The sequence below is a fragment of the Longitalea arenae genome (genome assembly GCF_016924755.1).
Lineage (GTDB): Bacteria > Bacteroidota > Bacteroidia > Chitinophagales > Chitinophagaceae > Niastella > Niastella arenae.
This window is the reverse complement of the sequence record NZ_JAFFJX010000008.1, coordinates 230,686-288,356: the sequence shown is the minus strand read 5'-3', so window position 1 is coordinate 288,356 and position 57,671 is coordinate 230,686. Positions and strand designations below refer to the sequence as shown.

37 protein-coding genes and 2 tRNA genes (2 of these 39 only partly in view) are annotated in these 57,671 nt (G+C 46.0%); 26 read left to right on the top strand and 13 right to left on the bottom strand.

Annotated features, from left to right (window positions below):
• The 15 genes from JT717_RS17540 to JT717_RS17475 all read left to right on the top strand — a co-directional run.
• A protein-coding gene (locus JT717_RS17540) for a PA14 domain-containing protein (RefSeq protein ID WP_205511896.1) crosses the window boundary here: on the top strand, nt 1-3,298 show its 3' portion. Its footprint begins 4,676 nt before the window's first position; 3,298 of the gene's 7,974 nt are visible here — the last part of the coding sequence; its start codon lies off the left edge, out of view; it ends in the stop codon at nt 3,296-3,298.
• Between the two features lie 62 nt (nt 3,299-3,360).
• The gene (locus tag JT717_RS17535; protein ID WP_205511893.1) at nt 3,361-4,200 is read left to right on the top strand and encodes a LolA3 family protein; all 840 of its coding nucleotides are present in this window, start codon (nt 3,361-3,363) and stop codon (nt 4,198-4,200) included.
• A 76-nt stretch (nt 4,201-4,276) separates the two neighbouring features.
• A complete protein-coding gene (locus tag JT717_RS17530; protein ID WP_205511891.1) occupies nt 4,277-13,018 on the top strand; it encodes an RHS repeat-associated core domain-containing protein in 8,742 nt (2,913 codons plus the stop codon).
• Nucleotides 13,019-13,031: 13 nt separating this feature from the next.
• A complete protein-coding gene (locus JT717_RS17525; RefSeq protein WP_205511888.1) occupies nt 13,032-13,526 on the top strand; it encodes a hypothetical protein in 495 nt (164 codons plus the stop codon).
• Nucleotides 13,527-13,679: 153 nt separating this feature from the next.
• Entirely contained in the window at nt 13,680-13,808 is a 129-nt protein-coding gene (locus tag JT717_RS28655) for a hypothetical protein (RefSeq protein WP_255553004.1), read from the top strand.
• The gene (locus tag JT717_RS17520) at nt 13,805-15,613 is read left to right on the top strand and encodes a hypothetical protein (protein ID WP_205511885.1); all 1,809 of its coding nucleotides are present in this window, start codon (nt 13,805-13,807) and stop codon (nt 15,611-15,613) included. Before JT717_RS28655 ends, JT717_RS17520 begins: the two co-directional genes overlap by 4 nt.
• A 31-nt stretch (nt 15,614-15,644) precedes the next feature.
• Nucleotides 15,645-16,796 (top strand): hypothetical protein, encoded by a 1,152-nt coding sequence (locus tag JT717_RS28425; protein WP_240348189.1) that lies wholly within the window; start codon nt 15,645-15,647, stop codon nt 16,794-16,796.
• Between the two features lie 27 nt (nt 16,797-16,823).
• Nucleotides 16,824-18,044 (top strand): hypothetical protein, encoded by a 1,221-nt coding sequence (locus JT717_RS17510; protein WP_205511883.1) that lies wholly within the window; start codon nt 16,824-16,826, stop codon nt 18,042-18,044.
• A 184-nt stretch (nt 18,045-18,228) separates the two neighbouring features.
• On the top strand, nt 18,229-19,344 hold the full coding sequence (locus tag JT717_RS17505; RefSeq protein WP_205511881.1) for a hypothetical protein: 1,116 nt from the start codon (nt 18,229-18,231) through the stop codon (nt 19,342-19,344).
• A gap of 50 nt (nt 19,345-19,394) precedes the next feature.
• On the top strand, nt 19,395-21,260 hold the full coding sequence (locus tag JT717_RS17500; RefSeq protein ID WP_205511879.1) for a carbamoyltransferase family protein: 1,866 nt from the start codon (nt 19,395-19,397) through the stop codon (nt 21,258-21,260).
• 11 nt (nt 21,261-21,271) lie between these two features.
• Nucleotides 21,272-21,418, top strand: a complete 147-nt coding sequence (locus JT717_RS17495; protein ID WP_205511875.1) for a DUF5989 family protein — start codon at nt 21,272-21,274, stop codon at nt 21,416-21,418.
• Between the two features lie 6 nt (nt 21,419-21,424).
• Nucleotides 21,425-21,781, top strand: coding sequence for an SxtJ family membrane protein (locus tag JT717_RS17490; RefSeq protein WP_205511873.1), 357 nt, complete (start codon nt 21,425-21,427; stop codon nt 21,779-21,781).
• A 367-nt stretch (nt 21,782-22,148) separates the two neighbouring features.
• Nucleotides 22,149-24,521 carry a TonB-dependent receptor gene (locus JT717_RS17485; protein ID WP_205511870.1) on the top strand — a complete coding sequence of 791 codons (2,373 nt, stop codon included), beginning with the start codon at nt 22,149-22,151 and terminating at the stop codon, nt 24,519-24,521.
• 42 nt (nt 24,522-24,563) lie between these two features.
• Complete coding sequence (locus JT717_RS17480) at nt 24,564-25,436, top strand: DUF4249 family protein (RefSeq protein WP_205511867.1); 873 nt, start codon at nt 24,564-24,566, stop codon at nt 25,434-25,436.
• A 649-nt stretch (nt 25,437-26,085) separates the two neighbouring features.
• Nucleotides 26,086-26,520 (top strand): response regulator, encoded by a 435-nt coding sequence (locus JT717_RS17475; RefSeq protein WP_205511865.1) that lies wholly within the window; start codon nt 26,086-26,088, stop codon nt 26,518-26,520.
• Between the two features lie 80 nt (nt 26,521-26,600).
• Here the strand turns inward: JT717_RS17475 and JT717_RS17470 are convergent, their stop codons facing one another.
• A complete protein-coding gene (locus tag JT717_RS17470; protein ID WP_205511863.1) occupies nt 26,601-28,040 on the bottom strand; it encodes a hybrid sensor histidine kinase/response regulator in 1,440 nt (479 codons plus the stop codon).
• Nucleotides 28,041-28,439: 399 nt separating this feature from the next.
• Between JT717_RS17470 and JT717_RS17465 the strand changes: the two genes are divergently transcribed.
• Nucleotides 28,440-29,000: a DNA-3-methyladenine glycosylase I gene (locus tag JT717_RS17465; protein ID WP_240348187.1), complete on the top strand. Its 561-nt coding sequence runs from the start codon at nt 28,440-28,442 to the stop codon at nt 28,998-29,000.
• Nucleotides 29,001-29,238: 238 nt separating this feature from the next.
• Here the strand turns inward: JT717_RS17465 and mtaB are convergent, their stop codons facing one another.
• Nucleotides 29,239-30,540: a tRNA (N(6)-L-threonylcarbamoyladenosine(37)-C(2))-methylthiotransferase MtaB gene (mtaB, locus tag JT717_RS17460; protein WP_205511860.1), complete on the bottom strand. Its 1,302-nt coding sequence runs from the start codon at nt 30,538-30,540 to the stop codon at nt 29,239-29,241.
• A gap of 200 nt (nt 30,541-30,740) precedes the next feature.
• On the opposite strand from mtaB, the gene JT717_RS17455 reads away from it, so the two are divergent.
• Both JT717_RS17455 and JT717_RS17450 read left to right on the top strand, forming a co-directional pair.
• Entirely contained in the window at nt 30,741-31,238 is a 498-nt protein-coding gene (locus JT717_RS17455) for a DUF4258 domain-containing protein (RefSeq protein ID WP_205511857.1), read from the top strand.
• A gap of 177 nt (nt 31,239-31,415) precedes the next feature.
• Nucleotides 31,416-32,111: a lysophospholipid acyltransferase family protein gene (locus tag JT717_RS17450; protein WP_240348185.1), complete on the top strand. Its 696-nt coding sequence runs from the start codon at nt 31,416-31,418 to the stop codon at nt 32,109-32,111.
• Between the two features lie 361 nt (nt 32,112-32,472).
• Here the strand turns inward: JT717_RS17450 and JT717_RS17445 are convergent, their stop codons facing one another.
• Nucleotides 32,473-32,799 carry a hypothetical protein gene (locus JT717_RS17445; RefSeq protein WP_205511851.1) on the bottom strand — a complete coding sequence of 109 codons (327 nt, stop codon included), beginning with the start codon at nt 32,797-32,799 and terminating at the stop codon, nt 32,473-32,475.
• 14 nt (nt 32,800-32,813) lie between these two features.
• Here JT717_RS17445 and priA point away from each other — a divergent pair, with 14 nt between their 5' ends.
• A complete protein-coding gene (priA, locus tag JT717_RS17440; RefSeq protein ID WP_205511847.1) occupies nt 32,814-35,279 on the top strand; it encodes a replication restart helicase PriA in 2,466 nt (821 codons plus the stop codon).
• 185 nt (nt 35,280-35,464) lie between these two features.
• On the opposite strand, the gene JT717_RS17435 is transcribed toward priA, so the two are convergent.
• Nucleotides 35,465-36,169 carry a hypothetical protein gene (locus tag JT717_RS17435; protein WP_205511844.1) on the bottom strand — a complete coding sequence of 235 codons (705 nt, stop codon included), beginning with the start codon at nt 36,167-36,169 and terminating at the stop codon, nt 35,465-35,467.
• A 238-nt stretch (nt 36,170-36,407) separates the two neighbouring features.
• Nucleotides 36,408-37,079: an NAD(P)H-binding protein gene (locus JT717_RS17430; RefSeq protein ID WP_205511841.1), complete on the bottom strand. Its 672-nt coding sequence runs from the start codon at nt 37,077-37,079 to the stop codon at nt 36,408-36,410.
• Nucleotides 37,080-37,101: 22 nt separating this feature from the next.
• Between JT717_RS17430 and murB the strand changes: the two genes are divergently transcribed.
• Nucleotides 37,102-38,121, top strand: a complete 1,020-nt coding sequence (murB, locus tag JT717_RS17425) for a UDP-N-acetylmuramate dehydrogenase (protein WP_205511838.1) — start codon at nt 37,102-37,104, stop codon at nt 38,119-38,121.
• Nucleotides 38,122-38,124: 3 nt separating this feature from the next.
• Here the strand turns inward: murB and JT717_RS17420 are convergent, their stop codons facing one another.
• The 7 genes from JT717_RS17420 to JT717_RS17390 all read right to left on the bottom strand — a co-directional run bounded on the left by JT717_RS17420 (nt 38,125) and on the right by JT717_RS17390 (nt 46,841).
• Nucleotides 38,125-39,222 (bottom strand): DUF2891 domain-containing protein, encoded by a 1,098-nt coding sequence (locus tag JT717_RS17420; protein ID WP_205511835.1) that lies wholly within the window; start codon nt 39,220-39,222, stop codon nt 38,125-38,127.
• 171 nt (nt 39,223-39,393) lie between these two features.
• Entirely contained in the window at nt 39,394-40,917 is a 1,524-nt protein-coding gene (locus tag JT717_RS17415) for a sigma 54-interacting transcriptional regulator (RefSeq protein ID WP_205511832.1), read from the bottom strand.
• 92 nt (nt 40,918-41,009) lie between these two features.
• Nucleotides 41,010-42,107 (bottom strand): vWA domain-containing protein, encoded by a 1,098-nt coding sequence (locus JT717_RS28845; protein WP_205511829.1) that lies wholly within the window; start codon nt 42,105-42,107, stop codon nt 41,010-41,012.
• Between the two features lie 182 nt (nt 42,108-42,289).
• Entirely contained in the window at nt 42,290-45,685 is a 3,396-nt protein-coding gene (locus JT717_RS17405) for a glycosyltransferase family 117 protein (protein ID WP_205511827.1), read from the bottom strand.
• 69 nt (nt 45,686-45,754) lie between these two features.
• Complete coding sequence (locus JT717_RS17400) at nt 45,755-45,943, bottom strand: hypothetical protein (protein ID WP_205511824.1); 189 nt, start codon at nt 45,941-45,943, stop codon at nt 45,755-45,757.
• Nucleotides 45,944-46,581: 638 nt separating this feature from the next.
• Nucleotides 46,582-46,654, bottom strand: a tRNA-Lys gene (locus JT717_RS17395).
• Nucleotides 46,655-46,768: 114 nt separating this feature from the next.
• Nucleotides 46,769-46,841 (bottom strand) — tRNA-Lys (locus tag JT717_RS17390).
• 322 nt (nt 46,842-47,163) lie between these two features.
• Here JT717_RS17390 and JT717_RS17385 point away from each other — a divergent pair.
• On the top strand, nt 47,164-47,970 hold the full coding sequence (locus JT717_RS17385) for an SDR family oxidoreductase (RefSeq protein WP_205511822.1): 807 nt from the start codon (nt 47,164-47,166) through the stop codon (nt 47,968-47,970).
• Nucleotides 47,971-48,061: 91 nt separating this feature from the next.
• The gene (locus tag JT717_RS17380; protein ID WP_205511820.1) at nt 48,062-48,877 is read left to right on the top strand and encodes an SAM hydrolase/SAM-dependent halogenase family protein; all 816 of its coding nucleotides are present in this window, start codon (nt 48,062-48,064) and stop codon (nt 48,875-48,877) included.
• 120 nt (nt 48,878-48,997) lie between these two features.
• Here JT717_RS17380 and JT717_RS17375 read toward each other — a convergent pair whose 3' ends face one another.
• Nucleotides 48,998-49,396 (bottom strand): SPW repeat protein, encoded by a 399-nt coding sequence (locus JT717_RS17375; protein ID WP_205511817.1) that lies wholly within the window; start codon nt 49,394-49,396, stop codon nt 48,998-49,000.
• A gap of 412 nt (nt 49,397-49,808) precedes the next feature.
• Here JT717_RS17375 and JT717_RS17370 point away from each other — a divergent pair, with 412 nt between their 5' ends.
• The 4 genes from JT717_RS17370 to JT717_RS17355 all read left to right on the top strand — a co-directional run.
• A complete protein-coding gene (locus JT717_RS17370) occupies nt 49,809-51,575 on the top strand; it encodes an ABC transporter ATP-binding protein (RefSeq protein WP_205511813.1) in 1,767 nt (588 codons plus the stop codon).
• Nucleotides 51,576-51,763: 188 nt separating this feature from the next.
• A complete protein-coding gene (locus JT717_RS17365; RefSeq protein WP_205511809.1) occupies nt 51,764-53,398 on the top strand; it encodes an NADP-dependent glyceraldehyde-3-phosphate dehydrogenase in 1,635 nt (544 codons plus the stop codon).
• A gap of 144 nt (nt 53,399-53,542) precedes the next feature.
• Nucleotides 53,543-55,465 carry a hybrid sensor histidine kinase/response regulator transcription factor gene (locus JT717_RS17360; RefSeq protein ID WP_205511806.1) on the top strand — a complete coding sequence of 641 codons (1,923 nt, stop codon included), beginning with the start codon at nt 53,543-53,545 and terminating at the stop codon, nt 55,463-55,465.
• Between the two features lie 413 nt (nt 55,466-55,878).
• On the top strand, nt 55,879-57,671 hold the 5' portion of the coding sequence (locus JT717_RS17355; RefSeq protein ID WP_240348183.1) for a SusC/RagA family TonB-linked outer membrane protein. It continues 1,519 nt past the right edge of the window; only the first 1,793 of its 3,312 coding nucleotides appear in the window; it begins with the start codon at nt 55,879-55,881; its stop codon lies off the right edge, out of view.

Here is a 57,671-nt window from a genome sequence, read left to right as displayed (position 1 = left end):
GAATGATATGAATGGAAAACTGCGTTCTGAAGCAAGTTATGCTGAGAATGATGCTAAAAACCCTGTTTCGCATGCAGAATATTTCTATCATGTTGAAAACGGCGATGTAACGTTTAAACAATTGAAGAACCTGGTTACCACCATCGATCCGTACGGGAATGTTGATACTGCAGCGACGATTGGAAAGGATGTGGAATTGATGGCCGATATGCGTGACCAGACATCTGTGTCCATCGGCGCCAACGTAAATGTGAACAGCGACTTTTTTACCGTGGGATCATTCCCGGCCCTTATACCATCACTCATACCGCTGTTCCAGAAAGAGACCAACCAGTTCAGGTCAGCGGCTATGACAAAAGTGATCCGCCGCTATGGGATCATTGATAGTGTAGTGGTGATAGATAAAGGAAGCAGGATCTCAACGAAAAATATCCTGTATGACGCAGAAACCGGTGATCCGTTGCTGACAAGAACACAAAATGAGTTCAATGATCCGGTGTACAATTTCAATTACCCGGCACATTGGGTGTATAAAGGCGTGGGACCCGCTTACCAGAATATCGGTGCTATTCTTGAACACCTGGAAGTAAAAAATGGTAAGATCACTGACGGATTGAATGGTTTGGATACCTTGTATCTGACAGCCGGCGATGAACTGCTGGTGTACAGCAAGGAAACTATAAATGCAACAGGCTGTTCTACCAGTTCCTATGCGTTTTTCCCGGATAGTTATAAATTATGGGTGATAGATTCCAATGCAGTTAACGGAGGTCCACAGCAACTGTTCCTCGTAGATAAAAATGGAACCCCCTTCTCCGGAAATGATATAACATTGAAGGTAACCCGCTCGGGTCACCGCAATATGAACGGTTCAGTAGGTACGGTAACATCGTTACGCAGCCCGTTGGTACGGGGTGGCGATGGAAAATATCACCTGGTGTTTGATACGGCTACAAAAGTGGTAAATGCTGCAGCCAGTGAGCTGGCGCAATACTGGAAAGTAGCTGATAAAAGAAAAATGGATGTGCTGAAAGATTGTGTTCCCACGTCCAATGATAGTGCGCGGTTTGCCAATGAAGCCTGCTCATGCATGAAACCCTTCTTTGATCATCTGATACAGAGCAATCAGTTGTTTGTAAGAGGCTTTTTGCAGCGTAAAACCATAAGCCAGTTGGTGAGTGAGATCAATACGCCGGGGTTTAATGTAAACAACTGTCCCATATTGAAGGAGAACCTGAACAGCTACTTCCGGCCCGTGTCTGCTGATCCTAATGGTGAAGTTTATACCTGCCGTATTGGAAATATCGAGATCAACCTGCTTCGCCGCAATCCTTCCAGCATGTCATTTTATGATTTAACGACGAGCACATGTACATCGGAAGGGGTTATTTATAAAAGTCCGAATGTGGTGATCCCCGAACCCGATACCGTTACGGTTCGGATAGCGCCTGATTTTTCGGCAAGCATGTTGTCGACGCAGAACTGTCCCACATTCAGGGATTCGCTTACCCTGATCGATTCAACGTCAGACAGGTTGTTAGTGGAGACCAACCTCAACCTGGGCGGCGCTGAACGCAATGCCATTTCAATATTGCGTTTTAACAATGTAAGCCAGATCCCTGCCAGGGCCGACATTCTATCAGCCCGGCTCATTTTGCAGGCCGATCAGCGCGGTCACCACTCCACTTATTGGCCCGATGCCAACTCCATGAATTTGGTTGATAGCCTGAGTGTGTCCTTGTCTGCATCAGGATGGTTCCCCCGCGTGCCGCTGGAATCGTTGCACGAACAGTTGACCACCAGTCCCTGGCACAGAGAGGTGAGGAGAACAGTACCATTCCAGAATGACACCATCGATGTGAAAGAATATGTGGATGGCTATCGAAATAGAGATTATACCTCCGCGTCGTTTATCCTGGCGCAGGGCACTAAAGATTTTCATACAAATGTTTCCGGTTACGGTGCAGGATATGAGGGAGCGCCCGGTTATATGCAAAGTGGTTATGGAAATTATTATTCAACCATTTATTCGCAGCGATATGCCGATGCGGCAAAGTGGCCGGTAATGGAAGTGACCTACGTAGTGTATCCGCCATTCCCTGATACCATGGGCGCGGTGCTGCGCTATAATTCTACCTTGCAATGTACTGATATCAGCAGCGGCTTATGTTACAGTGCCATTACAGATACCACGATAAACCCCTATCAGTACGGCATCCTGGGTAACTATCGTCCTTTGCGCAGTTATGTGTATTATGGCCGCCGGATGGAATCGGATCCCATGCAGCCCATCAATACCCGTAAAAATGGTGTTATAAAAGATTTCGCACCATTCTGGATCCTACAGGGTAAAAACTGGGTGCCTTCTTACGATACCACCCGCTGGGTATGGAATGCACAAACCACCTTATTCAACCGAAAAGGTTTTGAGTTGGAAAATAAAGACCCGCTCGGCCGTTATAACGCCGGTATCTATGGCTATGGTTTAACGCTGCCGGTAGCCGTGCTGCAGAACAGTCATTTCCAGGAAGGTGCTTATGAAGGATTTGAAGATTATGGCTTTGAAACAAACAACTGTGACAATGCCTGTCCGGTTGCCAGGTCCTTTGATTGGTCATCTCATCAGGACGATTTCACCAAAGTACAATCGCATTCGGGTTTATATAGTCTGAAGGTAGACAAAGATAGCCTCACAAGTATAAGCGCCGAGATACTGCCTGCTGCTGATGCCGTGATCCCAACGCTGGCGTCATCAGTGAAATCAGGCCCCTGCGGCAACCAGCTGAAGGGCATGCTGGCCTCAAAAAGTACAGTGCTGCCAAACTTTGCACCAATAGCCGGTAAAAAGGTGATCGTTGGGGGATGGGTGAAAGAAGATAACAGCTGCCAGTGTAAAACTTACACCCGCAATCACATTTTGGTTGGCTTTACGGTAGGCGGAACCGTGAATACCATTCAGTTAAGCCCATCCGGTAACCTGGTAGAAGGATGGCAACGGTATGAGGCCGTGGTGGAGATCCCGGCCAATGCTACAAAAATGACGCTGACCTTACAGGCATCGGATTCAGCTACTACTTATTTCGACGACATCCGCATTCATCCTTTCAATGCACAAATGAAATCGTTTGTATACAATGCGGTGAACCTGCGGTTAATGGCAGAGCTGGATGAGAACAACTATGCTACTTTCTATGAATACGACGATGATGGTACGCTGGTTCGGGTGAAAAAGGAAACAGAGCGAGGGGTGCAAACAGTTAAGGAAAGCAGAAGTGCGCTGATTAAAGAAGAACAATAGACAACAGGCAATTGACAATCGACAATGGGCAATAGTATTAACTGAGTAATATAACTTATTATATGAAGAAATTTTGTGTGTTATTAATGACAGGGGTTTTCCTATTGGCAGTTAGATGGGCAGGAGCTGCACCAGTGGCAGAAGACCTGTCAGGTGCACAAAAACCTGTTGAAAGTGCTGGAAAGCTCAGTGCACCTGAAAGGTCTTCCTTTTCGGGAGATACCACCAGTGCAATAAAACAGTTTATGCAGCGGGTGCAGCAGGCATACAGGTCGGCGTCGTACCTGAGCTTTCATGTGCATTACCGGTATGCCAATCAGAACCAACCTGATAATTATATCGATACCATGTCAGGCGAGGTGGCTATGGATAGGAACCGTATGCGGTATTTGATCGGGGATATAGAAACGGTCACCAACGATAAGTATACTATACAGGTGATAAAAGATCAAAAACTGATCTATCTCTCTGTGCCACACTCTGTCCAATTGCCCGATCCGGTGGCTATGCTCGATACGGTGCTGACCCGTTTGGATGGAATACGTACGCAGATTACCCGTAATAAAGGCATTGCCACCTTGCAAATGAATTTTCCACCCGGGCATACCTATAAGAACATCACTATGTCAGTGAATGAAGCAACAGGCTATTTTCAAAAAATAGTATATGAATTATATACCGAAGGATTGGTGGAGAAAGATCAGTTGATGCAACCCGGTAATCATGGAACTTATCAGACCGAAGGACGTATAGAGATCGTGTTTAGTGATTATCGGCAGGGACAGTTCACCGATAAGTTGTTTAACGAAGAGCGGTATTTTACCCGGCTGGGCCAGGGAAAATATGAACCATCGGAAAAGTACAGGGATTACCAGTTATTCCTGGCATCTCCAAAATTATAAGCTTAATCAGAGACCTTAACCATATAGAAGCTTTTTCAGGCATTGTAACACTGAGAAGGTATAAAATAAGATTAACATGCAGACCCATTTCCTTAAACGTTATTTACTACTGATCGGCTTTATTTGTAGTATAGCTGTAGCCCGTGCCGGCGATGGCGGAGGCGTGGTGGCCCGAACTGTTCTGGATGGTAGTAAAAACCAGGTACATGCAGATTCTTCACGTACCGTAGAAGATTCCGCTTTTTTCAATGCTGCTGCCATTGGCGTTGATACCGGTTATTCGGTCCAGAATGTGATCACGTTTAAAATAAATGAAGCTTCCAGAGTATACCTGCGAACGGCGTTCACCGTTACCGCACACCTGCGGATCATTTATAGCAATGGGTCTGCTATAGATTCGATCGACAGGCCATTTACCATCAACTACGACTCGGCTAACAGTTACAATGCCCGCAACAGTTTTGTGTTTTATGGCGGCCGGAGAGTGACGGTAAAGGTGTTGTCGATAGATTCCAACGGCGCTACCTGGAATGTATCATCGGCACTGATGATTGAAAACCAGTTGACCGCCAAACCCAAATACGTTTTCACCTGCACCAATACGGTAACAAATATTACAGTATCACCTTCGCCGGATCCCAAAGCCGATGAACTGCCGGTAAGCTGGACAGCCGTGCGGGGCGCCGATCAATACGACCTGGAATGGACCTACATCGATGCTTCAGCGCTGGCGTTGGGCCGGTACAAGACCAACGGGGTGGCTGACCCGGCATTGATCTTTTATCATAATGCCACGCGCGTAAGCACCACGGGCAATACCTATAACATTCCATTGATGTATGATAACGATGGAACATTATTCATAAGGGTACGACCCGTGCAGCTTGGTAAAGCTAACTCGGTGTTGGCTGCCATCTGGAGCTCGGAAGCATCGCCTTCAGTAATGGGGCAGTATATATTTACTGGTCATGAACGGCCGTTGAACTGGCAATCAAGCATCAGTTTTGCGGAAGAAGGCAAAAGAAAAGTGGTGGTTCAGTATTATGACGGGGGGCTTCGAGGCCGCCAGACCGTGACCAAGGACAATACCAATAACAATGTAATTGTTGCAGAGACTTTTTATGATTACCAGGGCCGGCCGGCCATCCAGGTGATGCCGACGCCTTCGTTGAGTAATGTGATCCGGTATGCTGCCGGTTTTAATGTAAGTATCAATAATGCAGAGTACAGCCAAAGTAATTATGATACGCTGATCAGCCCTGATCTGTATTGTAACACGCATGCCGATGCGATGGGCTCAGGCTCAGGGGCCAGCCAGTACTTTTCCCCCAACAACCTGAAGAAAACGGCCGGGATGAACCAGTTCATTCCCGATGCGCAAGGTTATCCCTTTACCGAAACGGAATATACACCTGATAATACGGGCCGCATCAGCCGGCAAAGTGGCGTAGGGCCTGACCACCAGTTGGGCAGTGGTCATGAAACAAAATATTATTATGGCACGCCCGATCAGAAGGAACTGGATGGCCTGTTTGGTACGGATGTAGGAGATGCCTCGCACTACTTTAAGAATATGGTGCGGGATGCCAACGGACAGTTCAGCATCAGTTATGTAGATATGCATGGCCGCACCATTGCCTCCGGCCTGGCCGGAGAGGCGCCGACGGGTATAGCGCCATTGGCGTCGAACGGCAGCCGCCAGGTGACGGAGAACCTGGTCGATTCTGCTGGTAGGTTCATTCAGAACTGGGACCTGCTGAGCCAGAAATCGCTGGTAGTATCCAAACCGGGGGAGCACACCTTTAGATATAAGCTCGATCCAGCCTCTTTAATAGAGCAGAACTGTGATAAACAAAATATTTGTTATACCTGTTTATACGATCTTCAGGTAACGATCACCGACAATTGCAATAACCAGCTCTTGCCCGGTAAAAAGGCATTTGATACGGTGCTGCGTAATTTTTCCCTGGGTGCTATTACGCCTGCATGCAGCAGCCCCTCACCGGTGGATCTGAAGTTTACCCTGTATTTGCCTGCAGGCAGTTACCAGGTAACCAAACGGCTTACAGTGAACCGGGATGCCTTTAATTACTACCGCGATAGCGTGTACATGCCCAATAATACCTGCCGGTCACTGCAGGATTTTATCACGGAGCAACGTACATTGATTGCAGCGCAGAACGCTAACTGTGAGCCCACCTGTGATGGCTGCCGGGCCAGTGTAGGCACGCTGGAGCAGTACCGCACAAAATTTATTACGCAAACCGGTATAGCGCCGGAAGACGTGGCAGGTTATGAAACGCAAATAGCACTGGCTTATAAAAGCGCCATCGAAGCCTGTAATGAACTTTGTGGTGATAGTTCTTCCACCGATAATGATGTTCGGGCTGCGATGTTGCAGGACCTGACGCCGCCCTACGGCCAGTATGCCGATACGACCAAAGAGAACGGCGAAGATATTTATTCGATCTTTTATATAGATCCGAAGAAAGAATTTACCTATGATCCGGTATTCAAACTCGAAGCTGTGGTGTACCGTGATGCCAATGGGCAACCTGACAAGGTCTACAACCTGCAGACGAATTTGATGGTAGAACCGAACGCACTGACGAAGCTGGAGTTTACGCAGAACTTCCGCACGAGCTGGGCCGAAGCGTTGTTGCCTTATCACCCGGAGTATTGCAAGCTGAAGGTGCTGGAGTCGTTAAAGGCCAGCAATGTGTGGGACCGCCGGATGGAGAAGGTCGACAACTACCATGATGCCATTGATTCAGGTTACCTGAACCCTACAGGCATACAAAGCTTGAGCGGTAAGTATCCGATCAATACCAGTAACCTGGATCCGTTTATAACTTTACGTCCCGATAAAAAAGCGGAGCTGGAGACAAGACTGAATCAGTACCTGCAGTTGAAGAACGGCCCGATGGTAAATATGTGGAGTATGGCCAATGCGATCGTGAAGTGTGATTCAGGTAATACGGCCTGCGTGAGTTATTACCACAATAACGGCAATCAGTCACGCAATTTTGATCCTTCCTGGTGCGACGGTGATCTTGACCAGGCCTGGCAAACCTTCCGTCAGTTGTATCTGGCGGCGAAACAGGACATCATCAACAAACTGGTGAACAATCCCACGGGCTGTACGCCGCTCAATCAAGCCTTTAAAAATAAGATCCCGACGCGTAAGGAGCTCATTGATAAAGGCCATCAGCCGCAGTTTACAGAAGATACCAAACAGGCTGCCAGCGATGAAGGGCTTGATTATATGAATGATCCTGATAAGGTGAACGAGGCCAAGGCCGGCGGCCAGCAGGAGCTGAATAAAATGTTTGATGAGCACTGTACGGCGCTCGTAGAACAATGGCGCGCGCAATTGTCAGGCTGTTATAATGAAGGTGCTTTAAATACGATCCTGCCCTTGTTAAAGGGGCTGTGCCGCACGGCTTGCGATCTGGAGCATTTATTTGGCGCCAGTACCCTGCCTGCCGGAAGAGATTATCAGGGCTATCACAGCTTTAAAGAGATTTTAGACAACTATAACAATACGCATGGCATAACCAATAATGTAGATTGTAATGCAGAGTTGATCACGATGCCTGGTCCCTATGACAAACAACCGGTATATTATAACAAACCGGTCTTTACCAAACCGGCGGAATGTGAGTGTAAACTGATCAATGATCATTATATCCGTTATACAGTAGGCAAAAGACGGGGCAGTGGCGATGGCAGTTTTGCGGCTTATATTAAAAGAACGCAAGGGGTAACCATGACCGACAGTGATCTTGAGATTTTGCGCAATGTGTGTAACACCCTTACTGTTCCCACGGAAGCGGGTATAGCCTGTACGTTCCTGAAAACGCCCATTTACCTGCCACCGGCCCTGCAATGTAATGCCGGGGAAGTATGTACCTCTTGCACCGTAGTGCAGGAGTTGTATCAAGGCTTTAAACAGGCGTATCCCAACGATACACCGCGTATAGCAGAAGCAGATGATACCTTGCAGATCAAGCGCAATACGCTTTTCCAGAACTATATGAATAACCGGTTGGGTTATTCCCTGCAAAGTTGGGAGTACCTGCAGTTTATGAAACAGTGTGCCGACTCAGCCGGGTTGATCCGCAATGTTACCGAATGTGTTGACCAGCGGATTGGAGGATTTTTCCTGGCGGCCGCTTCTGGTAAACTGGAAGATGTGCAGGCTACGCCTGATTTTGGTTATATCATGGCCGGTAAAACGGGTTCGAATGCGGTGCTGATAAAAACGGACAGCGTTGGCGCCATTCAATGGTCGAAACAATATGAAGGCAGCAGTGATGATTACTTTAAGCGGGTACGGCGTACTTCAGATAATGGTTACATCGCCATTGGTACAACAAAATCGGGACATTATTCCAGCGGCGCCATACTGGTTGTTAAGACTGATGCAAGCGGTGCGGTCCTGTGGGAAAAAACGATCGGGTTTGGAACGCCGTTGGGTGAGCGAGGTTATGATATCATCCAGACTACCGATGGAGGCTACGCTGCACTGGGCTTATATAACCAACACACTGGTTTTGGCGAGTTTGTACTCACCAGTTTGCAAAGCAATGGTACGATCAACTGGACACACCGTTTTGGCACCAGCCGCTTGCAGAATAATAGTTATGCCTGTTATAACCCGGGCGCAGATACCGTGGATTATGATGGTTCTCCGTCTTACGGCCTGTTGCAGGATGCCGATACGCTGCTGGTGACCGGCGCCGCTTATGACCGCAATGTAAGTGATCGCTATTTTGGCGTTGTGCACCGCATCGATAAACACGATGGCAGTCTGCTATGCTCCTGGCATTATGCCGATAGCACCAGTGATACCAAGAGTGTTTGGTTCCGCGATATTTATGCCACAGCCAATGGCTATTTAATTATGGCCAATAATGCCGAAAAACTGGGCACCACCAATCAGCAGGTGTCGGTGGTTAAGCTAACGAAGAGTGGCGAAGTAACGTCATACAAACGCTTCAATGTACCAGCGGGTAGCAATAAGATGGTAACCTCGGCCGTGTTCCCTACTACCGATGGAGGTTATATGATTGCACAAACGGGCAATAACAGCCAGCATATTATCTGGCAACGGATGGATGCCGCTGGAACTTTGATGTGGTCGGCAGAAACGGCATTACCGGGCAAACAAACCGTTGGCCGCCTAATACAAAAGAGCGATAGCAGTTTTGCGCTGGTGGGCGATAACAATAACCAGATGGTGATGCTGGTGATAAAACCCAATTTCGGTTGTTATGATAATACAGTTGAGTTGGGTAGTACTGATCCTATCTTGGGCCGCATCAATTGGGCGCCTGTGGCCAGTGAGTTTGTAACGCCTGCAAACACCGAAATTAGTTTAACGCCAATGGCGGTGTTAGCCAAAGACTCGAGCCTGACCTGCCCGGGCAGCGGCAATTGTTACGAATTGTATGATGGGCCGAGGTTGTGTGGTAAATCACAGCCTGTACTGCCGCCCTTCAGAGATGAATACATAGGCGCCTGTTCAGATAGTACTTTCTTTGCAATCAGTAAAGGAACGGAATTACACAAAGTATATACCGATTCACTGACGGGGGCGTTTGAGCGGAACTATATTGAAGAATGTTTGCAGGCTTACCGCTATGAGTCGTTTACGGTTACCTATACCAAGAATGAATATCATTATACATTATATTATTATGATCAGGCGGGTAATCTGATCCGTACTGTACCACCAGCAGGTGTGCATCCTATAACTGATTCGCTGGAATTGGTGCAGGTGAAGGCTGCCAGGGCTGCTGGAACGGAAAAACTGCCGGGACATACGTTGTATACCGATTACCGGTACAATACCCTGAACCAGGTAGTGGCGCAGCATTCACCCGATGGAGGAACAAGCGCCTTCTGGTACGACCGGTTGGGAAGATTAAGTGTGTCGCAGAATGCTAAACAGCAGGACAGCGCACAATACAGCTATACAAAATATGATCTCATAGGCCGGATCACAGAAGTTGGACAGTTAACCAGCAGCACAGCCATGGCCGATGTTACCAGCAGAAGCCAGGGCGCCCTGGAAGCCTGGTTGACAAGCGCAGCGCCCACCGCAGAGCAGATCACTAAAACTACCTATGATATTGAATATCCGGGTGTGGACCCCGTGTTGAAGACAAGGAACCTGCGCAACCGCGTGTCATGGACTGCTTTGTACAATAAGGCTAATGAACTAGGCAGTTTTAACTTCGCTGCCGCCAGCTTTTACACATATGATATCCTTGGTAATGTAGATACCTTGTTGCAGTATTATAAGCAAGGCGTTCTATATGATAACAAGATTGGTGTAAAGAAAATTGCTTATGACTATGACCTGGTAAGCGGTAAAGTGAACCAGGTAAGTTATCAGCCCGGCCAGCCAGATGCGTTTTATCATAAATACATATACGATGCTGAGAACCGGATAACGAATGTGCTTACGAGTACAGATAGTATCAACTGGGATAATGACGCCTTCTATGAGTATTATGATCATGGCCCGCTGGCACGTACCGTATTGGGCGAGCAACAGGTGCAGGGCGTAAACTATGCGTACAACCTTCAGGGCTGGTTAAAGTCGATCAATCCGGATGTGCATGTTGGCGCAGGTTACACATTAAAACCCGATGGCAGTACAGGCAGTGTGGTTGGAAAAACCGCCTACAATGTGATGCTCAATTATTATAATGGAGATTATAAAGCCATCAGCGGCGCTACGCCAATGGATGCAGGTGTAGGTGCGGTGCTGGGAGGCGCTTATAGACCGCTGTACAATGGAAACATCAGCAGTATGGCGGTGAACATCGAGAAACTGGGTAATCCGCTTTTGTACAATTATCAGTACGATCAGCTTAATAGGATCGTAGCTATGGATGCCTGGAAAAAGACAGGTAATACATGGGGAGATCTGACGCATCAAAGTGACTTCCAGGAGCGGGTGAGTTATGATGCCAATGGGAATATCCTGGCTTATAAACGTAATGGCAATACGACAGGCGGCAAGCCAATGGATATGGACAAACTGGCTTACGGTTATAAACCAGGTACCAATCAACTGGACTACGTTTACGATACAGTGCCTGCTGGTAACTACGATGTTGATATAGATGCGCAGGCTGCCGGAAACTATGTATATGACTCTATCGGGAACCTGGTTAAAGATAATGCGGAAGGGATCACCAGCATTAGTTGGACAGTGTATGGAAAAATAAGCCGCATTGTCAAAGGAGATAGTGTTGATATAAGATATGTTTATGATGCCGGTGGAAACCGGATCGGCAAAACGGTTATAAGATCAGGATCAACAGATACGGCGCGGACATGGTATGTAAGAGATGCCCAGGGTAATGTAATGAGTGTGTATGAGTCGGGTAAACCTGCAGTGAATAATGGCCATTTAACACAGTCTGAATTGCATTTGTATGGAAGTAGCCGGATAGGCTTGTTCAGACGTAAATTGGATATGGGTTATCAGCCGGAGCCTGGCGCTGATTCATCGAAAATAACGATGCCATTACTCGGTACGGGCGATAGTCTTACCTTTGTGCGGGGTAACAAGCTCTTTGAACTTGGCAATCATTTAGGGAACATACTCGTGACTGTGAATGATAAGAAACTTGGGGTTTCTTCTAATAACAGCATCGTAGATTATTTCAATCCACAGGTCATAAGTGCGCAGGACTATTATCCCTTTGGAATGCTGCAGCCAGGAAGGAGTTATAATGCCGGCGGGTATAGGTATGGGTTTAATGGCAAGGAGAATGATAATGAGGTGAAGGGAGTGGGAGAGCAGCAGGATTATGGGATGCGGTTTTATGATCCGCGGTTAGGGAAGTTTTTGAGTGTGGATCCGTTGACTAAAGATTATCCATGGTATACTCCATTTCAATTTGCTGGAAATAAACCTATTTATGCATTGGATTTGGATGGAAACGAGGAGTTGCCTTATATAGAAAAAAACGAGTCGAAATCTACCGTTGACCGTCTCGGTAATGCACCATATAACGCATTGGTTGGTACTTATAATGGCATTGCTTCAACATGGAATACAGGTGTAAAATATGTAAAGACTTTTGGTCGTCAAGGCGCTTCCGGAGTAATAAATCAACTTAATGAGGAAGTAGGTGATACTTTTGACGATGCAATTAAGGGATTCAAAAGTATCTCGTGGTCAGATTGGAAAAACCCTGACAATTATTGGAGTGCTTTTGAAAATTTTGGCGGATTTTTACTTACCCGAAAAGTATTTCAGGGACCTAAAAGCACAGTTTTAAAAACGGAACAAAAAGCGGCTGCTGCTGCGAAAACAGCCGAAAGGTCAACTACAGCGAATTCCGGAGCGACAACCTCAGGTGTAACAAAAAAAGGTGCAACCGCAAATACTGCAAATACTAAGATATATTGGCGCGTTCAAGGTGGAACTGGAACTGCAGCTAGTCAAGGCCGGGTTATGATAGATGATGCAGGTAACGTAACTTTCAATACGGGAACATTAAATGTTAGTACAAATGGATGGGACCATGCTTTGTATTTCCAAAAATACCGTCGTCCCGGTTCTTCCGTAATTAGTTTTGAAGTTCCAACCTGGTTTGACGATATGATACAGGAATATGCAATAAAACAAAAAGGATATAAAAGCAACCCAAATAATCAAAAAATGTTGGCGCCAAAGGTTGTGGATCCAAGACAACCAGGTTATTCTTTGGAATTACCCCCTGTATGGTCACAGTGGTTAAATGAGGTTGTTGTTCCTGGCTCTGGAAAGACATTTGATTTTAATAAATAAAACAGTTAGAATTATGAGTTTAAACCCGGAATATAGCGTTGATATTATTGTATTAGTCAAGTTTAAGGAAAAATATTCCTGGTATTTAAGTGACAAGGAGTACTGGGTGCTTGATTACAATAAATGGGAATCTATATTTGAAAGCTTAGGAGATGATAATACAGAATATGAAGATCATTTGAGGGATAATTTCCAGGTTCTTGATACAGAAAATTGGCCGTCATTTGAAAAGGTAATTAAAGGTTATTTAGTTACCAAGGAACAGTTGAGTGACATGATTATTAAAAATATGCCTATCGAAAGTTGGGAAACAAAAGGACATCTTTTTCCTTCACTATTTATAGACTTTGATAAAAAGGTGCTTTTTTCGTTTTTCCCAGAATATTTAACTTTTGAGGAATTTGTTCCAGATATGTGGGTTGGGAAGTATGAGAACTTTTATGAGTTAATTCCAGATACAGAGAAATACTGGGTAGTAAACGGAGTTGATTACCTCCCTTCGGTTTAGATAAAGGTTTTACCGGTTTTATAAGAAGAATAGCGTAATGGTTGTTGTTGTGAAGATATAATGCAACAACCAGCTGCGCTCCTTTATACGCGAACTGGAGTATACAGCAGCAGGTTCATTAATAAATAAGAATTCCAACGCCAAAGAGAAACCGTGCAAAAACAACAGCCGGAAATTCTTGAATTAAAAAATAAAAAGCCGGGATTAACAGCTGGCCGCAATGGTGAAATTGAAACCGCTCCAAAGGAAATAGCATTAATAAAATTATATAATCGTTTATGAAGCGAATTGTCTTCGTTCTGGCACTTGTGTGCCTCGAAAAGACCCTCCATGCCCAACAACCGTACATCTACACCATCAAAGCCGATAGTGTAAAGATCACCAACAACTGTGATACGGCGGAGCTTGTTATTGAAAACCATACTCAAAATGTGCCGGGCTTTTTGTTCAACAAGGGGCGCGGAAGAACAGAATTTAGAAGAGGACTGCTCAAGTTAACCGATAGTGTTTACATTGTAGGTGGTGATACATTAAGAATGAATCCCTGGCTGCAGGGTGGCAACCGGTTCGGCTCAACCGGTGTGTTGGGAACTCTGGACAACAATCATATCGATTTCTATACAAACAACAGTTTCCGCGGGCGTTTTACGAATACAGGCAATTTCCACATAGGTAATATTGCAGACAACGGCGATAAATTGCAAGTGGCGGGCAACGGCGTAGTAACGATTTCGGCAAATTTGTCGAGACCAAGCGATCGTATAGAAATAGGGCGGGCGATAAATACATGGGATGGACAAAACATTTTATTTCGTACTTCTAACGATAATGGTGCAAAGTATAAGAATATAATGATAGAACGTGATGGTCACATTGGACTAGGAAATAGTAATGTGACATTTTCTTCATGGTGGGTAGGTAATCCTGCGCTACGGATCGCTTCTGATGGACGGGTGTCCATAGCTTCTAATCCTTTCTATTTTGGAAATACAGGAGGACCCTTTAATTCGTCTGCCCTCGTTATGTTGGTATCTGATACCAGTGAATGGCGTGAAGGGGCCGGCAATTACATTAGCAGAAAAAATCATTATTGGTTTGGAACCGTACTAAACGGAGCAGAGGGTGGTAATGTGAGAGCTGATTTAAAAATAAGTGGGCGTGAATTACATTTTATATCCGGAGTTTCAGAAGGTGAAGCAATGCGTGTTACAGAGTCGCAAAATGTAGTAATTGGAACAACTACCGATAATGGTAATCGTTTTCAGGTAATGGGTAACTCCACTCTTGCTGGTGATGTTGCGGTGGGAGGTAATATTGCTCAAGCGGTTAATATGACTGCATTTTTCGGTAATGGACTTTTATTCAATCAGGAAAGTAGTAGAGCCAGGATTTTTTCTGAAAGGGGAATTACGTATCAATCCAATAGTAACAGCGATCAGCATCGTTTTCAAAATAGTATTGGCACCGCATTTACAGGCACACTGGTGACCATCGATCCGGGATATTATCAGCTTTTACCCGATAATCAGTTGGCGTTAAATGTATACGGCAAACAATACACACCCGGTTTAGCGGTAAATATGGTGGGTCGGGTGGGTATTGGCACGCAGACGCCTACAGCTCAATTACATACTACAGGCACTGTTCGCCTCGGTGGTTTGAGTAGCAATAATAGTCTCACCCGTTTTGTAGTGGCCGATGCCAATGGAAACCTCTATTACAGAGAAGAGTCAGGTTCATCTTTTAATGGTTCTTTAAATTCTGACGTGGCAGTCAATGGCCGCATTTCCGCCCAAAAAATGCTTATCACGCAAACCGGCCGCTGGCCCGACTATGTATTCAATAAAGATTATAAACTTCCTGGATTAAATGAAGTGGAAGCTTTTATTAAACAAAATAATCATTTGCCCGGTATTCCTTCAGCTGCAGAGGTGCAGAAAAAAGGCATCGACATTGGTAACAATCAGGCTGCCTTATTGAAGAAAATTGAAGAGTTGACTTTATATTCTATTCAACAGGATAAAGAACTGCAATTGTTAAAACAAGAGATGGCTGAATTGAAAGCATTAATAAAAGAAAAAAGATAATACGACATGTTTATTCAGTAAATACCATTATATGAAAAAAATGCTGTTTTTCCTTATCCTCGGATGCTTCAACAAGGCGCTGCAAGCTCAATACATCTATACTATCAAAGCAGATAGTGTAAAGATTACTAATACCTGCGATACGGCGGAACTGATCATTGAGAACCATACGCAAAATGTGCCGGGCTTCCTGTTCAATAAGGGCAAAGGAAGAACCGAATTCAAAAGAGGCGTAAAGCTAAATGATTCAACATTGGTTTTGGGTAATGATACATTTATGCTTAGAGGGAACACAACCGCCAGCAATGGTTTGAGTATGGGCGGAAAAGATGTGCAACTGGGAGGTCGGTTAATCAAAGATTCTACAGTAATCGACCTGAACTCAAAGAATTTGATTTTCAATTTAGGTTCAGGCTCGAGAAATTTTTTAATAAACACGGCAGATTATGGTTTTGGCATTCAGGGCCCTCGCGGTGGCAACCAAACTTCTTATCCACAGATAAATTTTTATATGAAAGATACTGTTACGCGTCAGGGTGTAGTGTCGTTTAGAAATGATGCCAATATAGACACAAGATGTCTTTTTTTCTCAGCGGGCGATAAATATACGTATGCTATGTATCCGGAAAATGCACCTGGTATGTTTGTGGAAATCAGTGTAGGACAGTATCATCATCATTTTACCCGCTTTTACCGGAATGGGAATGTTGGAATTGGTACTGACAGCTATCGCTTAACCGATAGATTGGCGGTACGGGGAAACGGTTTATTTACCGATACATTGAAACTGCCCAACATCCTTTCCAAATCAGATACTTTCATGTATAAACCGGTTGTAGCCGATGCAAAGGGGAATTTATACAAATTAGAATCATGGCCAGGCTCCTCAACAAGTTCAATGGCTGTAATAAGCGGAGCCAGTACCTCTGATGTTACTGCTGCAATAGGCACTGTTACCAAACTGCCTGATCTTACCGGTACCGGCAGTCACAGCGTTATTCTTCCTGCTGCTTCAGCTTATGCTGGTCAGAAAATATACATCTGGAACAGGAACAGTAGCGCTAACTGGTGGACCTTCTCTTCTTCAATAACCTTACCTGACAATACAACCACCAACTCCATTCCGAATCAAAGCACCATTGAATTGATCAGTGACGGTACTGTATGGCTCAAGTGGAACTAACAGTAAAACGAATACAGATATATTATTATGAAGAAGATCCTTATTGTCATTACCCTGCTTTGCATTGAAAAAGCCCTCTATGCCCAATACATCTACACCATCAAGGCTGATAGTGTAAAGATCACCAACACCTGCGATACAGCAGAACTGATCATCGAGAACCATACGCAAAATGTACCCGGTTTCTTATTTAACAAAGGCCGCGGTAGAACCGAGTTTAGAAGAGTGTCTCAATTCGACGATACCTCTGTAGTGATAGGTGGTGATACCATTCATTTGGGGAGAGGCAATAAAAACTTTGCGAATGCTGATCTGACCTTTACGGGGAACCGGATTCATAATGGTTTATCACATTCCATGAAGCTTACCAATTTTGGTGAGTTGTATTTTAAGTCAAAAACATCGGATGATTTTTATAGCAGTGAAATGAAAATGGATAGCCTGGAAGGCTACAGCCTGATAGTGAAGAATGCAAGTAATCCTGATGTAGTTTATTCTACCAGCCAAACGATGAATATGGAGTATATTGATTTGGATACCAGAAAAACCAGCGGCAATTTTGGAAGTGCCTCTGGTTTATCGTTTAATACTCAACAATTATCTCTTACTACAGGCGATTTTGATATGAGTACAGGCGAAGGATCAACCGTAGGCATCAGCATGGGACTTCTGACTGATTACGATCCCAAGCAAATCGATATTTTCGCTGAAAAAGGACCTATACATATTTATACCAATAATTCTGAAACTAACAAGTCTATTTTTTTGAATTTAAATAAGTCTGATAGCCTGGTAATTGGTTGTGGGGCACCCGGTACCATCAGCCGGTATAGCCAAAACAGTGAGGGATTTTTCTTTAGAAATAATGATAATAAGAATACTAATTTCTTTATAATGCGTCTTCCCGCCTCCACCAGCAGCAGCGACAGCATTCTTGTCGTAGATAACAATGGCCAAATTAAAAAACGCTCCCAATCACCCACCCGCAAAAGCATCACCGTTACCGGCGCTTCCTATACTATACCTGCCGATATTGATGTGGTATTTGTAAACTACGGGGCCGGACAAGCAACTATTTCTTTACCCACCGGTACCCTGGACCGGGAAATAACCATCAAGAACCTTCACACTGCCAATACAGTAATTTTATCTGGTTTAGATACCAATGAGTCGAACAGTATATCTACCCGCGGGGCCATCACCGTTAAATACACCGGTACCTCTTGGGTGGGTATCAGTAAATATTAAACCTGCCGGCATCGTTGTAATCATATAGTAAGTTCAATCAGCGTTTTTGGGGAGCAGCTTTAAACAGCTGTTTCCCCGAAAACATATCATCACTCTAACCGTCACCACTACATATTTTCGCCGATAGTAGCAATACTTCCATTTGGATAAAATGGAAATAATTTCCATAGTTTTGGCAGCTGTTATGGAAAAAAAGATAATCGCCCTGATTGCGCTCGGTTTTTTATTGTTTTTCTTATCCTTTACCTTCAGGAGCAGGAAATCATTAAGTAACATGTTCATGGCCGGTGCATCGGTATTGTTATCGCTTTTGTTGATCGAATTCGGCTACCGCACCATCATTAAAAAAAAGGATTCAACAGATAAAGTCTATCCTTTTAGTCTTTATGTCAATGATTCTTTACTGGGCTACAAATTCAATGGGCCGGCAGTATTTAATGTATTGAACAGCTTCCCCAATGGCGATATCGTTTATAATACCTCCTATACAATCCTCGCGGATACTTCCCGTACTGGTATTCATTTCAACTTTCGCAAAGGCTATAAAAGCAATAACACCAATAAAGAAGTAGTGTTTTTGGGCTGCAGTCTTACTTTTGGACAGGGATTGCCCGATAGCCTGTCGCTGCCTTACCGTTATGGCGCCACGGCTGATATTTCTACGGTAAATAGGGCCTGTATCGGTTATGGTATTCACCAGGTATACCAGTTGTTCAATTCAAAATACAGCCAAATCGATAATCATAGCCGCACCTTCATCTATCCTTTCTTTTACGATCATATTCTGCGCGCCAATGGCGTTTATAGCTGGAATAATGCCGGTCCTTTTTTTGAGGTTCAAGAGGATACCCTCGTCAACCTGGGCCCTGCATACAGGTATAAAGCGCTTAAAGGCGATAAATTGGCTTTCTATGCCAGTTGCTTTGGCGCATTTACCGTCATAAAAGACAATCTCCATCAGATCGCTTACCGGGCAGCGGCTAAAAACCTTTCCCAGGCGGATTATAACCGTTGCTTTCTGATGTTTCAGGAAATGGCCAAAAAGATCAATCGTTCCGGCGGCAGATTGGTAATTTTAAATTGGGCGGACTATAACTGGTTTTATAAACCGCTCAGTGATATCTCAACGGCAAAGATCAACCAGCAATTCGAGATCCTATCGAAGTTGGGCGTGCGGGTGATCCCGGTCGCTTCCATCATTGATCTGAAGGATCAAAAGAATTTTATCCGGGACGATGGCCATCCCTCCGCCGCTGCCAACCAGGCTATTGCCAGCTGGCTGGCTGCCCAAATACCGTGATTTACGCCATGGCTCATAAAAATGAGTAAATCGGTTTATATTTGACCCGCATGACCATATTAGGTATCTCCGCATTTTATCACGATTCAGCCGCTGCTATCATCCAGGATGGGGAAGTGCTCGCTGCCGCCCAGGAGGAACGGTTCACCCGTAAAAAGCAGGATGCTGCTTTTCCGGAAAACGCCATCAAATACTGTCTGCAATATGCCGGCCGGTCAATCAATGATCTGGATGCCGTGGTCTTTTACGAAAAGCCATTTCTGAAATTCGAGCGTTTATTGGAAACCTACTATAACTATGCGCCTAAAGGCTGGCGTTCCTTCCTCACGGCCATGCCCATTTGGGTCAAAGAAAAACTCTTTTTGAAAAAGCTGATCCGCCAAGGCCTTAATGCCATTGAGCCGGTCGATAAAAAGAAACTGAAGCTCCTGTTCCCCGAACATCATCTTTCGCATGCGGCCAGTGCTTTTTTTGTATCGCCATTTGAAAAAGCGGCGATCTTAACCATCGATGGTGTGGGAGAGTGGTGCACCGCTTCCATTTGCCTGGGCGAAGGGAATAAGATCACCATTTTAAAAGAGCTGGATTTTCCGCATTCCTTGGGCTTACTGTATTCTGCTTTTACCTATTTCTGCGGCTTCAAAGTGAATTCGGGGGAATACAAGCTGATGGGGCTGGCGCCTTATGGTGATGCGCGGAGTGAGCAGGTGAAGCAATTTGTGCAATTAATAAAAAGCACATTGATCGATCTGAAAGTAGATGGGTCGGTCTTCCTGAACCAGCACTACTTCAATTATGCGACCGGTTTGCGCATGGTGCCTGATGCCAAATGGGAAAAATTGTTTGGCATCCCAAAGCGTAAGCCTGAATCGGAATTAACCCAGGCTTATTGCAACCTGGCCATGGCCATTCAAATCGTTACCGAAGAAGCTGTATTGAAAATGGCGCAGGAAGCAAAACGACTCACCGGGGCCGATCACCTGTGCATGGCCGGTGGCGTGGCGCTGAACTGCGTGGCCAATGGCAAGATCGATGATGCAAAACTGTTCCAGGAAATATTCATACAACCGGCTGCCGGTGATGCCGGTGGCGCATTGGGCGCGGCCTGTGCCGCATATTATATTTATTTTGACCGCACCCGCAAATTAGATCCCGGCCAACTGGATGCGTTGAAGGGTTCCTTCCTGGGCCCTGAGTATTCAGCTAAGGACCTTGAGGCCATGAGCCGGAAATTTCAGGCGCCGTACAAGCTGGTCGAGGAGGAAGATGCCCTATTGAAGGAAGTGGCGCAACTTATTGCCAATGGCGCTGTCATTGGCTGGCATCAGGGGCGGATGGAGTTTGGTCCCCGGGCGCTTGGGGCCCGCAGCATCCTGGCCGATGCCCGTAACCCGCTAATGCAAAAAAAGGTAAATGAGAAGATCAAATTCAGGGAAAGCTTTCGCCCTTTTGCACCGGTGGTACCGGTGGAAGATGTGTCGAGCTGGTTTGAATTTACAGGTAGTTCACCCTATATGCTGTTGGTAAAACCGGTCAGGAAAAACCGGCAGATCCCTTACCCGGATGATTTCAAAAGCGGCAGCCTCTCAGCTACCCTGTATTATACGCGCAGCGACATTCCCGCCGTTACGCATGTCGATCATTCGGCACGTTTGCAAACCGTGCATAAAACAACCAATGCCCGCTTATGGAAACTGTTGAATATCTTTAAGGCCCAAACCGCTTGTCCGGTGTTGATCAACACCAGTTTCAACGTCCGGGGTGAACCGATAGTTGAAAGTCCGGAAGACGCTTATCGCTGCTTTATGCGCACAGATATGGATTACCTGGTGATCGGGAATTTTATTTTTGACAAACAACTACAACCTGTTTGGCCGGAAAAGGATAACTGGAAACAGGAATTTGTATTGGATTAATTGCTGTATACATGGAATTATTAAGAGACCTTTGGAAATTTATCACCGCCAGGAAAAAGTGGTGGTTATTGCCATTGATAATTATTTTATTGTTGATCGGGGTGCTCATCATCCTTGGTGGAACATCACTTGCTCCTTTCATTTATACATTATTCTGATCAAATATGCGGGTAAAAGCGCTGGAAACAATGTTGGTGCTCGTACTGGCGCAACTGGTATGGTATTATCTGGGGCAGAACCGGTATGTGCTGATAGCTGCTATTGCAACGGCAGGCATCGGCGTATTTTTACCTGCACTGGCCGAAAAAATACATCTCTTGTGGATGAAGCTCGGCGAAACATTGGGCTTTATATCCGGTAAAATTATGCTCACCCTGATCTTCTTCTTTTTTTTAGTGCCTGTTGCGTGGATTGCGGGCCGGTTCCGAAAGCCGGTTTTGAAACTGAAACGCAACGAGGGCAGTCTTTTTAAAAGCCGGAATGAAACGTATACCGCCCAACACCTCGAAGACATGTGGTAAGCTTCCAACGCACCGGTAAAATATCGGTAAGTTCTCGGCCAAAAAGAAAAATTACCCATCTTTTTGTTTCAATTTTGCAATCTGTAAACGGCTTATTCGTCTGCCTTATCAGTTGGGGTAGCTGGGTATTATGCATGTTCTATTGAATTTATCATGTAATAATAACCTGGCTTATGCTACGAACTGTTCTCTTTTGCTGCCATGTATTCGATTATTGCTTTATGTGTTCGGCCGGGCTCTGTTCCGCTTATTTTTTATGCCTTGCAACGAATGATCGTTCGGGCTGACCATAGGACGATAAAAATTTTTAGAAGAAATAGGGGGGAATAGAATCCCCGTTGTCACATATTCTCAAACCACAATTTTTATGATTCGACAGTTGATGCGTTTTTCTCTTGTCCCATTTTTGTTAATGCTATTTGCCATGGGGCCTTTACAGGCACAAACCGGCAAATACACCATTAGCGGCTATGTTAAAGATGAGTCCAGTGGTGAAGTACTGATCAATGCAACCATCACCATGCAGCCTTCCGGCATAGCCGTTATGACAAACTCCTATGGTTATTATTCTGTAACCCTGCCTGCTGGTAAATATACCATGCTGATCTCTTACTCAGGGTTCAAAACGTATCAAAAAGAAATTGAGTTGAAAGCGAATACCACCCAGGAGTTCTCATTAGCCACCGCCGGTAAAGACATGCAGGAGGTGGTGATCACCGGTGAAAAAAGACTGCGCCGGACCAATACCGTTGGTATGGGTATTCAACAACTAAGCGCTGCTCAAATAAAAAAGATCCCCGCCTTTATGGGTGAGCCAGATGTGGTGAAAGCCCTGCTTACCTTACCTGGTGTTACTACTGTGGGCGAGGGTGCTGCTGGTTTTAACGTTCGCGGGGGTAATGTGGATGAAAACCTCATCATCATGGATGAAGCGCCTGTATATAATTCTTCGCACCTGCTTGGCTTTTTCTCGGTCTTCAATCCCGATGCCGTAAAGAATGTGACGATGTACAAAAGCGCTTTTCCCGCCGAATACGGTGGCCGTACATCTTCGGTGCTCGATATCCGCATGAAAGAAGGGAATAACCAGAAATTTGCCGTGAATGGTGGTGTCGGCAATGTGTTCAGCCGTTTGTCGATAGAAGGTCCCCTGCAAAAAGACCGTTCTTCCTTTATCGTAGCTGGCCGCCGTTCTTATATTGATGTTCTGGCCAAGCCCTTCCTGAAAGAAGAAGACCGGAACAGCACCATGTATTTTTATGACCTCACCGCTAAAGTGAACTATGAGCTGAATGAAAAAAATACCATTTACCTCAGCGGTTACTTAGGTCGCGATGTATTTGGTTTTGGCGACCAGGTGAGTTTCAAATGGGGTAACACCACCGGTACTTTCCGCTGGAACCATTTGTTCAACCGCAAATTATTCCTGAACACCAGTGTATATTATTCAAAATACGATTACAGCCTGAATTTTAGTTCTGATGATGAGATCCCACAGGGTTATGACTGGATCTCCAATATTCAAACCTATGGCGTAAAGCCTTCGCTTACCTGGTTTGCAAGCAATAAACATACGATCAAGACCGGTGTGAACGTGATCTATTATGATTTCTACCCTGGCAAAGGAACGGCCACCAGTGAAGGCAATAAAGCGGAAATTGAATTGAAACGCCGCTACGGTTCTGAAATGGCTGCCTTCCTGGAAGATACCTGGAAAATGAATTCGCAATGGCAGTTACAGGCAGGTGTTCGCCTTAACCGCTATGCTTACCTGGGTAAAACCTCTGTATATCATTTCAGGGATACGACCGCCAATATACGCAAGCCGCTTGACCGCGAAGAAATAGTGACCAGCAGAAAACCAGTGAATGACTGGTCCTTTATTGAGCCGCGCGTTTCATTGCGCTATGAAATGAAAAAGAACACCTTCTTCAAAGCTGGTTACAGCCGCAGCACGCAATATATTCACCTGCTTTCGAATACAGCTTCGCCCACGCCGGTTGACCTGTATTTCCCCAGCACCAATAATATCAAACCTTCTTTGACCGATCAGTTCTCTGTTGGCTTCGTTACATTGCCCAGCGGCTGGCCTGTAGAAATTTCGGTAGAAACTTTTTATAAGAAGATGGATGATGTGCTGGATTATATTGATAATGCCAACCTCGATCTGAACCAGCTGGTAGAAGCCGATCTGCTTACCGGCGAAGGAAAAGCCTATGGCGTTGAACTGGAAGTGAAAAAAGAAACCGGTAAATGGCAGGGTTGGGTGAACTACACCTTGTCAAGATCCTTGCGCAGAACAGCCGGCATCAGCAATGACGACTGGTACCTCAGCCGCTATGACCGTCCGCACGTGATCAACAGCTGTGTGATGTATACCTTGAATGATAAATGGCAGTTCTCCGGCAATTTCACCTATGGTTCCGGTACACCTTCTACCTTTCCTGATGTGAAACTGGATATCCAGGGTATGCCGATCCCTTATAACAGTACCGGCAAACGGAACGATTTCAGGTTGCCTGCGTATCACCGGTTAGACGTATCCGCTACCATGAAAGGACGCCAGGGTAAAAAGATGAAGCAGGAGTGGGTATTCGGGATCTATAATTTATATGCACGTCAGAATGCCTACAGTATTTATTTCCAGCAGAACAAAGATGAGCCGCAAAAGAAGGAAGCCATCCGTTTATCCATCATCGGATCACTGATCCCTTCTGTAACCTGGAACTTTAAATTTTAACCGGCCTGCTGTTAATAAACATGAACTTATAAATTGTAAAAGATGCGAAATAAAGCAATTAAATATATCTCCGTTTTATTGTTAGCTGTTTCTGTAACCGCCTGTGAACGGGTGATCGACCTTGACCTGCCCGATGGCGATGATCTTCCTTACGTGGATGCCTGGCTCACTGATCAGCCGGGTGTGCAAACCATCAAATTTTTAAAGGCTACCAGTTATATGAGCCAGACCGCACCCGAAGTAATTTCCGATGCGCAAATAACGGTTACCGATCTAACCGCCGGTAAATCTTATCCGTTTACTTATCAGAATGGCGCTTATAACTACAATGCCGGCAGCAATCCGATCGGCGTAATCGGACATACCTATAAGTTAAGTATACAATGGAAAGGCGAACAGTTTGAAGCAACAGATGAACTGAAGCGCAATTCCATCATCGATTCGCTGACCTCGGAATATGAGGAAGAAGATGGTGAAGATAAAGCCGGTTATTATGTAAAATTATATGCGCATGACCCGGTTGGTGCAGTGGATTATACCTGGATCCGCACTTACCGCAATGGTGAATTGAATCATTACGTGGGTGAAATGTTGAGTGCTGATGGTTCCATGGGCAGTGATGAAGGGATCACCGATGGTTTTGCTTTCATCCCTCCGTTCCGCGATGGGGTTACATCGGGTGAAAAGCCTTATGAAAAAGGTGATAACGTAAAAGTGTTATTCCGCTCATTGTCGAGGCCCAGCCACGAGTTTATGCAGCAGGTACTGGAGCAACTGACCAATGGAGGTTTATTTGCCAAGGTGCTTACCAATGTGCCTTCCAATGTGCAAAATATGCAGGCAGGCGGTACAACGAAAATTTACGGCTGGTTTGGAACGGTGGCCGAAATATCGGCCAGCAGGAAGGTGGAGTAGTTGGTGGTTGATTAAGTTAATAAAAGTAGATAACGTTGATAAAGGTCGGTAGTCTGTTTGGCTACCGGCTTTTTTTTTAGTGACCTGTAACCGCAGACCTGCGACCGGTTGACTGATAACCGGTAACCTGCGGCTGGTAACCGGTAACCGGCAACTGGTAACTGGCAACTGGTAACTGGTAACTGGTAACCGGCAACTGGTAACCCTTCAAAGATTGTAAGCATTCCTATTATAAAAACGCTTTAGTATACCTAACGCATAAGTGAAAATCTATAGATGACAAAATTAATTGTATTTTAATTCCAGTTTATAATTTATCTTTATACAGTCCACACAAACCCATAAGCATGTAACCCTAAGAAAACATACGGGCATTAAGACCTGCCGGTTTCCTGATTTTACCCTTGATCTGTTGTGAACTTGCCATTGGAACCTGCATCCAATACTTCCGCTTCGTACATCCGTTTTAATGAAAGGTTGCTGTTTTGGCCGATGTAGCCATTGATGCTATTGTTGTACAGTCGATTAGCATGTTCGTGGCACTTCGGGCATAGTTAAGTGTGTTTAAACCCTGACTTATAATTCTTATAAAACGATTTGCTGCACCCCTGGAATTCGCATTTTAACCTATCTTGAAACCTGCTTTGTTATGAAGGCGAAATTAAATTGTATCTTATTGATAGATGATGATGAGCCAACAAACTTTTTGAATAAACTGGCTGTTGAGGAGTTGGAGTGTACCCATCACATTAAGATCATCCCGGGCGCCCGGGAAGCATTGGATTATCTTGCCTGCGCCGGTCAGCCCGCCCCTTTAAACAAAGATTGTCCCAGTCCGGAGATCATTTTCCTCGACATCAATATGCCGGCTATGGATGGCTGGGAATTTTTACAGAAATACGAAGCCCTGCCAGAAGAACGGAAGAGAAGCATTATTGTGATCATGCTGACTACCTCTTTCAATCCCGAAGATGAGTTAAAAGCCCGCAAAATAGCTTCTGTAAAAGAATTTAGAAATAAACCATTAACGCCAAACCTGTTACAGGATATCCTGAAGAAATACTTTCCTGATAAATGCGCATAACCTTTGTTTGTCGTTTGTGGTTTGTAGTTAATTGGTTATTGGCCGCCGCAAACTTTAGACGTTTAACTTTGAACTGTAAACTAACCCGGTATTTCAATCTTTAATGTACATCCTTTTCCCGGCGCACTGATGATCTCCATTTTTCCATTCTGCATTTCCACCCGGCTGATGATATTGTTCAGCCCGATGCCCCGGGTCTTTTTGCGGGTATCGAAACCAACCCCATTGTCTTTAATGTTCAGCTGAAGCCAGTTGCGCATGGTCTTTAATTCTATCAGCGCTTCGGTGGCGCCTGAATGTTTCAATATGTTGTTCAACTGCTCCTGTACGATGCGGTACATGATGAGCTTTTTGTTGTTCGACATATTTTCAATATGATTGTCGTTCGCTTTAATTTTTATTTTTAGTTCAGGGGACACTGTTAGGTTTTCAATAAGTTCCAGCAGGGCTTCCTTTAAGCCGATATCACCCAGGGATGGGGGCACCAGTGTTTTTGACAGGATGCGTATTTCATTGATGGCCCTGGTAATGTTTTCATAGCTCTTGCTCAGCAGTTCCTTGCGGTGTTCCTCTTCATTCAGCGCCATATCTACACAAAGTTTGGCCGTAGCCAGTATCTGGTTGATATTATCGTGCAGCTCGCGGCCAATCTCCCGCCTTTCCTGTTCCTGGGTTTGAATAGTGACCTGGGTGATCAGTTTCTGCGTTTCGATCTGGTTGCGCACCAGTTCTTCCTGCATTTTTTTCCGTTCGGTGATATCCATCATGGCGCCCAGTATCCGATAGGGCTTATTGTGTTCTGTTTTCAAAATATAGCCCCGGTCATACACAAACTTATAAACGCCATTGGCCGATCTGTACCGGTATTCCTCCTGCCAGTGATCCCTGCCTTCTTTCATGCATTCATCGATGGTTTGCAAAATACGTTCTCGGTCATCGGGATGAATGTTCTCCTGGTGCCATTCAATCGTATTTTGTACTTCGGCAGGGTCATATCCAAAGATGGAAAGGATCCCCTCATTCCATAAGACGTCATTGGTACGCAGATCCCAATCCCAGATCGTATCGCTGGTGGCTTTGATAAGGGTATTGTACCGCTCAAAGTTTTCCACTACTTTTTGCAGGATCTTTTTGCGTTCAATGCTGTATTGGATGGATTTCGCGAGCAGCTTATCGTCAAATTCGCCTTTTACCAGGTAATCCTGTGCGCCCAGGGCAATCGTATTCAATGCAATTTGCCGGTCCGACAGGCCCGATAATACAATAATGGAAATATGCCGGGCTTCATTATTCAATCGCTCAAAAGAATGGATGCCATCACTATCAGGCAGGCTCAGGTCGAGGAAGATGAGATCTGGTTGGTGTTCGGATAATAACTGGATGGCTTCGCCGAGCCGTTCGGCGCGAAATACATTTTTAGTGGGAAGTTTGCTGAGCTTCAAATATTCACAAAAGAGCACGAAATCACTTTGGTTATCTTCTACCACCAATATGTTTAAAGGATGGTTCGCTGCAAGCATAGCAAGATTTTGAGCAGTGTATAATTAATATACTACTCCAGAGCTTTTAACCGTGTTTTCCTGTGTGAATGTAATTAACAACGTATACCTAGTAATATTAATGCCATTCACCGTGCTACTATAACCGGATGTAATCTACTCCATTTGGGTAAAATATTTCGCATAATCATAATTTAAATTCATACAGAAAATCACTTATTTCATGCAAAAAATAACTTATTTGTTGTGTATTTAGTATGAGATGGGCCTGATGCTTAACGCTTACGCAAAACGCTTAACGCAGAACGCGGAAGGCGCCGGAGGTCGCACAGGTGCTTTAAGCCCTCTTATTTCAACCGGCGCTTTTCTAAAGCTTTAACCGGCGCTTTTCTGAAGCGGGAACTCATTATTTTTGTTCGTATGGAAAAACCTTCTAGCTATTGCCAGGCAGTATCCCTGATGGAAGCAGGTAATGTGCATATACACTATCATGACAAGGAATATGGATTTCCTATAAATGACGACAATGAATTATTCGCCCGGCTGGTGCTCGAGATCAACCAGGCTGGTTTAAGCTGGACGACCATTCTGAAGAAAAAGGATAATTTCTTTAAAGCGTTTGATGGTTTCGATATTCAAAAGGTGGCGCGATACAGCGATAAAAAGGTTGAAAAGCTGATGCAGGATGCCGGCATTATCCGTAACCGGTTAAAGATCGATGCTGCTATTGAAAACGCTAAACGCATATTGCAGATCCAGCAGGAACATGGTTCCTTTAAGAACTGGCTCGATGCCCACCATCCCTTATCGAAAGAAGAATGGGTAAAGTTGTTTAAAAAGACCTTCCGCTTTACCGGAGGAGAGATCGTGGGTGAATTCCTCTTGAGCACCGGCTATCTGCCCGGAGCGCATATTAATACCTGTCCGGTGTATAAGACGGTGTTGAAGTCAAAGCCCGCCTGGATGATGAAGAAGCGTTGACAGGTTGAAAGGCGACAGCGGTGATAAATATAAGTTCATTAGTTGACAGGTTAACAAGTAGGCGCCGATAAAGGTGTGCCCGGTTTAAATTGGTATCTCGAACCTGGCGGCCGCAAACTGGTGGCCGGTAACTGGTAACTGGCGGCCGGTAACTGGCAACCGGGCTCTGTAACCTGGACTTGTAAGACCTTCTACATTTCTCCCGACATTACAGTTTATATAATCTATAAACCGAAGCCTACAGCTTCCAATCCACGATCTGGTTTACCCATTCCTGCTTGTAAGGAGCAACTACCTTGATATAATTATCGGTATACCCTTCCATCATGCCGCTTTTTTCGTTTTCTTCAAACAATACTTTGCGCGTTTGGCCGGTAAACTGCTGGCTGAAGTACTGCGATTTCATATACGACAGGTTACGCAGGATCTTGTTGCGTTCATGGCGGACCGGTATGGGCACTACGGGACCCAGCGTGAGCGCATGGGTATTATCTCTCTCAGAGTAAGTAAATACGTGCAGGTATGTAATGTCGAGCGAATGCAGGAACTCGAATGTTTCCTGGAAATCATCATCTGTTTCCCCAGGGAAACCGACAATTACGTCAACGCCGATCGCGGCATGCGGCATCAGGGTTTTGATCAGTTTCACCCGTTCTGCATACAATTCACGGCGGTACCGTCTTCTCATTAAACCCAGAATGCGGTTACTGCCGCTTTGCAGGGGAATATGAAAATGCGGCATGAAGCTATTGCTGTTGGCTACCAGTTCAATGATGTCATTGGTAAGCAAATTCGGCTCTATAGAAGAGATGCGGAACCGGTCAATACCTTCCAACTGGTCGAGTGCCTGGGCCAGTTCGTAAAAATTTTCTTCCCTGTTCCGGGGGCTGCCAGTGCTGTTCGTTGCCAGACCATCCTGCGGGCCTTTGCCGAAATCACCCAGGTTTACGCCGGTCAGCACTACTTCCTTAACACCATTAGCGGCCAGCTTTTTTACATTCTCCACCACCCGTTCAATCAGATCGCTGCGGCTTTTGCCCCGCGCCATGGGAATGGTGCAAAAAGAACAGTTATAATCACAGCCGTCCTGCACCTTCAGAAAGGTACGGGTGCGGTCGTGCAGGGAGAAAGAGGAATGGAAACCGCTTACTTCCTCAATATCGCAGCTGCATATCTTAGTGGCATCGCCCTTGGTGAGCTCTTTCAAATGCTGGGCGAGGTTAAATTTTTCGGCAGCGCCTAAAACCATATCAACCCCCGGGATAGAGGCAATTTCTTTTGGTTTCAGCTGCGCATAACAGCCGGTGATCACTACCAGGCTTTCCGGCGATTTGCGCTGGATACGCCGTACCAGTTGCCGGCATTCCTTATCGGCATTATCGGTCACCGAGCAGGTGTTGATAACATACACATCTGCCACATTTTCAAAGGCTGTCTTTTCAAACCCTTCATTTTCAAGCAAACGTGAAAGGGTAGAGGTTTCTGAAAAGTTCAGCTTACAACCAAGGGTGTGAAATGCCACTGTTTTTTTTGAGCCCATAGAGGCCGCAAAGATAATCAAATAATTCAGCCGCCCGGCTTACAGAAGGGGAGCTTCCCGTCTGGGTTTTTGATCACCGCATGTTCAGATCTCTTTGCTGCTTTCCCGGAAGCATTTAATCAAACCTTGTATTTCAATTATCAAATTATCACATTATCACATTATCTCATTTGCCTTAAATTGCCACTTTTTCATTCATTATGAAGCAAATACTATCGTATCTCGCCGTTTTCTGCACTGTTTTATTAATGGCCTGCCAGGGCGCCAATACCAGCAGCGAGGAGCCCCGCAAACAACACAAAGAAAGGCGTCACAAGCAATACCATCAGCCTGACCGGGACAATCGGGAGAACGCCGGCAACGATGCTGAGAATGGGGCGATGCGCGGCCCGGAAAGCGGTCCTGCCGGTTCAGATCTGATCGATCGCCACCCTGATCGTCTCATTTATACTAAACATGCGCGCTGCCGCATGCAATGCCGCCATATTGATGAGGCTGAAGTGAAAGAGATCTTAGCGGAAGGCCGCATCAACTACCGGAAAAGCGAACCCGCCGGCCGGCCTGATCCCAAATATGCATTGGAAGGGACTACCCGTGACGGACAGGATGTACGCATCATTTTTGCCCCCTCTAAAAGAGGTATGGTGGTCATTACGGTCATCGACCTGGAAACTGAATGGAGCTGTGATTGTAAGTGAGTTCGCCTGTTAAATTGATCTGGCTCAATACTTTTTTAATAATTAAGCCACTGGCCGAATAATCATTTTATATGTAGTACTTTACTTCCTTAATTATCCGTCATCCTATTTAATTCACGCATGAAGTTGCTGCGATTCTTCTACTGTATATACGCATTGGTAATATTTGTCCTTTTTATGCTGTTGGTGATCCCGCCGGTAGTGGTAGCGTCTTTCTTTGGTAAAGTGAAAGGGGGCAATTTTATTTACCGCTTATGCAGTTATTGGGCCGATGTCTGGTTCTTTTTGGTGGGCATCCGGCATCGCAATTTTTATGAGTCGCCCCACGATAAGAGCAAACAATACATTTTTGTCGCCAATCATATTTCCTACCTCGATGCGCCCATCATTGTAAAAACCCTCCGGCAAAAACTGCGGGTCTTGGGCAAAGTGGAAGTATCGAAAGTTCCGCTGTTCGGCTTTATCTATCGCAATACCGTGGTGACGGTCGACAGAAGCAGTGCCGCCCACCGCGCCAACAGTGTACGTATTCTGAAATCGGTAATACGGAAAGGCATTTCCATTTTTATTTTTCCGGAAGGCACTTTTAATGAGACCGGCAAACCCCTGAAAGAATTTTACGACGGTGCTTTTCGCATTGCCATAGAAACGCAAACGCCCATAAAGCCATTGTTGTTTTTAGATAGCTGGCACCGCATGCATTATAGCTCTGTTTTCAGTTTAAACCCCGGTTGTTCGCGCACCGTTTTTTTAAAAGAGATACCCGTAGCCGGACTAACAGTAAAAGACCTGGAAGCGCTTAAGCAGCAGGTAGCGGCGCTCATGGAGCAGAAGCTGCGCGAATACAAGGCTGGCTGGATTACTGAAGGCTAATGGGAGGTGGTAAGTGGCTCGCAGTGCTAATGGCAAGTGGTAAATGGCTAATAGGGTTAGTGGCAAGTGGTAGGTGGCTTGTAGGCTAGTGGGGCTGGTGGCGAATGATAAATGGCTAGTAGGGTTAGTGCGAAGTGGTAATGGCTAATAGGGGTAGTGGCGAGTGGTAAGTGGCTTGTAGGCTAGTGGGGCTGGTGGCGAATGATAAATGGCTATTAGGGTTAGTGCGAAGTAGTAATGGATAATAGGGTTAGTTGTAAGTGGTAAATGGTTAGTAGGCTAGTGGGGAGGTGAGAAATGGCTAATAGGGTTAGTGGCGAGTGGTAAATGGCGAATAAGGTAAGTCTGAGGAGGTAAATGGCTAGGTGGCTAATGTGAAGTGGCTGGTAGAGCCGTAGCGATGGCCGGTGACCGGCAACTGGTAACTGGCAACCGGCAACTGGTAACTGGTAACCGGTAACAACCCCTGAAACCTGTAACCTGTAACTGCATTCCCGGCAACCGGTAACTGGTAACCGGCAACTGGTAACCGGTAACTGGCAACTGGTAACTGGTAACCGGTAACAACCCCTGTAACATGTAACCTGTAACTGCATTCCCGGCAACCGGTAACCGGTAACCGGCAACCGGTAACCGGTAACTGGCAACTGGCATCCGCTAACCGGCCGTAATTCCGTATCTTGTGCATTGAAAATAAGCATATTGAGTAATCCCGTTTTGTTTGCAGAAGTAATTATTCCCCTGGCCTTGCCCAAGAATTATACCTGGTCGGTGCCCGAATCGCTGCGTGATCAAATAAAACCGGGCGTTCGCGTAGAGGTGGTCCTGGGTAAGAACAAGAAATATGCAGGGGTGGTCAAACGCCTTCATAGCGAAAAGCCGGAGGCTTTTGAAGCAAAGGATATCCTCAACATCCTTGATACAGAGCCTGTCATTTTTCCGCAACAATTGAAATTATGGGAGTGGATCGCGCGCTACTATATGTGCAGCGAAGGTGAAGTAATGGCTGCAGCCTTACCTGCCCATTTTAAACTAAGCAGCGAAACGGTGCTGGTGTTCAATGAAGAGTTCGGCGATAATTTTTCTACCCTCGATCATGATGAATACCTGGTAGGGGAAGCCCTTTTACTTAAAAAAGAATTAAAGCTCGGTGAGGTGCAACAGCTGCTCGATTCGCACCGGGTATATCCTGTGATCAAAAGGCTGATCGAAAAAAAGGTATGTTTTGTATGGGAGGCCCTGAAAGAGACCTGGTCGCCCAAAAAAGAGACCTTTGTGCTCTTAAACGCCAAATACGACAATGAAGAAGCCCTGGCTTCTTTATTAAACGATGATAAAAAACTGCAGCGCGCCGAAAAGCAGCTTGAGCTCTTGCTCAGTTATCTGCACCTGGTAAAAACCCAGGGCGAGGTCACCAAACCCGAGCTGCTGAAAAAGAGCGGCGCTTCTGATGCACAGTTAAAAGGATTGGTCGACAAAAACATTCTCTGGCTTGAAAAACGGCAGGTTGACCGGTTGCAATATTTGCCGCGTAATATCCAGATCGATTTTGAATTAACGCCTGCCCAGCAACGGGCTTTCGACGCCATATCAGAACAACTGGTGAGTAAACAGGTATGCCTGCTGCATGGGATCACCGCCAGCGGCAAAACCCAGGTCTATATCAAAGTCATTGAGCGCTACATCAGGCAGGGTAAACAGGTTTTGTACCTCTTGCCGGAGATCGCCCTTACCTCGCAGGTCATTCGGCGCCTGCAAAAACACTTTGGTGGTTATATCGGCATTTATCATAGTAAATTCAATCAGAATGAACGGGTAGAGATCTGGAACAAGGTGAAGACCGGTGAGCTGAAAGTGGTGCTGGGTGCGCGCTCAGCGATCTTTCTGCCTTTTACCGACCTCGGGCTTATCGTGGTGGATGAAGAACACGACACCTCTTATAAACAGCAGGATCCTGCGCCGCGCTACCATGCCCGCGATGGTGCTATTTATTATGCTTCTTTATTTAATGCAAACGTTTTGCTGGGCAGTGCCACGCCTTCCGTAGAAAGTTACTTCAATGCCCAGTCGCAAAAATATGGTCTGGCCATACTGGGTGAGCGCTTCGGCGGCGTACAGTTGCCGGTGATCGACATCATCGATACCAAAAAAATGTACGGGGCCGATAAGAACAAGATCATCATTACGCCTCCGTTAAAAGCAGCCATTGACCAGTCGCTGGCGCAGGGCAAACAGGTGATCCTCTTCCAGAACCGCCGCGGTTATTCGCCCTACCAGGTTTGCCAGGTTTGCGGCTGGATCCCGCATTGCAAATATTGCGATGTTACATTGACCTTTCATAAGAATACGCATAAGCTGCATTGTCATTATTGCGGCACTGTATACCCGCCGGTGCATAGTTGTATGGCTTGCGGCAGCGATAAATTCGCCCAGCGGAATTTCGGTACAGAACGGATCGAAGAGCAGCTGGAAGAAATGTTTCCGCAGGGCCGTATTGCCCGTATGGATATCGATAGTGTGCGGGGCAAAACAGCGCATGATAACCTGATACAACAATTTGAACAGAACCGCCTGGATATACTGGTAGGCACGCAAATGGTGGTGAAGGGACTCGATTTTGAAAACGTTGACCTCGTTGGCATTCTCGATGCCGACAGTTTATTAAGCTTTGCCGATTTCAGGGTCAATGAACGCGCTTTTCAGCTGATGGAGCAGGTGAGCGGGCGCGCAGGGCGCAAGGATAAGCAGGGCAGGGTATTTATCCAGGTGTCAAATACCCAGCACCCGGTGCTTTATTTTGTACAACAGCATGATTATGGATTGTTCTATCAACAGGAAATAGAAGGGCGCAGGATGTTTTTTTACCCGCCTTTTTCACGCCTCATCCAACTTACGTTCAAGCATAAGGTAAAAGAGGTGGCTGAAGCCGCCGCGCAATTAATGAGTTTCTCTTTACAGGGCGATTTTGGCAAATACCTGGTTGGTCCGGCAGAACCCGTGGTAAACCGCGTACGAAACCAGTTCCTGATGGAATTGCTGATCAAACTGCCGAAAGATGGAGAGTTGATCCAGCGTTGCAAACGCTTTATCCAGGAGCAGGTGGCTATCATGCACAACGATAAAAGGTTCAGAAGCGTGGTAGTGATCGCTGACGTGGACGCAGTGTAGCAATTTGCTGATCCCGCAAAGCGGGACAGTGCTAATTTGCTGATGTGCTAATGAAATGACAAACACATGTTCATGAACCTGATGAGATAATAAAAAAACTCATGCTACTTGCGCAGCATGAGTTTGCTATTATGGTATCAATGCATTAGCACATTGGCTAATCAGCTAATTAGCACATTGATCTATTATCCTGGTTGTATGCCGCCGGGATCTCCGCCGCCGTTATTATCAGGGCATAAGAGGAAACCGTTATTGGATTTTCCATCCACATAATTCTGGTTAATGGAAGATGCTGTTTCATTAACCTGTTGTGGTGTATAGCCAGTTTCACAGCCACCTAAAACGCGCTCGGCAATATTCAGAAAGCCATATACTGACATGCCTTCGAAGGGGCCGCTGCCGATGATCATTTCACCCAGCAATACTTCTGAAGCCTCCCCAAAGTTGGGATCATATTCATCGAAACTGACTGACAATTTCAGGGCGACTACCTGTCCAACCAATACATTGTTGAGCGATACAGGATCGGCATAGTTAGCTGTTAATGCAGAAGCCTTGCCGCCGGTAGGCAAGAGGTCAGTTACGGCTTGTGCCGAGCTTAAGGTAATTAAATTGTTTGGATAGCAGCCTACGGTCAATTGGTCACCAAATACTTCCTTGAAATGCGTATGTAAGTAAGCACCGGGATTATTGCCAGAGGGGGTAGATCCCCAGCCGCCCTGGGTTTGTGTTCTGAACTGGCCACAGGTTGAGGCCATGGAGAATGAACGGGATGAAGATTCTAAACTGCTTAATGCTGATCTGTTCTGGTTCGACATATCTTTCTGACAGGCAAAAAGAAGTGTTGCCGACATAGCGACCATGGATGATCGCAGGTACGAATGTTTCATAATTGTAAATGTTAATTCAAAGGGTAAATGATTTAATATATAACCGATAAGGTATAATGGTTAAAGACATTATGGATTCGATATATTAAATATCGTGCCAATATAGTGGCAATTTCAGTTCAAAGCAACGTTGTGTTTAAATAATTGACGGTCGCTGCAGAAAGCTGTAGGGGTGATGTTGAAATCACCAGCTTGTTAATGTAAATGTCCTATTAAATCGCAGCAGGTAATGGTATAATCACGATGCCTGCAATTTCATCATTTCATCGTATTCATACAGGTGCACACCTGCCACTTCTTTGTTGGCGGCAGCTACCATGGCGCTGGCTACTTCGGCCGCGTGAATGGGTTTGTATTTGCGCCAGCCGCCGATCAGCAGGAATGAAATGGCTTTTATCACCACTTTGCTGATCTTTTCGCCCAGGCGGAACTCATCCCTTTTTCCCAGTAAGACAGATGGCCGGAAAATATGAATGCTTTCAAAAGGCAGGGCGGTAATATCTTCTTCAATACATCCTTTTAATTGCAGGTAAAAATTAGCAGCTAATGGATTGGCCCCAATGGCTGAGACCATCAGGAACTGGTTAAATCCATGCTGAACGCCCAGGCGGGCAGTAATGATGGGAATATCATAATCAACTTTGCGGTAGGCTGTTTTATTACCTTTTACTTTTTTGCGGGTGGTGCCGATGCAGCAAAAGATCACATCGCCAATGTCGATCCTGGCTGCAATGTCTTTTTCATCGTTAAAATCAACCACCTGAACGTCGGCTTTGGGATGTTTAAGGGTCAAGGGTCTGCGAACCAAAATCCTCACTTTAACGAAAAATTCGTTTTCTAACAGATCCTGTACCAGGTGCTGACCGATTAAACCGGTAGCGCCCAATACAACGGCGGTTTTTCGATGCATAATTTGTTATTTTGCCCTGCTGATGACGCAAATTCAACAAAATATTCCGCTTAGGCAATACAACACACTGGGTATTGACGCAATAGCCAGGCATTTTGCCAGTTTTACTTCCCTCGACGAACTGAGTGAATTAATAGAAGAAAATCCCATACCGGGAAAAGCGCCCCTGATTGTAGGGGGTGGCAGTAATATTCTTTTTAAAGAGGATGTAAATGGTCTCGTGCTGAAAAACGATATTCCCGGGGTGGAGATCGTTCAGGAAGACGCCGATCATGTATATGTTAAGGCCGGGGCAGGAGAGAACTGGCATAAATTCGTACAGTTTTGCCTGCAGCATAATTGGGCAGGGGTGGAGAATCTATCCCTGATACCGGGCTGTGTTGGGGCCAGCCCCATGCAGAATATTGGCGCTTATGGGGTCGAGATCAAAGAGGTTTTTGCTGAATTGGAAGCCTGGCATGTACATGATAAACGAAAGCAGGTATTCAGCGCGGCTGACTGTGCGTTTGGCTACCGCGAAAGTGTCTTCAAAAGAAAGTACCGCAATCAATTTGTGATCCTGAATGTAACCTTCCGGTTAAACAAGAAACCACGCTTCAACACCAGTTATGGCGCTATTGAGCAGGAACTGGAACGGATGGGCGTGCAACAATTGAGCATCCAGGCTATTTCGCAGGCGGTGATCAATATCCGCAGCTCCAAATTACCCGATCCGGCAAAGATCGGCAATGCCGGCAGTTTTTTTAAAAATCCATCTGTTGAAGCCGATGTATATGCGCAGTTAAAAAAAGTGTATCCGGCCATCGTAGCTTATCCCAATGCCGATGGCACTGTGAAACTGGCTGCGGGCTGGTTAATTGAACAGGCGGGTTGGAAAGGTTATCGCCGCGGCGATGCGGGGGTGCATGAAAAGCAGGCCCTCGTGCTCGTGAACTATGGCAACGCTTCCGGCAAAGAGATCTATGACCTGAGCGAAGACGTAATGCGCAGCGTTCAGGCGAAGTTTGGGGTAGGGTTGGAAAGGGAAGTGAATGTGGTGTAGGCCTCATTCCACCAACGCATATACAGCAAAGCTGGCCAGCCAGTGTTCACCACCGTAATGGCCGCTGGCTACATGGGGCAGCGCGCTGCTTAATAAGCGGTTGGCGGCTTTCAGTAATTGCGGCCGGCGTTTATCCGTTTTCGGCAGGGCTGTTACTAATCCCTTCAAACACCAGCTGCGGCTAAAACATAATCCATCCAGGTGCACGATCTGCAGATCGGTGCGGTCGCTTACTATAGGGATCTGCATGATATTTTGCAAGCCATTGGCGGGAATATATTTATTGAACCAGCTCATAAATTCAGCGGCTGGTAATACCCGCCGCATCAGGTCTACTTCTTCCAGCGAGGGCGACAGGAAATCTGAGCCGTCGGGTTCCCAGCGAATGGGCGCCTGTTCATCTTTACCGTACACGCCGCTGGCTGTTTTTACAATGGCCCGCTCAAATGCCGTATCACCAACCGCGCGGGCATAATCCAGCGCAAATACCAATCCGAACGCCGTGTTGGGATGAACGCCGGTACGATTGGGGTAGGTGAGTTTGGGTAAATAAGCTTTCCAAAGTGCAACGATCGTTTGTGTTAGCGGTTGCAGGGTGGTGCGCCATTGCTGTGCATTGGCATGATCCCATTGCAGCAGTTCCTGATCGAGCCTGAGTAACCAGGCCCAGCCATAAGTACGCTCCCACGATCTTGCCAATGGCGCTTTAAAATAAGCGACTTCTGTAGCGATCTTTTCGGCCGTAATATTTTCGTTGAATACTTTTTCTATATCTGCTTTTTGCGGCAGGGCCGGAAACTGTTTCAGTAAACGCGCCAGCATCCAATAGCCATGTACACAGCTGTGCCAGTCGAAACATCCATAGAAAGTGGGATGCAGTTGTTTGGGCGTAAGTACCTGGTCGCTGTCGCCACTGGCGGTATGGCCTGTCTTATTGGGATATTCCTGGTAAATGCATTTGAGGGGCAGGGAGGCGAGGTGAGCAGCGCCTTCCGGCGTTAATTGTATGCGGGTGCTGTCGGCATTAATGATATAGAGGGATGGCTGGGCTTTGGCGGTGGTCAGGCAAAGGGAAATAAGGACAGTCAGTAGTGATCTCATGGCGTGAAAATAATGAAAAAACAAAGACCTGTCAGGTTCGCCTCCTGGATCCACATTAACAAGGTGTGGAAGCGATGCTGACAGGTCTTGATACAGTTGGGATCGACCTGTCGGGTGCCATTATCAACTACTAATGCAGGCTGAAATGATGCACCATACAGCTCTTTCTAATTAATTAAAATCATCGTTATCGAACTCCTCTTCTCCGTACGAAGAAGTGGCATTGCCCAGCATGGACCCCATGAGGTCTTTGAATTCGATGCGGCTTTCCATTATTTTTTTGCTGATCATGGAAAAAGCAGCCAGTCCGTGCAACACAAATTCCATTAGTAATGCGGCTTCTTTTTCATTGGCCTGTTTAAAATACTTTTTTACGAGCGCATGCAATCCATCCACCTTGTACAATTGCTGGATCTTTTCCTCGTCTTTCGTATGGAATAAGAGGTTCAGCGAATTGCCTTTGTCGAACCAGGATGAAATGGAACGATAGGGATTTTCTTCCGCCTGCTGCTGATTGCGTTTCTTCTTGAGTGTTTCCGGATTGGGAAAGTATTGAATGAATTGTGAGCGGATGGCTTTATCGAGCAGGTTCATGGCTACCTGGTAAGGCCCTTCCTGTTCGCCTTCATACACCAGTTCAATTTTACCGGTGATGGAAGGTATAAGCCCGATCATATCGCTGATCCATACCTGTGTGGCATTTTCTTTATTAATAAGCGCCCGCCGTTCGGCTGAGCTTACGGCATTTTCAAAGGCGGAGATGCTCAAACGGGCCGATACACCACTTTTCTTATCAACCAGCTCACTGGCGCGGGCCTCAAAGGAAATTTGTTCTATCAGTCTTTTGATCAGGCTGCTCATTTGTACTTTGGCATCCTGTTCTTTCAGGATATCGGCTTCCTGTTCCGTAATGGTAAGAGCCGTTTCGATGGTCTTTGGATAGTGTGTCAAGATCTGGCTTTCGATACGGTCCTTTAACGGTGTTACGATCGAACCGCGATTGGTATAGTCTTCGGGGTTGGCCGTAAATACGAAGAGGATATCGAGCGGCATGCGCAGCTTGAAGCCGCGGATCTGTACATCGCCTTCCTCCAGGATATTGAAAAGCGCCACCTGGATACGGGCCTGCAGGTCGGGAATTTCATTGATCACAAAAATGCCGCGATTGCTGCGCGGGATGATGCCGTAGTGGATCACCCGTTCATCGGCGAAGTTCAGGCGAAGGTTGGCCGCTTTGATAGGATCGATATCGCCGATAAGGTCGGCCACGCTTACGTCGGGCGTAGCCAATTTTTCACCATAGCGCTCACTGCGATGTATCCATTGAATAGGAGTGGCATCGCCATGTTCGGCAATCAGATCTTTGGCATGGCGTGAAATGGGATTCAACGGGTCATCGTTTATTTCACTGCCTTCAATAACCGGAACATATTCGTCGAGTAATTCGATCATTTGCCGGGCCATCCGGGTTTTTGCCTGTCCGCGTAAACCCAGGAACAGGATGTTATGGCGGGAAAGCAGGGCCCTTTCTACATCGGGAATAACAGTTTCTTCATACCCAACGATCCCATTAAATGTGCTTTCCTGTTTTTGCAATTTGCAGATAAGGTTCTTTCTGATCTCATCTTTTACTGATCTTGGTTGATAGCCGTTCTTCTTTAGTTCACCCAGCGTTTTTATTTTAGGTATACTCATATTTTATTTTAAATTTCGGGATTTTGAGATTTCACGATTTATTGATTTGGAGGAATGCTGAATTTATAAAAATCTCAAAATCAGCCATACAATTAATAGACGGTTTTTCTTTTTCCATTTTCGAAATCGCGGAATATGAATGCGCCCAACCGGTCGAGCGAGGCAAAGAATGCCTTGCCACTGTTGGTTTCAGTGAATTCCTGTACAAAGCGCTGCAAGTAAGGATCTGTAGCGATCATAAAAGTAGTGATGGGTACTTTTAATTTTTTGCATTGCGCGGCCAGGTTCAAGCAACGGTTGGTGATGCGGCGGTCGAGCCCAAAGCTGTTCTTATAATAGCGTTTACCTATTTTTAAACAGGTGGGTTTTCCGTCGGTGATCATAAAGATCTGTTTGTTGGGATTCTTGCGGCGGCGCAGGATATCCATCGCCATTTCAAGCCCTGCAACGGTATTGGTATGATAAGGCCCCACCTGTAAATAAGGCAGGTCCTTTATTTCAACCGGCCAGGCATCATTCCCAAATACTACGATGTCGAGCGTGTCTTTAGGGTATTTGGTGGTGATCAGTTCACTGAGCGCCATCGCCACTTTTTTAGCCGGCGTTATGCGGTCTTCTCCATACAGGATCATCGAGTGCGAGATATCGATCATCAGTACGGTAGAAGTTTGTGATTTGAAATCGGTTTCGCGGATGGCCAGGTCATCTTCCTGCATGTTAAAGCTTTCAATGCCATGATTGATCTGTGCATTGCGGATAGATGTGGTGAAGTCGATCTGCTCCAGCGTATCGCCAAACTGGAAAGGCCGGGTCTCCGGGTTGATCTCATCGCCGGAACCGGGCTTAAACGTATGGTGATCGCCCTGTTTGGTCTTCTTTAGTTTGCCGAAGATCTCCTCGAGCGATCTTTTGCGGATGCCCTGTTCGGTCTTGGAGGTGATCTTTATCTCTCCGCTTACCTGGTTTTCCTGGATATATCCTTTCTCTTTCAACTCTTCTATGAAATCACCCATGCCATATTCCTCATTGGTAAGCTCATATTCTTTATCGAGCTGGTTCATCCAGTTCAACGCTTCGCTTACATCGCCATTGGTATAGGTAAGCAATTGCATGAATACATCCAGCAACTGCTCGAATTTCGATTTGCCCTCCTGACGGGGATCAAATTTGGTAAAATGGTGTCCTATCACTGGTAAAGATTATTTTTTGTGGTTCTCTCTCAATTTAAGCATTAATATCCATTCCCTGATGTATGTAATTTTTCTTAACACTACAACAAAGTATGGCGGCAATTGTTGGCAGGCCCCCTAAAAGCAGCGTGCCATTCCGATAAACCGGAATGGCACGCCTTGATATTCTGCTTATTATTTGTTTACGGTTTTGCCGTATCAACCGCTTTTTGGGTGTCTGCAGCCTGGGGCAGGGTAGCAGGTGCATTTTCAACAGGGCTTTGGCCGGCGCCGCCGCCAAATTGTTTTTCCCAGTCGGCCATTTGCATCAGCATCTGGTACGAGGAAACAATATCCTGGGCAAATACTTCCTGTTTTTGTGACAGTATTCCGCCTTTATTGTTCAAATAACCGGCGGCATTCATTGCCAGGGTTTCGTTATTGGCGCTTTCATCACCGAGTGAGCGATAATATTTCATTTGTTGCTCGAGGTCAGTCTTAACCGATCTGCTCACTTTTTTGGCCAGTTCCAGGTCGCCGCTGCGGTAGGCAGCATATAAATATGTCATCGTAACCCGGTTATGGAAGTTGCCGCGGTTCGATGTCATGCCGTAAGGTACATTGCTTTCCAGTACCTGGCTGTCATACTTGCGCAATTCCTTGCGGGCAGAATCTTTTTTACCGGCATCTACCAGCGCCATGCCCAGGAAGGCATGTGCCTGGCGAAGGCTGTTGATATGGCGGCGGTTCTCTTCATCGAAGTAAACATTGGGTTTGCTGGCGTTGCCATATGCAAATTTTTCCATGATGTTCTTGTATGACACATCCATGTTCACATTGGTGCCTTCAACAGGTACCAGGCGATAGGAAAGTCCTTCCATGCGCACATATTTTTCCAGTCCCAAATCTTCCAGTTCCTGTGTAGAAGTGAAGTAGATCGGACGTTTCCATTTATTGCCTGCTATGATGGCCAGCACGGCGAGGTCGTTCTTTTGCAGGTAGCTTCGCTTGATATCGAGTTTCAGTTCGCTCACCACGCTGTCGCCGGGATTGAGCGGAATGTTCTTTTTAGCCCACTCCACATCAACCGGAACGCTCACTTTGTTAACCGGCAGAATATTGCCCATATCTTCCTCGTTCAGCGGAACGGTGTATTTGGGATCATCGCTGGCGGTTACGTTCTTCAGCAGATCGTAAAGGTCGTAATATTTATTCTGATCATATCCGGCAAGTGGTGCACTGTAGTTGGCACGGCTCAAATAAGAACCGGTAAATACCACATTTCTCTTATCACCTTCTATTTGCTGGGGTGTAAAGATCACGTCGGTAGGAGCGCTTTCATTCACTTTATACCGCAGCTCATTGATATACCAGTCGGTGCCCAGCAAGCTGTAGTTGATCACGCGCAGGTCAGGGCGGATCTTTTCTACTTCCTGCGAATACCAGAGCGGATAGGTATCATTATCACCAAAGGAGATCAGGATACCGTCTTTGGCGCAGCTTTCGAGGTAATCTTTTCCAATGTCGCGGGCCAGGGTTTTCTTGCTACGGTCATGATCATCCCATTCCTGCGAGGCCATGAGCACGGGCACTGCCAGCAGGCAGACGGCGAAGGCCGCATAGTCGGGAATGGCGCCTTTTACGTACCGGCTCAATTTTTCTCTTACCCAGATAACACCCAAACCTATCCAAACGGCAAATGCATAGAAGGAACCGACATAGGCGTAGTCACGTTCACGCGGTTGCTGTCCGCTTTGGTTCAGGTAGATCACGATCGCCAGACCGGTAAAGAAGAACAACAGGAAGTTTACCAGCCAATCGTATTTATTACGTACCAGGTGGAAGAAGAACCCAATGGTACCCAATATAAATGGCAGGAAGAATAATTTATTGTTGGCTTTGTTCTCTGAACCGGCGGTTGCTGGCAGTTCGGCGGGCGTACTGTGGCCAAACATTTTGTCGATAAAGTTGATACCGCTGTTCCAGTTACCATCGCGGCGGTTGCCAAAGCCCTGCAGGTCGTTTTGCTTACCGGCGAAATTCCACATGAAATAGCGCCAGTACATCCAACGGAACTGGTAGTTCAGGAAGTACTTTATGTTGTGAAAGAAGGTAGGCTGTTCATCTGCACTCATGTCACCGAAAGTGCGGTACACATACTCCTGGTTACGCTCATTACCATTGTCCCACATGCGCGGGAAAATGTGAGGACCTATCTTGTCTACATCCCAGTCGGGGTGTTGTTGTGCCAGCGCTGCTTTGTCTTCTTCAGAAGGTTGAGCGCTGAAATCCTGTTTACGGGTTTTACCGGCAGGAACGTATTTGTCTTCTCCTTTTACATACAGATCACCTGTGGTTACAAAAGGAGAACGGTAAACGAAGTCCGGACCATACGCAACGGGCCAGTCGCCATATTGTTCACGGCTCAGGTAACCCACCAGGCTCACCGGGTTATCAACATTGTACATGTCTACGGAAGGGTTGGCGGTTGACCGCACCAGCGTAGTGAAATAGGTTGAATAACCGAGAATGAGGAAGATGGCAGACCAAAGTCCGATCTTCAGGAAGGAATAGATATTGTTCTTTGAATAATAGCAAATGGCTACCAGCGCGCCTAAACCCAATATCAATAAGATAAAAGTGCCGCCCGAATGAATAAAGGGGAAGCAGAACAACAATACGATGGCTGATAACCAGATGGGGAAGAGCGTGAACTTTTTTATCTGCGCATCGGTAAACAGCAGGCCCAGGATCAGCAGCGCACTCAGCAGCAGGAAATAAGTACCAAAACCTACAAAGAAAGGAGTGCCAAGATTATTAACAAAGAAGATGTCGAACTGACCGGCGCCTTTGATCGACCACTGGATGATGGCCACCTGTACCAGGCCGGTGATCACACAGCCGATAAAGAAAGCGGCTACCATTCCCCAGCGGGTAACTTTATAACGTTTGAAATAATACACCATTACAATGGCGGGGATGGTCAACAGGTTCAACAGGTGCACACCGATTGACAAACCCATCATGTAAAAAATGAAGATCAGCCAGCGGTCGGCACGGGAAAATCTATGGCCATCGGTCTTCACTTCGAGGTCCACTTCATGTTCCCATTTAAGAATGGCCCAGAATACGATGGCCGTAAACAGGGAAGACAATGCGTAAACCTCACCTTCAACTGCACTGTACCAGAAAGAATCAGAGAACGTATAGGCCAGGGCGCCTACGGCACCGGCTCCCATGATGGTGAACAGTTGTTGCTGGCTATAATCGGTACCATCTCTTTTTACCAGTTTACGGGCAAAATGGGTGATGGTCCAGAAAAGGAATAATATGGTGAAACCACTGGCGATGGCATTCATGAAGTTTACGCCGAGTGCAGCATTGCCGGGGTTATCGCCGAACAGGATAATGAAAAAGCGGCCCAGCAAAATGAAGAGGGGGGCGCCAGGGGGGTGTGGGATCTGGAGCTTATAGGCACTGGAGACAAATTCACCGCAGTCCCAAAAACTGCCGGTTGGTTCCATAGTGAGTACGTATACGCTACAGGCTATCAGGCACACGACCCAACCCACTATGTTGTTCACTCGGTTAAAATTCATAAAGTGTTGGTTTAAAAGAATGGGCAAATATAAGTTCTAAGTTTTAAGAATTTCATGCAAAGTTTTATGTTAAGTAATAGTTTGTTTAGGCGCTGAATTGATTGATTTTTTGGCGGTTGGGTATGTCATCACCAAAAAACGCTGCCTGTTTTGATGGCCGCTTTGCCGGCCGGGTAATTTGGCGCCGGCGCCATGGCCGGCAGCCTGGCGGCAAATGCCTTCCGGCTGGTCGTCAGGCTGACCGAAATGCCGCTTCAAACCTTGGGCTATGGTAAGAAGGTAGCGGGTTTCGCTGTTGTTGCGGCTTACACCAGGTATTGAAAAAACAACACTGATCGTTGAAAGATCTGATCGATGAATTCAACAATCAGCGTCTGGTATTTAAATATATGGTTAGATCTTTCAATAAGCAGGGGTTGATTGTTGAAAAACCGGGACCAATTCGTTCAAAAAATTGTTCAGTAGATTCAACAAAGTATACTAGTATGTTCAACAAACAAGGTCTGTTTATTCAATAAACAAGACCTGTTTGTTCAATAAACTCTCCGTATTTTTTAATGATTGATACCTGTTTGTTTAATGATCTGTTCCCTACCTTTTAATAAACCATACCTGGTTGTTCAACAAACTGGTATTGATAGTTCAATAAAGTGGTAGTGATTGTTCAATAAACTGTTCTTGTTTGTTCAATGAATTTATGTGCAAGTCGTTCATATTCACTCATCCTCTCTATACGATTCGCGGTAACGTTTTGTTACATACGATGGTAGAGAGCTTTAAAAAATGTTACCAACTTTTAATAGCTTCAACCATTTTTTTAATGTCGCCAAGCCTGGAACTGGGATTGAAACCAATAAAAAGAGGCTACCAAATCTGATAGCCTCTTGTGCTTTTTGTGATCCCGCTGGGACTCGAACCCAGGACCCCAACATTAAAAGTGTTGTGCTCTACCAACTGAGCTACGAGATCGACCGTGAAAAGTTCTTTAAAATTCGTTGAAAGTATAGTTCTTTTGAATAGCCTTCCGGCAAAATTGAGATAAAAAAAGAGGCTACCAACTTTGATAGCCTCTTGTGCTTTTTGTGATCCCGCTGGGACTCGAACCCAGGACCCCAACATTAAAAGTGTTGTGCTCTACCAACTGAGCTACGAGATCGACCTTAAAAAATTTTATAGAGCTTAGTGGTTTCTCGAACCCAGGACCCTCCCGATAAAATCGGGATGCTCTGCCAACTGAGCTACGAGATCAACCTATAAAAACTTTAAACGCTTTCAAGATCTTCTCCCAAAATACTTTCCAACTCCTTCATTTTCTTTTCTTTTGACCGTTTTGTACGGTGCGTTTATTTTGGGAGTGCAAAAATAGGGGAAATTCAAATGCGGCCAAATTTTTTAAAAAAAAATCCTAAACTATTTTCACAATTGATATTTTTTCAGCGGTACAACTCCGCTATTTTTGTGATTACAAATGTAACGCTATGTCATTTTTAAAAGATAAGGTTGTAGCTATTACGGGTGGAAGCGATGGTATAGGAAAGGCTTTGGTTGATGCTTGTATTGCCGCGGGGGCCAAAGTGGCTACCTGTGCGCGCAATTACGATAAATTATATACCCTTCAACTGCAGCATGCCAACGTAATGCTGCATACGATCACCTGCGACGTCAGTAAAGAAGCCGATTGCCGCCGTTTTATTGAATCCACCATAAAAACCTTCGGCGGTATCGACATCCTTATCAATAATGCCGGCATCAGCATGCGTGCTTTGTTCAACGATGCCGATGTTGAGGTGATCAAAAAAGTAATGGACGTAAACTTTTTTGGCTCAGTGTACTGCACCAAATATGCGTTGCCTTCCATTTTGGAACGAAAAGGAACCATTGTAGGCGTTTCTTCCATTGCCGGTTACCGTGGACTGCCAGGCCGCGCTGCCTACTCCGCTTCCAAATTTGCCCTGCAGGGCTGGTTAGAAGCCATCCGTACCGAGTTATTACACTCCGGCGTACATGTTATGTGGGTTTGTCCCGGCTTTACAGCCTCCAATATCCGAAATGCAGCGTTGAATGAACAGGGGAAACCACAAGGCGAATCTCCCCTCGATGAGGCCAGTCTCATGAGCGCGCAGGAATGTTCCCGCGAGATCCTGAAAGCCATCGAAGGCCGGAAGCGTACCCTGGTGCTTACCTTTAATGGTAAAAGAACCATCTTTATGAATAAACTCTTCCCTTCACTGACAGATAAACTGGTATATAAATTCTTCTTTAAAAATAATGAGCTTACCAAGTAAAGCATTATAAATGGTTCGCTTCATTATTCATTAACCAAAGTGTTCAAACCTTTTTATATCTCAATTGTAATTTTAACTCTTAAATTCTCTGATGCCTTTACTAACCCTCACTTCTGATTTTGGTATGCAAGACTACCTGGTGGGTGCAGTAAAAGGCCGGTTGTTGCAGCTCAACCCCAGTTTTACCCTGGTTGATGTGTCACATACTATTTCTCCGTTCAATTACCCGCAGGCAGCGTATATCTGCCGCAATGCCATCCGGCAGTTTCCTTCCCACACATTCCATTTATTGCTGATCAACCTGTTTGAAAAAAAGCCCGAACAATTATTATTGGCCTGGCACCATGAACAATATATTTTATGCGCCGATAATGGCTTGCTCACCATGATCCTGGAAGATAAACCGGAAATGATCATCGGCCTGCCACTGGATCCAAAGGCCATTAAGAACACGCTTTACTGTACCCAGGTGATGGGGGAGGCCATACAGCAATTACATGCCGGCGCCCGTTTACAGGACATTGGCATACCCGATGTACCATTCATTGAGAAGAATCATCTGCGTCCCCTGTTTGGGGAGAACTGGATGGAGGGACAGATCATTTTCATTGATCATTTCGAGAATATCGTAGTCAATATCACCCGGGAACAATTTGAGGAGCATCGCAAAGGACGCAAGTTCAAGATCGTTTTCAAACGCAATGAAGTCATCGATAAAATTGCGGAAACCTATGCCGATGTACCGGAAGGCGAAAAACTGGCCCTCTTCAATGCTGCCGGTTACCTCGAAATAGCTATTAACAAAGGCAATGCCGCCGGCCTCTTCGGCCTGCAGGGATTTAGCGAACAGGCCCAACACCTACAGAGCCGTTTATTCTACCAAACGGTCAAGATCATGTTCGGCTAGTCTTAAGCATATACTCATTCGCATTAAGCGATCATAACGTTATCCCGGCCATAACCACAAATAAAAAAGCCATCCGCCAGGGGCGGACGGCCTAATCGTTTAAACCGACGGAATTAACTTTTAATGTGCTGTTGTGTGACGTTGATTCGGATGATAATGATGTTTCTTTTCAACACCCGGAACCAGTTTCGTCATTAAAGCAGCACCCATTTCCAGGATACCAAAGATCAGGTGCGGCTGCCATACATAGTCTGCGAAGCCAAACAGCCACGGAGAAACCGCCAGCAGGGCACCACCAATCAGGTCAAGCATAAGGTGTGTTCTCATGGAGATCACCGGGCTTGCTCCTAATTCATAATCTGTAATCAAACTGTACAGGATCACACCGGCACCTATTACAACCGGTACCCATGTTTCGGCGCCTTCTCTGGCAAAACCAAATATCCACGGTGCTGCAATCAGCAGTATACCCATCAGATAGTCCAGGTATCCATGGGTCTTTGTTGCTATCCATCTCATATATCAAACAATTTGGTTCATTACCATTTTTGCATAATTTATGCCTTACTCATGGTTAATGGGTATCAAACAATTATAGCGGTGGTGTAGAGTGGAATACCCATTACCAAACCGGGCACCCTCCACGCCCCGGCAGGCCCCCGGCTGTTGGTCTGACACTTTTGAAGCGCAGGGCCGGTTACAGCCAGACTTTTGACGGGTACGATTAGACTCCTGTTTTGTGTTTGGGAAAATTTAAGGACCTTTGCCTTCTATTGTAAACCACTAAAATGAAAGTCTCCATTCCGATGGTCTCCCGTCACTAACTTGTAGCAGGATCTTTCCGCTGCATTCCGTATGCAGCCCGCGCTGATCCGGTACTCCGGCATTGACCTGGAGCAAACCCTATTGTTTATTTTTCATTTGTAGCGAAATGTCCAATCCATATATCTCATTATTGAAAACGGCGTGGCACTATGCCCGCCAGGAACGAAAGAAGTATGTACTTATCTATACGTTATTCCTTGTTGCCAATGTGATCTACTCGCTGAACCCCATCCTTTTTGGCTGGTTCGTCGGAAAGATCCAACAGGATACCCGGCAGGTCTTTTATTATGCCCTGCTGTACGCCATTGCTTATTTTGGAATGAAGTTCGTAGAATGGAGCTTCCACGGTCCGGCACGCATCATGGAGCGCCAGCTGGCGTTTAACCTGAGCCGCAACTTCCTGATGGAACGCTATCACCAGGCGCTGCACCTGCCGGTAAAATGGCACCAGGACCACCACAGCGGTTCTACCATTAACCGTATCAGAAAAGCGTATGAAGCGCTGCGCGAATTTTTTGACAAGGGATTCATGTACGTTCATGCGCTGGCGAAAATGATCTTTTCAGTGGCGGCCATGTTGTATTTCTCCCCGCTGTTTGGCAGCATCGGTATCCTGCTGGGCATCATCACCATTGCCCTGATCATGAAATTCGATAAGCCATTCATTAAAACACTCGACGAAGTGAATGAGAAGGAGCACGTGGTTTCTTCCACGCTGTTCGACAGCCTGTCGAACATCATGACGGTGATAACCCTTCGCCTGGAACAAAGCATGGAAAGCGGGTTGCTGAAAAAAGTGCAGTCGATTGTACGGCCCTTCCGGAAGAATGCAGTGATCAATGAATGGAAATGGTTTGTAGCCGATATGATGGTCTCCCTGATCTACGTAGTGATCGCCGCAGGTTTTGTTTACCAGAACTGGAGTCCGGGCCAGGTGTTTCCTATTGCCGGACTGGTCACCTTGCTGGGATTTGTGAACCAGTTCACCACCGTATTCCACGACGTGGCCTGGCAATACACGGAGATCGTACGGTACAATACGCATGTTGAAACAGCCGGCAAAATTGAAAAGGCCTACCAGGATCAGCATCGTCCCGACCAGCCCAGCGACCTGCCCGAAGACTGGCAGACCATCGAGATCAAAAACCTGAATTTTACCCACCGCCAGCAATACGACAGCGATCATGCCCCGCAAAGCCTGCATAACCTCGATCTTACCATTGGCCGGGGAAAAAGGATCGCCCTGATCGGGGAAAGCGGAAGCGGTAAGAGTACTTTGTTGTCTTTATTAAGAGGACTGTACAATCCGCAAGCCGGTATGCAGTTAACGGTAGATGGCAAACCCTATGCGCTGGCCACCATCAATGAAACGGTAACCCTGTTCCCGCAGGAGCCAGAGATCTTTGAAAATACCATTGCATATAATATTACGCTGGGGCTCCCCTTTGCTGATGCAGAGATCATGAAGGTGAGTGACAGTGCGCATTTCACCGATGTGATCCACCAGTTGCCGAAAGGGCTGGAATCGGATATCCGCGAAAAAGGTGTTAACCTCTCGGGCGGACAAAAACAGCGCCTGGCCCTGGCCCGTGGTATTTTGGCGGCGAGGGAAAGTGAAGTGGTATTGCTGGATGAACCCACCAGCAGTGTTGACCCGAAAACGGAAGCATTGATCTACCAGAAGATGTTTGCTGCGTTCCAGAATAAAGCCATCATTTCTTCCATGCACCGCCTGCACCTGTTGAATCAGTTCGATTACATTTATGTGCTTAAGCAGGGCAGGATAGTAGCGGAAGGCAGTTTCACCTACCTGCGTGAGAACAGCCCTATTTTCCAGGAGCTATGGAAACACCAGCAGCAAACGGTGCACTAAAAATTTGAATAACCATAAACTGAAATAGCCCGCTAAGGGCTATTTTAGTTTAGCATAAGGTCATTTTATTAAATGTCTTCTCGTTTATTAAACTACATTTGAAAAAATCATGTTATATCCTAACCTGATTCGCCTGATCCTATAGTAAATTTGAAAAATATTTAATAAGAGACGAAAATCATTCAACCATGCAGCAACAGAACACCAGCAGCCGTTCCTTACCGCCCATTTTTAAAGACGAAAGCAGTATCCCAGCTGAATTCCAGGTTACGGAGATCCATCAACGCGAGTACTTATTAAATGGAGAACTGGTTCCCTGGAATGGTCCTGTTACCAATATTTATTCCCCGGTGTGTGTGCCTACGCCAACCGGGTTGAAGAAAAAACTATTGGGCAGCATACCGAATACCACGCCGAAAGAATCACTGGAAGCGCTTGACGCAGCTGTAGCAGCTTATAATAATGGACTTGGTGAATGGCCTACCATGTCGGTAGAAGGACGCATCCAATGCATGCAGAAGTTTGTATACCTCATGATCCAGCAAAGAAACCTGGTGATAAAACTATTGATGTGGGAAATTGGAAAAACACTGGCAGACGCTACCAAAGAATTTGACCGTACGGTAGAATACATAAATGACACCATCGACGCGCTGAAAGAACATGACCGCGAATCATCCCGTTTTCAGCAGGCAGAAGGTACTATTGCCCAGGTAAGAAGAGCACCATTAGGTGTAGTATTGAGTATGGGCCCTTTCAATTATCCGTTGAATGAAATTTTCACGACCCTCATTCCGGCCCTTATCATGGGTAATACCATCCTTTTCAAATTGCCCAAACACGGCGTTCTGGCGCACTATCCATTGCTGAACGCATTTAAAGAAGCATTTCCGAAAGGAACAGTAAATACTTTATATGGCAGGGGCTCAGAGATCATTTCACCGATCATGGAAAGCGGTAAGGTGAATGTGCTGGCTTTCATCGGTTCCAGCAAAGTAGCAAACGGACTCAAAAAACTGCACCCGAAAGTGAACCGCTTGCGCGCCATCCTGAGCCTGGATGCGAAAAATGCGGCCATCGTTACAAAAAACGCCAACCTCGATGTAGCGGTGAACGAATGTATATTGGGGGCCCTGTCTTTTAACGGACAACGTTGCACTGCCCTGAAGCTGATCTTTGTGCAAAAAGAAGTGGCTGCAGAATTCACTGAAAAGCTGTCTGCCGCTGTGGCTGCCCTAAAACCCGGTTTGCCCTGGGAAAGCGGCGTAAGAATAACGCCGCTGCCTGAAGATAATAAACCTGCGTATCTTAAAGAATGCATTGAGGATGCCGTTGCCAAAGGCGCCAAAGTAATGAATGAAAATGGCGGCCTGCAGGAAGCTTCTTTTGTATTTCCGGCGGTCGTATACCCGGTCAATGATAAAATGAAACTGTATCATGAAGAACAGTTTGGTCCCATCGTGCCGGTAGTACCCTTTGAGTCTATCGAAGAACCGATCAACTACCAGGTAAATGCATCCCATGGCATGCAGGTAAGTATCTTCAGTGAAGAACCAACCGAAGTAGCAAAGCTCATAGATTCATTTGTAAACCTGGTAAGCCGTGTAAATATTAACTGCCAGGCACAACGCGGACCTGATATTTTTCCATTCACCGGAAGAAAAGACAGTGCAGAAGGCACACTTTCCGTATTCGATGCGCTTCGTTCGTTCTCGATCCGTTCGCTGGTGGCAGCTAAAATAACTGAATCGAATAAGAACCTGCTCAATACGATCGTGCGCGATCATGAGAGTAATTTTTTAAGTACGAACTACATTTTTTAATAACAGGCTTCATTGTGTTGTATAGCCGTGTCATGGTTTGTCACTCCTATGTGAACGAACTGTGGCACGGCTCTGTTTGCTAAAAAATATTCCTTTATATTTGGTTGTAACCAAACAGCGATTACCCTAAGGAATATTGTGCACATGAGAGATTGTAAACACTACATTGCCTGCCTATTTGCCCTTTTTTTTACCAATTCGCTATTCGCGGCCGGCAGTCCGGGTTTTGCCAGGATCGATCTGCTGAGTGCAAACAGTTACCTGGTCTATTTATGTTTGGCCGCCCTGTTACTGTATTTATACCTGCGGTATAAAAGCCGGCAAACCCGTTTAGAGTACCAGCTTCAGATCCTGCGCCTGAACGAGGAAAATGAAAAGGCCGAAAGAGAAAAACGCGAGGCGGAACTGGCCAGGGCCAATGCAGAAAAAGACAAAAAAGAAGCGGAACTGGAAGCACAGCGGCTGGCTTTTACCATGATCTCCCATGAATTCAGAACGCCACTCACCCTGATTATAAATCCCCTTAAAGATCTGCTGAAGAACCGGCAAAACGCAGGAAACGACGAAAACGACTTACAATTGATCTATCACAATGCGCGGCGAATGCTGGGGCTGGTAGACCAACTCCTCCTGTTTCAAAAAGCAGATAGCGGTTTAGACCAACTGAAGATCGTACCGCTCGAACTGGGCAAACTGGTAAAAGACGTGTATTCCGCTTTTGCCCAGCTGGCGCTGGCCAAGAACATCGATTACCAGCTCTTGTCAACAGCCGAACAGGCATACATCAATGCCGACCGGGAAAAGCTGGAGATCATCCTGTATAATTTATTATCGAATGCCTTTAAATATACCCCTGACCAGGGAAGTATTCATTTTCACGTTGAGTTGCATGAAGATGACCTGGTCCTGGAAATTAAGGACAGTGGTCCAGGCATTCCAGATAGTGCAAAGGATAAGCTCTTTGAAAAGTTCTATCAGGCCAATACCGCCAAAGCCGGCTTTGGTTTCGGTTTATACCTGGTAAAACGTTTGGTGGAAGCACATAAAGGGGAACTGTCATATACCAGCGAAGCAGGCAAGGGCACTTCTTTTGTCATATGCCTGCCTGCCAAACAGGAGGAAAGGGCAGGGGATGCATTGCCTGTCATTGAACCCGAGGAACCCGGTTCATGGAAGGAGATCATACCGGAAGCCCCGGTAAAGGATCAGGAGCGTAAAGCCGGGCAAACCGTATTTAATGACCTTGCTACCGAAACCCAGCGGATCCTGGTGGTAGACGACAATGCTGAGATCAGGCGGTACGTGGCCGGTCTTTTCAAAGAACAATTTACCGTGTATGAAGCGCAAAGCGGCGAAGAAGGGCTGCGGCTGGCGCAGCAGTACCACCCGGATATTATTATAAGCGATGTGGTTTTACAGGGAATGTCGGGCATTGAGCTTTGCAAAAATATCAAGGAAGACAGTGCTTTGTGTCATATTCCGGTGATCCTGCTTACCAGTAATTCTTCTAATGATACGCGGCTGCAAGGGGTGGAAGTAGGGGCGGATGATTACATTACCAAACCTTTTGACAAAGAGCTGCTGCTTGCCCGGGTAATGGCGCTGATAAAAAGTAAAAACAACCTGCAGAAATATTTTTACAACGAGATCACCTTGCAGCAAAACACCTTAAAAGTATCCGGTGAGTATAAGACCTTTCTCGATAATTGCATTGCCATTGTGGAAGCGCATCTCGACGATGACCGCTTTTCCATTCAAACCCTGGCGCAGGAACTGGGCATGAGCTATTCCAAAATGAATAAAAAGATCAAAGCGGTTTCCGGTCAGCCCGCCAACGCATTTGTACGCTTTATACGTTTGCGCAAGGCGGCCGAATTGTTCATCAATTCGAATTATAATGTCAATGAGACCGCCTTTCATGTGGGAATAGCCGATGTAAAACATTTCAGGGAACATTTCACCCGCCTCTTCGGGATGCGGCCATCGGAATATATCGAGCGATACCGTAAAAATCTAGGAAAACAGTACCATATCAACGAAAAAATTATAAGGCGTTCCTCGACGTAGTGCACTACGTCAATTTTTTTATCATATGTCTATTGATGAGTCTTTTACAAATTTAAAATAACCATATGTAGGGGGTTGACGTACCTGTAGGGGTTAAAAAAGCCCCCTTTTTATCAAAAAATGCCCCCCTCACTACCAGCCATCTACCGGCTATATTGCCATTGTTATCTCTTTCAGGCGGATCAGGATCCGGAACCTGGCACCAAAACTTTTGCGGTATGAAAAAAGACATGTTACCTGTCAGGGTAGTGCACCAACCCCTGTTTCTAAACGCTTACTGGCAATTCCATCCTCCCCGTTTTTTCGTTCCATTATTCAAAGCTGAGCAGACCTGTAAGGTCAGCCTTGGGTCTTAAATAAACAGTTCGTATAAGCAGACCTGACAGGTCTTGCCAAATCTTTAATCAATTGTCATGATGAAAATTCGACGCTTTATGTTCAATCTGTTTCCAACAAGACAATGGGGTTTTGTCTTGTTTTTTGCAGCCATTCTTTTTGCCCCTTTTTCGTTACTGGCGCAGGAGCGAACGATCACCGGTACGGTAGTGGATGCCAGTAATATGCCGCTCAAAGGCGTTTCTGTAACCATTCAGCATACATCGCAGGGGGTTACTACAGATGACAATGGCCGCTTTTCCTTAAAAGCACCGGTAGATGCCAGCATCACTTTTTCCTTTTCAGGTTTTGCTTCCCAAACCATTAAAGTGCCGGCAAGTGGCGAAGTAGCTGTGCGGCTCGAAATAAGCCAGAAATCAATGGATGAGGTGGTCGTCATCGGCTATGGCCAGGTGCGGAAAAAAGATCTTACCGGTTCCATTACCCAGATCCGGCCCGATAAAATAGCTGATCAAAACCCGAACACCACACAAGACATTATTCGCGGTACACCCGGCGTTACGGTTGGTTTTGACCCAACGGCCAAGGGTGGCGGCTCCATCCAGATCCGCGGGCAACGTTCGGTATACACGGCCGGCGGTCATAATGATCCTTTACTTGTGCTGGATGGTATGATCTTCTACGGCGAATTGTCAGAGATCAACCCCGACGATATTGAACAAATAGATATCCTGAAAGATGCTTCGGCAGCAGCCGTATATGGCGCCAAATCGGCCAATGGCGTATTGATCATCACCACTAAAAAAGGTAAAAAAGGCAAACCCAGGTTCAATTTCACTTCCAACCTGGGCATAGTTACCATGGGCGCACACCGCAGGGTGATGAATGGGGCCGAATACATGCAATACCGCCAGGATTGGTATACTGCGCCTACCTATGGCATCAATCCCGCAACCGGAAACTACGAAGCTTATCAATCCTCGTTCAGAACACAGCCGGGTTATTATGCTGAACCAACGGATGCAAACCTCACCAAATATGGCATTACGATCGACCAGTGGCGTGCTTATACCGCTGCCACCAATACGCCGGGTATTTCCGATGCAGAGATCTGGGCCAAGCGGCTGTTATTGCAAAGCACCGTGCTGAACAATTTCCTCGCTGGCAAGACCTTCGACTGGTACGACCAATCCTTCCGCACGGGCATTAACCAGGATTACAACCTCAGTGCTTCAGGCGCTTCAGACAATATCAACTATTATATGTCACTTGGCTATCTTTCCAACCAGGGGGTTGTGGCCGGCAACGATTATAAAGCGATCCGCTCGAATATGAAGCTGGAGGCCAAAATGACAAAGTGGTTGGATGTAAGTGGTAATGTTAATTTCCAGCACCGTACCGATAACGACATTGCGGCGGATTGGAACCGGCAGATCATTTACAATGCCCCTTTCGCCAGCTATAAAGATGATAACGGCAATCTGCAGGTGCATCCCCAGGGCGACAATATGATCAATAACTACGGTTACAATTTCGATTTCAACCGCCAGTATATCGACCGCGACCAGGGTTATACGATCTTCAACACCATCCTGAGCGCCAAAGTAAAATTGCCTTTCAACATCACATATTCGTTCAACGCTTCGCCCCGGTATCAGTATTATCATCAGCGCTATTGGGAATCATCTGCGCATCCCGACTGGGGCGGCACCAATGGCCGGGTAGACCGTGAACAAACGGCGCGCTTCGACTGGTCGCTGAACAATACCATCAACATGGAACAAAATTTCGGAAAACACCGCGTGAATTTGACCCTGGTGCAGGAAGCGGAAAAACGGCAATCCTGGAAAGATAGGGTAGAAGCCCGCAA

What these genes read in the sequence shown, in the direction of transcription:
- JT717_RS17505 (WP_205511881.1), top strand. Translation starts at nt 18,229, where the DNA reads ATGGAAAAAAAGATAATCGCCCTGATTGCGCTCGGTTTTTTATTGTTT.
- JT717_RS17405 (WP_205511827.1), bottom strand. Translation starts at nt 45,685, where the DNA reads ATGAATTTTAACCGAGTGAACAACATAGTGGGTTGGGTCGTGTGCCTG.
- JT717_RS17455 (WP_205511857.1), top strand. Translation starts at nt 30,741, where the DNA reads ATGAAGCAAATACTATCGTATCTCGCCGTTTTCTGCACTGTTTTATTA.
- JT717_RS17360 (WP_205511806.1), top strand. Translation starts at nt 53,543, where the DNA reads ATGAGAGATTGTAAACACTACATTGCCTGCCTATTTGCCCTTTTTTTT.
- JT717_RS17535 (WP_205511893.1), top strand. Translation starts at nt 3,361, where the DNA reads ATGAAGAAATTTTGTGTGTTATTAATGACAGGGGTTTTCCTATTGGCA.
- JT717_RS17430 (WP_205511841.1), bottom strand. Translation starts at nt 37,079, where the DNA reads ATGCATCGAAAAACCGCCGTTGTATTGGGCGCTACCGGTTTAATCGGT.
- JT717_RS17380 (WP_205511820.1), top strand. Translation starts at nt 48,062, where the DNA reads ATGCCTTTACTAACCCTCACTTCTGATTTTGGTATGCAAGACTACCTG.
- JT717_RS17370 (WP_205511813.1), top strand. Translation starts at nt 49,809, where the DNA reads ATGTCCAATCCATATATCTCATTATTGAAAACGGCGTGGCACTATGCC.
- JT717_RS17500 (WP_205511879.1), top strand. Translation starts at nt 19,395, where the DNA reads ATGACCATATTAGGTATCTCCGCATTTTATCACGATTCAGCCGCTGCT.
- JT717_RS17480 (WP_205511867.1), top strand. Translation starts at nt 24,564, where the DNA reads ATGCGAAATAAAGCAATTAAATATATCTCCGTTTTATTGTTAGCTGTT.
- JT717_RS28425 (WP_240348189.1), top strand. Translation starts at nt 15,645, where the DNA reads ATGAAAAAAATGCTGTTTTTCCTTATCCTCGGATGCTTCAACAAGGCG.
- JT717_RS17450 (WP_240348185.1), top strand. Translation starts at nt 31,416, where the DNA reads ATGCTGTTGGTGATCCCGCCGGTAGTGGTAGCGTCTTTCTTTGGTAAA.
- murB (WP_205511838.1), top strand. Translation starts at nt 37,102, where the DNA reads ATGACGCAAATTCAACAAAATATTCCGCTTAGGCAATACAACACACTG.
- JT717_RS17465 (WP_240348187.1), top strand. Translation starts at nt 28,440, where the DNA reads ATGGAAAAACCTTCTAGCTATTGCCAGGCAGTATCCCTGATGGAAGCA.
- JT717_RS17365 (WP_205511809.1), top strand. Translation starts at nt 51,764, where the DNA reads ATGCAGCAACAGAACACCAGCAGCCGTTCCTTACCGCCCATTTTTAAA.
- JT717_RS17475 (WP_205511865.1), top strand. Translation starts at nt 26,086, where the DNA reads ATGAAGGCGAAATTAAATTGTATCTTATTGATAGATGATGATGAGCCA.
- JT717_RS17420 (WP_205511835.1), bottom strand. Translation starts at nt 39,222, where the DNA reads ATGAGATCACTACTGACTGTCCTTATTTCCCTTTGCCTGACCACCGCC.
- JT717_RS17415 (WP_205511832.1), bottom strand. Translation starts at nt 40,917, where the DNA reads ATGAGTATACCTAAAATAAAAACGCTGGGTGAACTAAAGAAGAACGGC.
- JT717_RS17510 (WP_205511883.1), top strand. Translation starts at nt 16,824, where the DNA reads ATGAAGAAGATCCTTATTGTCATTACCCTGCTTTGCATTGAAAAAGCC.
- JT717_RS17385 (WP_205511822.1), top strand. Translation starts at nt 47,164, where the DNA reads ATGTCATTTTTAAAAGATAAGGTTGTAGCTATTACGGGTGGAAGCGAT.
- JT717_RS17525 (WP_205511888.1), top strand. Translation starts at nt 13,032, where the DNA reads ATGAGTTTAAACCCGGAATATAGCGTTGATATTATTGTATTAGTCAAG.
- JT717_RS17520 (WP_205511885.1), top strand. Translation starts at nt 13,805, where the DNA reads ATGAAGCGAATTGTCTTCGTTCTGGCACTTGTGTGCCTCGAAAAGACC.
- JT717_RS17530 (WP_205511891.1), top strand. Translation starts at nt 4,277, where the DNA reads ATGCAGACCCATTTCCTTAAACGTTATTTACTACTGATCGGCTTTATT.
- JT717_RS17495 (WP_205511875.1), top strand. Translation starts at nt 21,272, where the DNA reads ATGGAATTATTAAGAGACCTTTGGAAATTTATCACCGCCAGGAAAAAG.
- JT717_RS17445 (WP_205511851.1), bottom strand. Translation starts at nt 32,799, where the DNA reads ATGCACAAGATACGGAATTACGGCCGGTTAGCGGATGCCAGTTGCCAG.
- JT717_RS17375 (WP_205511817.1), bottom strand. Translation starts at nt 49,396, where the DNA reads ATGAGATGGATAGCAACAAAGACCCATGGATACCTGGACTATCTGATG.
- JT717_RS17435 (WP_205511844.1), bottom strand. Translation starts at nt 36,169, where the DNA reads ATGAAACATTCGTACCTGCGATCATCCATGGTCGCTATGTCGGCAACA.
- JT717_RS17470 (WP_205511863.1), bottom strand. Translation starts at nt 28,040, where the DNA reads ATGCTTGCAGCGAACCATCCTTTAAACATATTGGTGGTAGAAGATAAC.
- JT717_RS17490 (WP_205511873.1), top strand. Translation starts at nt 21,425, where the DNA reads ATGCGGGTAAAAGCGCTGGAAACAATGTTGGTGCTCGTACTGGCGCAA.
- JT717_RS17485 (WP_205511870.1), top strand. Translation starts at nt 22,149, where the DNA reads ATGATTCGACAGTTGATGCGTTTTTCTCTTGTCCCATTTTTGTTAATG.
- mtaB (WP_205511860.1), bottom strand. Translation starts at nt 30,540, where the DNA reads ATGGGCTCAAAAAAAACAGTGGCATTTCACACCCTTGGTTGTAAGCTG.